The following is a 57671-nucleotide window of genomic DNA, read 5'->3' as shown; positions in this document are numbered from 1 at the left end:
GATTTTCTGCTAATATCAATAATGGTCTAGATGAATTGCCGATTACGGCAGTGGGGGTTGATGGAGAGAGAAAAAAAGAGGTGTTTAAATTAGAAGAGCATTTGATTGCAGGAGAGTTATTTACTGCTGATCAATCAGGGGCTGTGTTAGGAAGTAGCTTGGCTGAATTGATGGGTTTTGAGTTAGGGGATTACTTATTGCTTGTATTTACAACTGCAGAAGGAGTTTTCAACACCCTAGAAGTAGAGATTGTTGGTGTAGTTAATACTCCTAACCCCAAGGTCAATGATAAGCAAGTTTATATTCCTTATCAGAAGGCCAGTGGAGCACTGAATACAGAAGATAAAGCAACAGAGATTGTGATGAGATTAGAAAGTGATACCAGTATAATGGAAGCAAAAGAGTTTATAAAGAATAATATAGTTGCTGAGATTGATAAGTATGCTGTTTATAGCTGGAGGGATTCAGCACAGGATGTAGTTGCTATGACTGAGGTGCAGGATATTGAAAATCGGATCATTACTTCTTTATTTTTATTGATTGCAGCGATAGGTATTATAAATGTAATTATTTTAGCTGCTTTAGAACGGATTAAGGAGATTGGAATGATGAAGGCTATGGGAATGAAAGAGTGGCAAATTATAAAGATCTTTATGATAGAAGGTTTAGGAATTGGGGTTATCGGTAGTATAATAGGGAGTTTGATGGGAGGAGTGGGTGTTTACTGGCTAGTAAATTACGGGTTAGATTTAATAGAACCCGATTTTGGTCTGCCAGTTGTTGAAAGAACTTATGGGGTTTGGAATCTTTCAGCATTTATCTTTGTAATTGCTTTTACCCTTATAGTCTCTTTGGTGGCCAGTATCTTTCCAGCTTATTGGGCAGTTTGTAAGGAGCCAGTTGATGCTCTAGGAGGTGTAAATTAGGTGGGCTATTTGCCGGTTATAGCTGTTAGAAATTTAAGTCGGCACAAATTGCGAACTTTAATTTCGATTATTGCTATTGCTCTTGTGGTTGCTATAGTTGTTGTAGCACGAGGGCATATCGTAGGTTATTTGGAATCTACCTATGATTCATATATCAATTATGATACTGGTCATGTCAAGATTATTAATCAAGAATTTGAAGGGCGAGAGAGATTAATGTCATTAAATTATCCTGTTGCTGGTTTTGCTCAAGATGGTATTTCTAAGATGAAAGAAGAGTTAGCTGAGGTTGACGAAGTAAAGTATATTTTACCACGAATCAAGTTTGGTGGAGCTGTCAGTCAGGAAGATGAGCTAACAAATGTGATGGGCTGGGGTTTAAATATAGAGCAGGAGATTGCAGCTATAGATTTTGATCAACAACTAAAGGCTGGTCGGATGCCACTGGCAGATAGTGAAGAGATAATTATGGGCCAACAGTTGTTAGAGCGACTTGAGCTAGCAGTAGGAGAAGAGATTACTATTTTATATAATACAGCTATTGGCTCCTTTCAAGGTTCTAGTTTTGAAATAGTTGGGGCGTTGGAGACTGGATTGGGGTTGATTGATGGCAATGTCTTTATTTTGGATTTAAGTCAAGCTCAACAGATGTTGAATATGTCTGATGAAGCGACAGAGTTATTATTGATTGGAGCTGATCGCAACCGAACAGATAGTTTAGTAATGGAGATGGACGAACTCTTTGGAAGCTTTGAAGCTGCTACAGAATACAGTATTATCCCTTGGAATGCACCAGGTAAGATAATTGATTACTTTAAGATTGGAGAAAGAATCTATAATATTATCTATATTTTCTTCATCTTGATGGGGTCTATTATCTTGATTAATACAATGTTGATGATAGTCAGAGATAGGACGAGAGAGATTGGCGTAATGTTGGCCCTAGGGCTTAAAAGTAGGGAGATTTGGAGGCTCTTTTTGCTGGAAGGGATATTTATGGGGATTATCGGTAGTTTTATCGGGATCATACTTGGAGGTGTAGTAACTAAAGTTTTTTCAATCCATGGAATTGATTATGGAGAAGCAATGGAGGTTTTAAGTGATGATCTGTTGTTAGAGACGGTTGCTTATACCGATTTTAGTCTTGAAAATTTAATCTTTAGCTTTTTACTAGGAGTAGTGATTGTTACCATAGCCTGTATTATTCCAGCTCGACGAGCAGCCGAGCTAGAGCCCAGTGAAGCACTGCGGGACTAAAAAATCAATGTACAGTTAAAAATCAGGTGACACATAATTGAGTTTGCACTATACACTGATCTTAAGCGGGGGGGGTTGATCATGAGAAGACTTAAATTAGTAGGATTTATATTAGTAGCAAGCATCTTGTTGTTACCGCCAGGAGCTTTTGCTTTGACTGCTGAAGAGATAATAGAACGGGGAGATGAAAATAAGTACTTAGAGCAAGTTAGAATGGAAACTGAACTGATAATAAAAGATGGTAAAAGAGAGCTTACTAAAGAGATGATTATTTATATTGCAGGGGATTCAGTTGTAGTTGAATTCACCAACCCTGATGATAAAGGAACCAAATACTTGAAAATTGGAGATGATTTATGGGTTTTATTTCCTAATGCAGGAGAGCCTGTTAAAATTTCTAATCAGATGTTAGAAAGAACAATGGTGAGCGGTGATTTTTCTTATCAAGATTTAATGGAACAGGAACAGTTATTGGAACTGTATGAATTTGAAATAGTCGGAGAAGAAAGTTATCAAGGACGGGATAGTTATCTAATTGAGGGAAGTGCTAAAGAGGGGGTAGAAACTTCTTATTCTCATAGAAGGATCTGGGTTGATCAGGAAAGGTTTATCTATTTAAAAGAAGAGCTTTATTCTCAGCAAGGAAGATTATTAAGAACCGTTGAAGCTGAAGAAGTAGAGCAGTTTGGTGAGCGATGGTACGTGACTGAATCGGTGATCAATTATAAATTGCGAGCAAGTTCTCAGACCGTATTCAGAATTAAAGCTATAGATTTTGAACCTGAAATTTCTGAAGATACTTTTAAGTTATAGCTAGGAATGAATTATCAACTTCAGATCTAGATAAATTGATTGAAATAAATAAAAGCGAGGCTAATTTGATCTTAGCCTCGCTTTAACTTATTTTGCTTTACTCATTAGCTCAGTAATCTTAGCAGCAAATTCGACTGGATCCTCAGGTGTAAATCCTTCAACTAAAGAAGAAAGGTTATAAAGCAGTTCACTATAGTCTTTTAAAATGTCTGCTTCTGGATCTTCATTATAGATCTTTTCTAAAGTTGTAAAGAGTTGATGGTTAGGATTCAACTCAAGGATTCGTTGAGCTTGGCCCAAATTCTGTTCCATTTGGTTAAATAACTTTTCCATTGACATGCTCAAACCTTGCTGACCACTGACTAGACAGACAGCACTTGACTTTAATCTTTTACTCAGTCGAACATCATCTACTTTATCGGTTAAGTGTTGATTAATCTTTGCTAATAATCCTTCTATTTCTTCTTTGTCTTCAGTTTCAGTCTCTGTTTCATCTTCTAGATCTAGATCTTCTCGCAGAACAGATTTGAATTCAATATCTTGATAATTACCTAAAATATTGATTACAAATTCAGCAACTTCATCAAGTAGATAAAGCACTTCTAAATTCTTATCTTGTACTAATTCCATCTGTGGTAAGTTTTCAATACTTTTTCTATCGTTACCAACTACATAATAGATTGCCTCTTGTTCTTTAGGCATTCTCTCAATATATTCTGCTAGAGTTGTCTTTTCTTCTTCTAAATGTGAAGAGGAGAAGAGTAAGAGATCGACTAACTTATCCTGCTTAGTAGGATCAGCATAAATCCCTCCTTGGATTGCCTTGCCAAACTCCTCCCAAAACTCTTCATATTTTTCGCGTTGGTTATTCAGCATCTTCTTTAAGTTTCTCAAAATAACCTTTTCTACATTTTTAGCAATTACTTTAAGTTGTTTATTATTTTGGAGCATCTCCCGTGAGATATTTAAAGAAAAATCAGGTGAGTCGATCAATCCTTTAATAAATTGCAGATATTTCGGTAACAGCTCTTGGCATTGCTCCATAATCAGATTATCTTTTGAATAGAGTTTGATGCCGGTTTCAAAGTTAGGCGAAAAAAGATCATTAGGTGCTGTTTGAGGAATAAATAAGAGTCCGGTAAATTTGACTAGACCCTCTACTGACCAGTGAATAGTTTCTAATGGTTCCTGCCAGTCTTTAAAGTTTCTTTTATAGAATTCGCTATATTCTTCTTCACTAATCTCATCTTCTTTCTTCTTCCAAAGGGGGGTCATATTATTTAGAGTTTGAACTTCTGTTCCTTCTTCTGTAGGAACTTCCATTGTAATAGGATATCTGACATAATTGGAATATTGCTTAACTAGGTTTTTGATGGTCTGTGGAGCAGTAAAGTCTTCTTCATCCCCTTGAGCAGTGAATTCTTCTCTTAGTTTGAGCTTGATTGTAGTACCTCGTTTTTCTTTAGCGATATTTTCAATTGAGTAAGTACCATCACCTGTGGATTCCCATCTGACACCTTCTTCTTCGCCAGGTGCTTTAGTGAGTAGAGTTACTTTTTTAGCGACCATAAATGAAGAATAGAACCCAACTCCAAATTGACCAATTAGATCAATATTTTCTTGATTCTGTTTTAATTTTTTTAAGAATTTTTTAGTGCCTGACTGGGCAATAGTACCGATATTTTCGATAACTTCTTGATAAGTCATACCGATTCCATTATCAGAGATAGTAATTATGTTATTTTCTTGATCTAGATCGAGATTGATTTCAAATTCTGAATCATCTTTTATTATTTTTGGTTCAGTAAGTGCTTTGAATTTAACCTTATCGATGGCATCAGAAGCATTAGAAATCAATTCTCTCAAGAAAATTTCTTGATTGGTATAAATAGAGTTAATCATTAAATCTAACAATTGTTTAGTTTGAGCTTGAAACTGTTTAGTTTCTGTTTGTTCAGCAGTCATTATAATACCTCCTTTAAGATATAGTTTTTTTAAATTTAGAATTAAATTTTAAAAAGTTTTGATTGCTACCAATGACTAGTCACTAGTCACCAAGTACTATAGATATTTTAGCATTTAATATTTTCATTGTCAAAAAGAGAGCTATTAGTAATTATTTTGATTATCTAAGTTCTTTAATTTATAATATTTTGCTAAATAAGTTAACATATATTAAAATAAATGTAGTTATATTTATTAAATTGAGGAGGCAATAGAATGGGTAATAGAGTTGAACCAATTAGAAGTAAAACAAAGATTAAGGAGATAAAGAAGATGCTGTTAAGCAAAAAAAAGTGGAGGGATTATGTTTTATTTGTCTGTGGAATTAATTTTGGTTTGCGAATAGGTGATTTGTTGAAATTGAGGATCAAAGATGTAATTGATTCAAGTAAAAATGTTAGGGATAATTTTGAAATTGTAGAGCAAAAAACTGGAAAGAGAAATACGATAAAAATTAATCAAGAAGCAGTTAAAGCTATCGAATTATTAACAGATAAAACTTTAGTAACAGCAAATATGAATAATTATCTTGTTTATAATACTAGAGATTGTAGTAAATCGATCAGTAGGGTTCAAGCTTATAAGTTAGTGCGAAAATGGTGTCGTCAAGTGGGGATTATAGAGGAAGCAATTGGTACTCATACTTTAAGAAAAACATGGGGCTATCATGCACACAAGCAGGGGATAAGCATCGCAGTAATTCAGGCTAAATATAAGCATAGTTCAGTAAAAACGACACGTCATTATTTAGGAATAGAACAAAAGGATGTTGATGAGGCATATGATAAAGTTAAACTATGAGTATGCCTTTGTTTACAAAAGTATCGTTTTGTTAACTAAAAACATTAATGTTTTTAATGAATGGACTGTAATATCTGTTAATACTTATAAATCAAATTAAAATAATTGCTTTTTTTATTTTATTTATCCTATTAATATAAAAAATACCATAACTTATATTGCTAATAATTCTATAATAAGATTAAATTCCCTTTATTCAATCAAAAAAATTTAAAAAACTAAAAATTTCTCTATCTAATTTAACAAAACGATACAAATGATAATTTATAAATAAAAGGAGGATAGTTAAATGAGTAAAAAAGAAAAAATAAAATTAGATAATTAGTTGGGGTGATAGTATGGAATGTAAAAGTATTGAGCTTAATCATGGACGTTGCTTAAAATGTAATAAAAATAGAGAACATTGCGTAATGGCTAATTTTAAGACTATAAGCAATGCTTTAAATAATATGATGCAGAAAAGAGATCCTTATACTGTGGAACATCAGAAGAGGGTAGCTACTTTAGCGGTGGAAATGGCTAAAGTATTAGATTTCCCTAAAGAAAGGATTGATATCATTAATATGGCTGCTGTGATTCATGATATAGGGAAGGTTAATGTACCAATGTCAATTCTAACAAAGCCAACTAAGTTAAATGAGCATGAATTTAATATGATAAAGACTCATTCTGAAGTTGGTTACGAAATTATTGCAGACACAGAATTTCCTGGTAAGATTGCTGAAATAATTAGACAACATCATGAAAGGTTAGATGGTTCAGGATATCCTTTAGGTTTAAAAGAAGATGAGATTTTGATAGAAGCTAAAATTATAGCAGTAGCAGATGTGGTGGAAGCTATGAACTCACATCGACCTTATAGACCAGCTTTAGGAGTAGAAAAGGCTTTAAATGAAATCAAAAGAAACAGAGGTAAGTCTTATGATTGTGAAGTAGTGGATGTTTGCTTAGAACTATTTTTAAAAGATGATTTTAAAATTAAAGATACTTTAGGAAAGTAAACTATGGAGTTTAAAATTAAAGGAGGAGATTCAATGTTAAAATTTAATTTAAAACAGAAAATACTAATTTTTATGATATTGTTAGTAACTATTCCTTTATCGATTTATGGAGCTATTACATATAATCGGGAAGCTAATAATATTGAAACTCAAATAGAAGATAGAAATGAAGCTTTAGTTAATGAATTAGCTTTAAGAATTGAAGATGCTATGATAGCTAACAGAGAAAGATTAGAGATGACAGCAAATTTAGAAGATATTACTTCAATGGATCCTGAAAGACAAAGAAATGCTTTAGTAGAATTAGAAGCAGCAAACCCAAGCTATGAAATGGTATTTGTATTAGATCAAGATGGAACATTTATTAATGATGGACTTACAGATACTGGATTAATAGGTGATGATTTAAGCGATAGAGAGTACTTTCAAAGAGCAATTCAAGGTGAAAGTGTTTTCTCTGATTCTTTAATTTCACTTCAAACTGATGAACCTAGTTCTACAATAGCTGTTCCAATTGAAGATGGAATGGAAACAGTTGGAGTTTTATCAGTAACTATTAACTTTGATGCTTTACAAGATATATCTGATAATTTTAATGAAGATGGTGCTTATGCTTATATCACAGATAGTGAAGGAACTATGGTAGCTCATCCAAATGTTGAAGGACGAGTCTTAAATCAAAGTAATGTCTCAGATATTTCAATTGTAGGTGAAGCATTAGAAGGTCGTTCTGGTGTTGATAGATACTATAATGATGAAGGGATTGAAATGTTAGGTGCTTATTCAGCAATTAATGAATTAGATTGGGTAGTAGTTATTCAAAATGATACAGAAACGGCTTTTAGTCAGGTAGATGATATTTTATATCAAACAATTATTATCTTAATTATCTCGATTATCTTAGCAGTTATAGCAGCTAATTGGATGGCTAATAATATTTCAAATCCAATTGAAAAGTTAGTAACTAATATGCAAAAAGTAGCTAAAGGAAATTTAAATGCTAGAGCTGATATTGAGCGTGATGATGAATTAGGAGAGTTAGCTGAAAACTTTAATCAAATGGTAACTGAAGAAGCAGAGATTGTTGCTGATATAATTGATGTTACAGAAACACTTGCTTCTTCTGGAGAGGAGTTATCTGCTCTTGCTGAAGAGGCTAGTGGGAATGTCGAGACTACAGCAGGGAGTATGCAACAGATGTCAGCAGGAATAGAGGAGGTATCTGCTACGACAGAGAAGATGAATGATTTTGCTGAAGAGACTGCTGTCAATGCTGAAGAAGGACAAGTTAAGATTGAAGAAGCTGTTTCAGAGATGAGAATTATTAAAGAGACTGTAAGTAGAGCGGTTAAAAGTATTAATGATTTAGGTGATAGCTCTGATCAGATCGGTGAGATTATCGAATTGATTACTAATATAGCAGAACAGACTAATCTCTTGGCTTTAAATGCAGCAATTGAGGCAGCAAGAGCAGGGGAGCATGGTCAAGGTTTTGCGGTAGTGGCTGAAGAGATTCGTCAGTTGGCAGAAGAGACTACGGCTGCTACTGATAAAATTTCTGGGTTAGTTGAACAGACTCAGTCAGAAGCTAATAATGCTATTTCTGCAGTTAAGGCAGGGGCTGATGAAGTAGAACAAGGAGAAGAGATTATCAATCAAGCGGGAGTAGCATTTAATCAAATAGTAGAGGCGATTAATGATACGACTGCTCAGCTTCAAGATACAACCGCTGTAATTCAACAGTTGGCTGTAGGTAGTGATGAGGTAGTTAAGGCAACTGATGAGATAACTACAGTAACTGATGAAGTTACTAATTCTTCAGTAGATTTGACTGAACTAGCGGAGGAGTTAAATCAATTGGTTAATAAGTTTGAGGTTTAAATCGCTAAAAATAAACAGAGTCACTAGAGAACACCAGTTAAAACTGGTGTTTTTTACTTGATTTAGAGTTGGCCCTTCTTGAATTTGAGAAAATTTTGCAGATGGACATTAATTGTCTATGGTGAAGTGATATAATTAAATTAAGCTGAAGGAGTTTATTATTGAAAAGAGGGGGACTTGATTTGAGAAGTGGCTTTATATTATTAGTAATGCTCTTTATTCTGGTGGTAATAATCTTGATAATTAGAAAGTTTTTGGATTTGAATCGTAGATTGTTGAAGGCAGAAGCAAGGGCAGAGCAGATGTATCAGCGAGCCATTCGTGATGGAATGACGGGAGTTTATGATCATCAGTATATGATTGATTATTTAGCAACGGTTGATTCTTCTTACTCTTTATTGATGCTTGATATTGATGATTTTAAAGAGATTAATGATGATTATGGACATCAAGTTGGTGATGAAGCGATTAAGTATGTAGCTAGAAAAGTAGCTTCTAATATTCGTAAAAGCGATCTAATTGGAAGATATGGTGGGGATGAATTTATTATTATTTTATTTGATTGTAATCAAGAAGAAACGAAATTAGTTAAGCAGAAGATCAAAGAAGCAATTGCAGAACCATATGAAACTTCTTGTGGGGAAAAGCTAAATATAACAGTCTCGATAGGGACTTATATTAATAAAACTGAAGTAGCTAAAGAAGCTTTATCTAAAGCAGATCAGGATCTTTATAGGATCAAAAGGAGCAAAAACGGTAACAATAAGGTCTCAATCAGATGATATCAAAATTTTTTTAGTTATAAAGGGGAATTTAGTAACTATCTGGTGTAAAGATAAAGTAGGTGATACTTTAAGGAGGCGGTAAGATGACTACTAGATATCATTCTCTAGCAAAGGGTTTACGGTTATTGAATATTTTTGAACGTTTAAATCAAGGGGCAGTAATTAGCAAAGAAGAAGAAGAGGAGCGATTTGGTGTTACTAAGAAGACAATCCAGCGTGACATTAATGATTTACGGGCTTATTTTTCTGAACTGCATCCTTGTGATGGTAGAACAGACTTAATTTATGATAGGGCCAAAGGTGGTTATATCTTAGAAAGAGATAAGAGTAATTGGTTAACTAACGAGGAAATTTTGGTCTTAAGCAAGGTCTTATTAGAAAGTCGAGCTTTCTCTAAAGAAGAGATGAATAAGTTATTAGATAAGTTAATTTTACAATCTGTGCCTAAAGAATATAAACATATAAAAGAAGTTATTAGTAATGAACGGTTTCATTATAATCCTGTTCAACATGGAAAGAGCTTATTTAAAATAATCTGGGATTTAGGTAAGGCAATTAGAGAGTCTAAGTTGATAGAGATTGCCTATCAAAAATATAACGCTACCAATTATAGTCAACGCTTGCTTAAGCCAGTAGGGGTTATCTTTTCAGAATTTTATTTTTATTTAATAGCTTACATATGTGAGTACAATTTTGATTTTCCAACTATTTATCGTTTAGATCGGATTAAGGATTATCAGATTCAACAAGAGAGTTTTCATATTCCCTATTCTGAACGTTTTAAAGAGGGAGAGTTTCGTAATCGAGTACAATTTATGCAAGCAGGAAAGTTAATGACGCTTAAGTTTCTTTTTTCAGGTTCTTCGCTAGAAGCAGTCTTGGATAGATTACCGACAGCTGAAGTCGTAAAGAAAAAGGAAGATGATGATTCTTATATTATAGAAGCAGAAGTATATGGTAAAGGAATTAAGATGTGGTTGTTGAGCCAAGCCCAATACATAGAAGTATTGGAGCCAGATTATTTTCGTGAGGAGATGGAGGAGACGATTACTCAGATGTTGGACAATTATAGAGGAGGGTGATATTTTGAAATAAAGCTAAAAAATAGAGAATATACTTGACAAGAAAATATTAATATATTACTATATATAATGAAAATGATTTTCATTATGGTGAAAAAGTTTCTTGTCAGAGGCAAATACATAACAAATTAAAATCTAAGTAATATTATTGGTAATAGGAGGGCAAAGAGATGGCAAAAATCAGAGTTGGAATTGTAGGATATGGTAATTTGGGTAAGGGAGTTCAAGCAGCAGTCAAACAAAATCCTGATCTAGATTTGGTAGGTGTATTTACGAGAAGACCGGTAGATACTGTAGATGTTAATGAAGAAGGAGTCGAGATTGTAAATGTAGTTGATGCAGAAGATTATGTTGACCAGATAGACGTGATGTTATTGTGTGGTGGTTCGGCTACTGACCTTCCTGTTCAAGGGCCAAAGTTCGCTGCAATGTTCAATACTGTGGATAGTTTTGATACTCATGCTAGGATTCCAGAATATTATGAACAAATGAATGGAATAGCAGAAGAGAATGGGAATACTAGTGCAATCAGTATCGGCTGGGACCCAGGACTCTTCTCAATGAATAGAATGTTAGCCGGAGCTGTTCTTCCAGAAGGTAAAGGATATACTTTCTGGGGACGAGGAGTCAGCCAGGGACATTCCGATGCGATCAGAAGAATAGATGGAGTCAAGGATGCAGTTCAATATACTATCCCGATCGAAGAGGCGATTGAGAAGGTAAGAGAGGGTCAAAATCCTGAATTGACTACTAAGGAAAAACACCTGCGTGATTGTTATGTAGTAGTTGAAAAAGGAGCAGACAAGGATAAAATCTCTGAAGAGATTAAGACGATGCCTAATTATTTTGCAGATTATAAGACTAGAGTCAATTTTGTGACTGCAGAAAAATTAGCAGAAGATCATTCTGCAATGCCTCATGGTGGATTTGTGATTCGCAGTGGGCAAACAGGGAATGACAAAGAGAATAATCAGATTATAGAATTCTCTTTGAAGCTTGATAGTAATCCTGAATTTACAGCCAGTGTCTTAGTAGCATATGCACGAGCGATACATCGTTTAAATCAAGAAGGACAAACCGGAGCCAAGACAGTTTTTGATGTTCCGTTGTCCTACTTAACTGATAAATCATCAGCAGAGTTAAGAAAAGAATTGCTTTAGCAAAAATAAGACAGTATCCGTCACGGATACTGTCTTATCTAATCTAGGAAATTATGTTTTTGAAAGATTGTGGGTCATTTTGTAATGTTATTTATTGTTTTTATGTGTTACTTAATCTTAGCCTTAACCTTAGACTAAAATGGGTGGTCGCTCATTTTGTTCTTTAAGTATGGTTAGGATTTTTAGAGATTGTTTGAATTGCTTGGATCACTTTTAAATCGAAGTCAATCTGTGATTGCTCCTCAAACTCATCTAATCTAGTCATGACATTTCCTCTGGTAGTAGTAATATATTTTGCTGGTAAACTATTAAGAGCATAAGAAGCCATATCAATCAAACATTGTTCACAGATACAAATATCTTCAAATTCTTTTTCTGTTAATAGTTTCTGTAGCTTATCTAAAACTACGTCTTCTGTATGGTTATGTAGTTTTTCTTGCTGGATTTTTTTAAATATCTTATTATGCATGCTATATCTCCTCCAGTAAGTTTACTTTATTATATCAGTTAATTATTCCAAAATAAACCTCCTATCGACAAAAAAGAAGAGATATTGAGGTATATGATATGATTTTACAATTACATCAACTTAAACTAAGTTTTGGTCATAGATAGCTTGCAAGAAAAATGTTGTTACAAATAGTGTCAGTGTCCGTAATCCGTGTCAGTAAAAAACCTAACTTCAAAATATTGAAACAAGTTAATTAGAAAAATATGTATTAAGTTGACGCAGATGACTTAATTATATAGAATCAACCTTTAGGTTGATTAATAAGTTATAAAGTCTTTCAAATAACAAGCCTACTATAAACCAGAGTGGAGCGTAGTCTAATCGAATAAAACCACCGATTGAAAGAGGTGTATGACTATAATCCCAAGGGCGAACGCCTACTGCATTTAATAATAACCAGCCAGTAAGATACTCAGCGATAAAGATAAGTAAAGTATAACTCCCTCCTCGTAAAATAATTGACCAGTCTTTTATTCTGCTATAAATAGGTTCTAAGAAGATAGCTAATCCATAGATGAGAAACATCCAGAGAGAAGTCCAACTTCTTAAAACGAGATCACCTTCTATCAGAGAATTTAAGCCAGTCCAGAAGATTTCTAGACACCAACCCAGCAGACCGTAAATAACAAATCTAATAATCATATTTTTAGTATTGATAAAAGAAGAAAAGAATATTCAAATCCTTTATGTAGTTGGATGATTTTTAGTAAATCTGAATCGGGGAAGGTAGAATTATAAATAATTTTATGTTAGAATACTTATAAATACTAAATAAAATAAAAGGAGCAGATTTAGATGGTTGAATTGATAGAAGAATCAAATTCATGGAAGATGAGAAAGAGTATAGTAAACTTAGCTTGGCCCGCTGTATTACGTATGTTATTAGAAAGTATAGTAGGAACGATAGATATTATTATGGTTGGTAGCTTAGGAGCGGCTTCTCTGGCAGCAGTTGATGTCAGTAACCGAATAGTTTTCTTAGTTGTTGGTGCCTTAACAGCTTTGACGATAGGATCGACTGCATTGGTAGCTCGTTATGTAGGGGCCAACGATCAGCAAAAAGTTAATGATGTTATTTCTCAATCAGTACTGATTGGGTTTTTATTACCTTTAATTTTAGTAGTGGTTGGCTTTTTATTTGCGGATGATATGATGAGATTAATGATGATCTTAATGGAAGAAGTAGATCCCATTATTTTAGAAGAGGGAAGTATCTATATCAAGATTGTTTTTAGTTCGATGGTTTTTGGATTGCCTGTGATGGTAGTTACTGCAGTTCTACAAGGGCTTGGTGATATGAAGACGCCACTTTATATTATGGTAGCTACTAATTTGGCTAATGTAGTAGGAAATTATATCTTGATCTTTGGAATTGGATTCTTTCCTCAATTGGGAGTGGTGGGAGCTGCACTGGGAACAGCATTTGGTAGATTGGTAGGAGCTATAGTAAGTTTCGCAGTCTTGATTAAGGGTGATACTATAATTGAAGTAAATTGGGTCAATATTAAATGGAAGTTTGATTGGAAGGTGATTAAGAATATATTCAGTATCGGTATTCCTTCTGCAGTTGAGCAATCTATTAGGCAGAGTAGCCAAATTATATATACTGCTATGATTGCTGGATTAGGTACGTTGACAATTGCAGCTAATGCTATAATTATCAATATGTTGATGATTCCTGTGATGTTTGGGTTTGGATTTGCTGTAGCTGCTACAACTTTAGTAGGTCAGAGTTTAGGGAGCAAAAAGTATGATTTAGCTAAAGCATATGGTAAGCAGTCGACCTATATAACGATGGTATTGATGAGTATACTATCTGTTCCTATGTTTATTTGGGCCAGACCGATTATTAAGTTATATACTGATAATCCTGAGGTAGTTATGATTGCTGAGCCAGTCTTAAGGGTTGTGATCTTCATGCAGCCATTATTTGCTGTGGTAATGGTACTGAAAGGTGCCTTGCGAGGAGCAGGAGATACAAAGTGGACGATGTATATTACTGCCATTGGTAATTGGGGAGCTAGGTTGCTTTTGAGTCTATTATTTGGGTATTATCTGAATTATGGTTTTATAGGTTTTTGGATTGGGATGGCAGGCGAGATTATAGTAAGGATGTTTTTGTTGATTTGGAGGTATGAATCGGATAAATGGCAGCAGATATATGAGTTGAAAGAGGAGAGAGAATTAGTAGCTGATTGTTAATTGTTGTGGTACAATATAATGTACAATTTACAATGTACAATTTACAATTAAAGATCAAGTTCTTAAAAGCTTAAGTTCTTAAAAGCTTAAGTTCTTAAAAGCTTAAGTTCTTAAAAGCTTAAGTTCTTTGAAAAACCTTGTGGCAATAAGCTTTGGTTGATTTTGATTATAAGATTTAAGGGTTTTAACTGTCAATTATCCCTACGGGTCTTGATCAAGACCTTTCGTGAAAACCATAGAAATCATATCAACTATCAATTGTCAATTAGACGAAGATGCAGAGAAACTTAGTTATCTGCGAAGCACTGTAGTGATAGACTTAAATTTAGCAAATGGTTTTTATTACGGAAAGGCTAAGCCAACCATTAAAGATGGTTTAGATTTTACTTAAACTTAAACTTAGCCTTAATATCAATTAATTGCGCCATTTAAAAATTAATTTATAAGCTAAAATAATAGCTATGGCTAGCATAAGTAACCAAGGAAGTATTCTTCCACTGAAAATGACTATTAAGTGAATACTGGTAATAAAGCCTTGGACTGCTTGTTGTAGTGTTTCTGGTAGTCGGTAACTACTAAATAAAGGTTCTGGCTCGACCAATCTCAGCCGAATCGTACTTAGGTTAATCTGATCATCATAACGCTCTAATTGATTTTTGATTCGTTCAATTTCAGTCCGCACCCGATTCAATTCCTTTTCAATCTCTAAGATCTCCCTAACTGCTTCAGCTTCATTTAATAGCTCACGATATCTCTCTTCTTGTGCTAAGAGATTTTTTTGGCGTGTTTCGAGATCGATATATCTATCTGTCACATCTTGACTGCTGATCTGTTTATCTTTCAACTCTCCTAACTTTTGCAAGTCAGAGATGAGTGCTGAGAAGTTAGCGGCTGGAACTCGGATGGTATAAGAGTGTGATTGGCGTTGAGTTCCTATCTGCTGCTGTCGTGAATTAGATAGGTATCCAGAATACTCTTCGATTAATTCTTCCACTTTTGCTTCACTGTCTGCTAAATTTTCAGCTTCTAATTGTAGATTACCAGTAGTGATCAGTTTTCGCTCCGAGTTAGTAGCTGCTTGATCATCTCGGTCGTAATTCGTAGTATTAATTGCTGGTTTTATGCTTTCTCCCCGGGCCAATTCCATCGACTCCCTTGGAGTCTCTAGAGCAGGAGTAGAATTATTTCTACCGAAGGACGGAAGGCAGCCTGTAGTAAGTAAGAGAGTAGTTAATAGGAATATTCCTATTAGTAAGCGGAGATGATTAGTCTTCTTTATCATTTTGTTACCTCCTTAAAAAATTGTGGCACTTTTAGTGCCACAGCTATCAGTAGTCAGTAGTCAGTAAAAAATTAAAAGCTTTTAAGATTTTAGGCTGATAGCTGAGAACTGATGGTTGACAACTATATTTTATCTTATTTTATCCTGTTAAGCCAATTGAAATTTTTAGTAATTACCAGTAAAAGCATTGAATATTTAATAATTAATATTGAATAGTGGAAAAGCAATGAATAGATAATAGTTAAGATTCAAAAGCTTAATTACAATTATGTGTCACTTTTGTGCCACATAATTGAGTTGACAGTGTACAGTGAACAGTGTACAGTTAAGATCAAAACCTTAAAAATTTAAAACCATTTAGAACCCTTATAATTAAAGGGGTAGAGAGGTTTTGAATTTAAGATTTAATGATTTTCCTTCGGGTTTTTTAAACCCTTCGTGATGAAAAAATCCGCTCTTAGATTTTTTCTATCCACTGTCAACTGTACCTACGGGTCTTTATCAAGACCCTTCGTGAAACTCATAAAAACCATATCCACCGTAAACTGTACACTGATATAAAGTGGCAAAGTGCCACTTTATATCAATAAAGGGGGGATATTGATGCTTTATACCAACAGAGAATATTTTAAATTGGCATTAATCAATGCTAGTTATCGGCAGGTTAATGAGTATTCTCAACCTAGATTGAAGTTACATATATTGAGTTCAGTTTTTAAGAGATCTTTAGTAGAGAGGACTAATCTATTTACTGCTGCAGATGTAGAAGTTAGAGATTTGATTGCAGTATCTTTTCCTCAGGACAGCTATTATCAAGGGCGGGTTGAGAAGGCGGTTGATATCTTCTGTAATCAGCAATTTTGGCTGGGATTGAAGAGCAGGTGATTGGGGTTGAGTCAGTGGAGAGGTTGATTGAGCAGTTAGGTCAGGTCAGTGGGAATCAGATGAGGTTGGATTTCTGTTAGAAAAATATCTATTTTGCAGGGATTAGGATTATATAAGTAGAAGTATGTAATAGTCATTAGGAAATAAATGACATTGATTTCTTAAAATTAAAATAAAGTAGGAGGTACAATATGTTGAAGAGTAGGTTGAAATTAAAAAAAATAAGTGATTTAAGTATTGGTTTCAAATTAAATAATGCATTTATTATATTAATTATAGTTAGTTTAAGTGGACTTGCTTTATTAAGTTATAATATAGTTTCAAACACCTTAATTGCAGAAAATAAGCAACAGTTAGAAGCAGTAAGAGAGGTAAAGAAAAGTTATATTGAGGATTACTTTCAAGAAAGATTTAGAGATATAGAAGTTTTGGCCCAGGATTCCTCAGTTAGAGGAGCCTTGCCTGACTTTACTGAAGTTTTTGAAGAAGGTTTAGATAGTCAAGAGTATGCTGAGGCAGAAGCTCTTTATGATGAGGAGTTAAGTAACTTTAATAATACTTATGGTTATTATGATCTCTTTTTGATTGATTTAGATGGTAATGTTATCTATACAGTCGCTGAAGAAGATGATTTAGGTACTAACTTAGTTACGGGCTCTTACAGTGATTCTGGTTTGGCTGAAGCTTATCAAGAGGGCTTAAGTGGGATCAGTTTGATTGATTTTTCTATGTATGAGCCTAGTGATGAACCTGCTTCTTTTATTGGGGCACCTGTGATCGATGATGAAGGTGTTCAGTTAGGAGTGGTAGTTTTACAGACATCTATTGATCAGATTAATAGTATTATGCAAGAGAGAGCAGGTCTGGGTGAAAGTGGAGAGACTTATTTAGTGGGTACTGATAATTTAATGAGATCAGACTCACGCTTTAGTGACGAGAGTACTATTCTGGATTTAGAGATCGATATGGAGACTGCCAATAGAGCTTTGCAGGGTCAAAGTGGAGTAGAAATAGTACCTGATTATCGGGGGATTGATGTGATTAGTGCTTATACTCCTGTTGAAATTGCAGGAGTAAACTGGGCTTTATTATCTGACATCGATGAAGCAGAAGTTATGGAATCAGTTTATGAGTTGTTAAGGATTATTGTAGTAATCTTAGTTGTTATCGTAATATTAGCCATTCTAGTTGGATGGTTATCTATTAAGAAGCTAGTTACTGATCCGATTAATAGATTTAAAGAAGAGATTTCTAATAACGATCTCACTTCTGACATAGAAGTTAAATCTCAGGATGAGATTGGGCAGGCTAGTGTAGCCTTAAATAAGATGAAGAGTAATTTACGAGAGATGGTTATTCAGTTGAGAGATAAGATTGAAAGTTTATTGGCTTATAGTGAAGAATTATCAGCTTCAGCAGAAGAAGGTAATGCCACTATAGAGACAACTAATGATTTAATAGAGAATATGGCAGCAGGTATTGAGGAGATTTCAGCCAGTGCTCAAGAAGTAGCCAGTTTTTCTGAGGAAGCTAATTCGCAGGCTGATAAGGGGAGTCAGAATATTGAAAGTACTGTAAATAAAATTGAAGAGATCAATCGATCGGTCAATAAGACAGTAGAAGTAATTAATGAATTAGATAGTACTTCTGAAGAGATAGGAAGAATAATTGAATTAATTACCGGGATAGCTGAACAGACTAATTTGTTAGCTTTAAATGCTTCTATAGAAGCAGCAAATGCAGGAGAGCATGGGCGAGGATTTACAGTAGTGGCAGAGGAGATTAGGGAACTTGCGGAACAGACAGCTGATGCGACAGGTGAGATTGCAGAGTTGGTTACCAAAACGCAGAAGCAATCTAAAAAGGGATTGGAGAAGGTAGAAGAAGTAGAGAGTAGGGCACAGGAAGGCAAGGAGATTGCTCAAGAGACAGGAAGTGCTTTTAAAGAGATTCAAAGGTCGGTAGAGGAATCTTCAGCTCAAATAGAAGAGACGGCTAGTTCGACTACTGATCTGGCTCAGCACAGTGATGAAGTGAATAATGCTACGGAAGACATAAGCCATATGTCTGAAGATGTGACTAGATCATCCCAGGAGTTAGCGGAGATGGCCCATGAGTTGCAAGAAATAATTGAGCAGTTTAAAATTTAAGATAGATGGATGAGCAGTTTAAAATTTAAGATAGATGGAGTGAAAAATTTAAGGAAAGCAGAACTTCTTGTATAAGAGAGGTTCTGCTTTTTTGCATTTGGTTATTTGAGTTGCAGAGGCTTATAATAAGCCCCTGCAGGTTTTACCCTCCCATTATCATTGGAGGTGAGAAGGAGATTGTATCTTCAGGATTTAATTTCAGGTTCAATTCATTCTTCTTCTTCAGACGTTGCTGATTAACAATAATCCAACATAAAGGATTTAGCTCTTTTTCAGCAGTAAATAAACGTTTCTCAAAACCTGTTCCATACTTATCAGTTAAGAGTTGGATTAACTCAATTACTGTTGTATTTTCCTCTAAAGTCAACTCTTCTTGTTGGGTAAAGTTGGTTTCGAGACAGAAAGTAGCAAAGTATTTGACTGTGACAGTCATTTTATTCAACCTCCAACTCCAATTTTTCTAATTTTTCTTTGCTTGGAATCCCTTGGGCTGTCCAGCCTCTAAGCTTGTAGTATTGATCGAGCATACTTTCAAATTTATCTTGGTCCAGAGTTTCACCTTTAGATGGTCCAGTGCTGATTGGTTCATTTAATATTCTCTTTGGTGGAAGATCATCTTGACGAGTAAATCCTTCGCGAGCGTTGAATAATCGCTCCAAATTCCAAATTCGCTTTCCTATTGTTCGCAGTTCTTCTTCTGTAATCTCCCAACCAGTAGCAGTGGACAATAGATCAGTAAAGTGGCATGGTCGGAGAGGCTTGAGAGCAATCCCTTCTAACTTACATAAGCCTAAAGAATCGACAATACAATGCCAGTCTTCATGCCAAGCAATTAGTTCTGGCTTAGTCTCGTATTTTTTCCAGTATTCTTCTCCAATTTCAATACCGAGCTCTTTTTTGATGTCTTTTTGATAGACTTCAGGAGCTACTTCATAGAGAGGTAGAGCCTTTAAATGATCTGCTCCTCGTGGTGAGACAGCAAAGCCTAAGGCCATTCCTTTGGTTCCTCGAACATCAACAGAAGGGTACTCCATTCCTTTGATATGTATTACATAATCTTCAGCAGAGTTACCTATTTTTTTGGAAGCTTGAAGGGCTCCATAAGCTAGAATATCGCCTAGTCCTTCTCGATAAGCAATCTTTTCGATTAGCTTGATGATTGCTTGATGATTACCCCACTCAAGATTTAAACCGTCTGTATCAACAGTAGTCAATATATCGCGCTGGAAAAGTTCCATTGCCCAACCGATTACAGTTCCAGTAGAGATTGTATCTAGACCTAGCTTATTGGCTAAATCATTACTCTTTAAGACAGAAGGGAGATTATCATTGCCACACTTACTACCAAAAGCTCCTAAGTTTTCGTACTCTGGTCCTTCTCCGGTAGTGCCTTCATATTCACCTTCAGTTACTTCATAGTAGCGATTACAGCTGACTGGGCAGTTAAAGCATCCTTTTTGTCTTGTGACGTAGTTTTCTAGTAATCTTTCTCCACTCAACTTATCAGCTCCAGCAAAGGTCGATTCTTGGAAGTTTTTAGTAGGTAAAAAGCCAAGGTTTTGGGCCATTCTCATGATTGCAGGGGTACCGAAGGTTGATGAGAATTCATACAACGGATCAGCTAAGATGCTTTCTTCACTTTCTGAGACTGTAGCTGAGAATTCTTGAGGTTGGGCTACAGTTAATCGGTTAGTCCCTCGGACAGCTATTGCTTTTAAATTTTTAGAGCCCATGACAGCTCCCATCCCTGTTCTTCCAGCAGCACGGGAATAGTTACAGATGATTGCTGCGAAGTTGACCAGATTTTCACCAGCTGGGCCAATAGAAGCGACTTGAACCTTCTCATCTGCCAACTCTTCTTTGAGCTGATCTTCAGTTTCGTTGGTAGTCTTACCCCACAGCTTACTAGCATCTCTTAACTCTATTTTGTCGTCATTAATCCATATAAATACAGGTTGCTTAGACTTACCTGTAATAACAATATGATCGTAGCCAGCATACTTTAACTCTGGCCCCCAATGACCACCACAGTTAGAGTCTCCAAAGGCATTGGTTAAAGGTGATTTAGCGGTTACAGTGAAGCGACCAGAACAAGGGGCCAATGTTCCTGTTAGCGGGCCAACCCCAAAGATTAAATGATTTTCTGGACTTAAAGGATCAATTCCTGGTTCTAGATGATCATATAATAATTTGGCATTGATACCTGCTTGTCCTAGAAATTTTTCTCGCAATTCTTTGTCCAGTGGAGTAGTTGATATCTCTTCAGTTGTCAAATTAACCCAGAGAATTTTTCCTTGCCAAGCATGAGATTTTTTATTCATTATTAATTCCCTCCTCAATAAGTTCTAGTGCTCCGAAGGTGCAAGCTGTTACACATTTAGGAGCCTCTTTAGTACAAGGTCTTGCTGTACACTGTTGCTCAAAGATAGGTAATTCAGTAGCACCTTGGTTTTTTACCTCAATCTTTACCTTGGCCCGTTCTAGCTTGACACTTCCTTCTTGACGCCAAGAACAGGCGATTTCACATCGGCGACAGCCTCGGCAGAGGTCATAATTAATACTAATTTTCTTTTGCATTTTACTCCTCCTCATCTGATATTTTTAGTTTAAAAATAAAAAAGTTCCCAGCCGTTAACGGCTGAGAACTTTACCATCATCCTCAAACTTTTTAATTAAAAAGCTATTAATAAACCAAGCAGGTCTCCTGACTTCTAGCTGTAAAGACTTCACCTTCCCTGGGGGTTAGCAAATAGTGACTAGTAATTAGTTGTTAATTTACTAATTACCAATTACTAATCACTAGTTACTAGTTGACCCAAGTGGTATTATTAAGCCTTTTAGCAATGAATATGTTTTTTGATCTTGAACTTTAATTATCCAATATTCAGTATTAAATATTCAATGCTTTTATAGCTAATTACAGTGACGGGTTCGTTCAGGATTTGCACCTGATTCCCTATTCTCCCTTAACCGTAGTTAAAGGCACTTAGTTTACTGGGTATTAAATTTTGAACTTTCAAATTAATCATTCGCTATTAAGAAGATAATTCCTGCATTATTTAAGAGATTGATTAAGATTGATAAAAAAATGGGCAAAGGTGACTAGATTATCTTAAGAGTTAGCAGAGTTGGCCCGTGAGTTGCAGGAGATAGTTGAGCAGTTTAAGATTTAAGATAGAATGAGAGTAGAACTTTTCAAAAGCCTTAATATACTCATTTGTAATTTAATGAACATATTTATATTAAAATGATGATGTTTATGTTATAATAAATATAGTCATAAGAAATTAAATGAACATATTAATAGGGAAGGTGAGTATATTTATGAAGTCATTTAGAAATGAGAAATTAAAGAATGAAAAGATACCAATGAATATAGTAAAATTAGTGGGGAAAATAAATGAATATAAAGGAAAACAAGATTTGTATATGAATCAATCTCCACAAATATTAGAAAAATTAAAAGAAGTAGCAGTTGTTCAAAGTACGAAAGCTTCTAATAGTATAGAAGGCATAGTTGTTACTGATAAAAGATTAAAAGAGATAATGAAAGATGATACAAATCTTAAAGACCGTTCAGAAGGAGAGATTGCAGGATATAAAGATGTTTTAAATACAATACACACTTCGTATAATGCTATTCCTATAAATCCTAATATAATTTTGCAATTGCATAGAGATTTATATAAGTTTATTCCTGCAAATGGAGGCAAATGGAAAAATCAAGATAATATTATAGGTGAGGTATTACCTAATGGAGAGAAAAGAGTAAGATTTAATCCATTATCTGCATATGAAACTCCAAAAGCTATGGAGGAATTATGTAATTATTTAAATAGAGAGATGAGAGAAGAAAAAATTGATCCTTTAATATTAATAGGAACTTTTATATTAGATTTTTTATGTATTCATCCTTTTAATGATGGAAATGGGAGAATGTCAAGATTATTAACATTACTATTATTATATAAATATGATTATAAAGTTGGAAGATATATTAGTTTAGAAAAAATTATTGAAGAAAGTAAATCTAGTTATTATAAAACTTTGAATCAATCTTCACTAGGTTGGCATGATGCTAATCATAATATATTTATTTGGTTAGATTATTTTTTAGGGACGTTACTTGTTGCATATAAAGAATTTGAGGATAGAGTAGGGTTAGTAAAGAATAAAAAAGGAAATAAAAGTTATAGAGTAGAACAAGCTGTTAAAAATGTATTAGGAACTTTTACTAAAGAAGATATAAGAAATGCCTGTCCTGATGTTTCAGATTCAACAATTAATAGGGTATTTAGGAAACTAAAGAAAGAAGGGGTTATAGAAGTATTAGGAAAAGGAAGAAGTGCAAAATGGAAAAGATTGAAGTAAATAATGCTAGCCAAGATATAAGTCAGATGTTTGTAGAGTGACTAGATCATCTCAAGAGTTAGCAGAGTTGGCCCGTGAGTTGCAGGAGATAGTTGAGCAGTTTAAAATAGATGGAATGAGAAATTTAAGTAGAGCAGAGCTTCTTGTATAAGGGAGGTTCTGCTTTTTGTATATTATTGTCTATATGGCAGGAGTTTCTTTTGTAAAAGAGAAAATATAAAGAAAAGGGTAGGTAGAATGACTTCGGGAGTGAAGAGGTTCTTAAAGCATTAGGTGGATTGCGAGTGCAAGATATTATTACTGAAGAAGAGTTTCAAAAAGAAGGAGAAGTTGTTAGCTTAAATTTAATTGGAGGTGTCGTTATGCAGCGATATATTTTAATAGATAATCTGTTTGAAGTTAAGGAGAATATAAGACGATTTAATAAAGGATTAAAAGAAGATGAATGGCTGGTTAGTATGCTCAGTAGATTTAGGCAGTAATAGTCTATTTTCAAAATTTAATCAATTAAGCTATAGCATAATAAAGATATTATGTTAATCAAAAAGGAGATGCTGAATTGTTAAAACTTCCAAAGCAATTAGATTTGAATATTCAAGCATTTGAGAATATGCTTCAATTAAAGAGGATGACGAATAGTTATAAGTTATATTGGTTTACTGCTCTTTTTGAAGAGATAAAAGAGGGAAAGGAAGAAGTTCATTTTAAACAACTTGTTTTAAGAATGATAGTAAAGAGTTGGTATTCTATCGTTGAATATAGATTGAATTTTGGTTCACAAGATAAATTAGGTAAACTAGTGCTGGATATTTATAATTATTATGATTTGAACAAAAATATTAAAGAGACTGATTTATTATATTTTTTGAAATCTCAGGTCGATGATGAAATAATTAAGCAAGGAATTAAACATATATCAAAATTTGTACCTTATCGTTTATTATCTCCTTTTTATCCAGAATTAAAAGGGGTTAAAGATTATAAGAAGAATAAGTTGATAGCTAAGCTTTCTTTGAAAGATGATAGAGGAATTTATAGAATAGAAGAAGATAAGATAATTGTTAATAAAAACTGGTTTGATTATATTTATAATAACCAGGTGATTATTGAAGGATGGTTAAAATATAAGTTGATTTATTTATTACAGAAGAGAAATCCTAATGTTCCCGCTATTCCATTTAAATTAGCTGCAGCACAGAAAAGAAATTTAAGAAAAGCTAAGAAATATTGGAATGATATATTGGAAAAAGTTTCGTTTAATGATATTTATACTGGTCAAGAAATAAATTCTGAAATAAGTTTAAGTATAGATCATTTCATTCCTTGGAGTTTTGTACTTCATGATGAACTTTGGAATCTGGTGCCTACTTTTAAGCGAGTTAATAGTAAGAAGAGTGATAGGTTACCTAAGCTTGATCAATTTTTAGAAGAATTTTGCGAAGTACAGTATAAAGGTTTTAAGATGGCTATGGAGTATGGCTTTTCAAAAAAGCAGATGGAGGATTATTTGAGTTTGAATCAAAATATGGTTTTGTCTAAAGATGTGACTAAAGATTTTTTTGTTTCTTCTTTAGAGGAGACAATTTTACCACTTTATCAAATTGCTAAGAATCAAGGGTTTATGGTGTTGGAGGAGTTAGTGGTTTAAATATTGAACAGATGAGTTAATATTTAAAAATTAAGTTAGACAAAATAGCTTAAATACTATTGAAATAGAAATAATTAAATTGGTTCTTCCTCGATTTTTGTGAAAAATAAATTGACTGACATACCTAATATCAACCTATATGAAAATTATGGATAATAATTAATAATAAAACATTGATTGTTTTACTAGTTACAGACCAACCAAGAACAATTAACAACTGGACAAACTAAAGAAGTTAAATTAGTTGTTGGGTGGTTTTAGAGTTTGCTTGATTGCTGAGCTTAAGGGGGCTGATGCTTCTTTAAGCTATTTTTTCATGTTAGATTTTAAAAAGCTTCCAAGTATGATATCATAAGAGGAGGAATTGAATATAATAAGGTCAAAAATCTAAGCCACAGGGTTTAGCCTGTGGCAGAAGGACGGTGCAGGGAGGTTGCTCGTATTTTTATTTTCTGTGCTACTTTTCAGCATCTTCTTTAGTTTCATCAACTGTACCACGTGGATGCTCAGGTGGAGCATAAATAGAGTACAATTTAAGTGGTCTACGACCTGTATTGATCAGATTGTGCCATTTGCCAGCAGGGATAAATATTGCATAGTCAGTATAGACTTTTTCTTGAAAATCTAACTGATCTTTTCTATCTCCCATCTTAATAATTCCTTGCCCTCTTTCAATGCGGATGAATTGGTCATGGTCAGGATGAACTTCTAAACCTATGTCATCACCAGCCTTGATGCTCATTAAGGTAAGTTGCAAATATTCTCCTGTCCATAAAGCAATGCGGTAATAATCATTTTGTCTAGTAGCTGCTTTAATATTAATCACAAAGGGAGCTGGCCCATAATCCTTTAACTCAATAAGTTCTTTCGGGGAACGGGGGTTGATTATATAATCATCACTCATATTGCTCATTCCTTTCTTAAGCTTTTTTATACTATATGTTATAGGTTTAGGATAAGTTCTTGGTCTCATAAAAAGCATATTTACTTATGAGCGAAAATTATTGCCTATAGGAACTGAAGAATATTGCAAGCAGGTTGATTTTAAAAAGCTTCTAATTATGGTATCATAAGAGGAGAGGAGGAATTAAGAATGATTTATTTAGATAATGCAGCCACAACATTTAAAAAGCCAGATATCGTCTATGATGCTGTAATGGATACCTTAAAGAATAATGCTGGTAATCCCAGTCGGGGAAGTAATCGAATTGCTTTAGCAGCAAGCCGAAAGATCTTTGAGAGTCGACAGAGAGTAGCAGAATTTTTTAATGTCAAAAATAGTGACGAGATTATTTTTACCAAGAATGCTACTGAAGCCAGTAATTTAATCCTTAAAGGCTTACTTGAAGCAGGAGATCACATCATTATAAGCAGTTTAGAGCATAATGCTATCTATCGACCTCTAAATAGATTGCAGCAGGAACTAGGAATTGAGTTAACCATAGTAGATACCGAAGTAGCTAAGGTGGATTTTTTGAGCCAAGTAGAAAGGGCGATTAGAGAGGAGACAAAGTTGCTAGCTGTTACTCATGCTTCCAATCTGACAGGGAATATCTTACCTGTCAAGGATTTGGGAGAGTTGGCCCAACAAAAGGGGATAGCTTTCTTAGTAGATGCTGCTCAGAGTGCTGGAACTTTGGAGGTAAATGTTGAGGAATTAAAGGCTGATTTTGTGATCTTTACAGGCCATAAGGGATTCTTTGGCCCGCCAGGTGTAGGTGGAGCCTATATTAATGCGGAGTTTGAACTGCTTCCTTTGCTAGAAGGAGGTAGTGGAGGAAATTCTAAACAGAAATTGAATCCTGATTTAGTGCCTGATAAATATGAGAGTGGAACCTTGAATACTCCAGCAATTGCTGGTTTAGGAGCGGGGATTGAGTTTATTAATGATATTTCTTTAGAAAATATAAGGGAGCATAAACAAGAGTTACTGAAGCGAACAACTTCTGGTTTAGAAGAGATTGCTGGTCTTCGGATTTTGGACTCTAAGATCAGTCAACGAAGAGTAGGGATAGTTGCTTTTAAAATTGAGGGGCTTGAGTCAGCAGCAATCGGTGATTTGCTGGATAAGGAGTATGAGATTGCAGTTAGAACCGGTCTGCATTGTGCACCGTTGGCCCATCAGAGTCTTGATAGTTATGATCAGGGTGCAGTAAGGATTAGTTTTAGTTATTTTAATACAGTTCAGGAAGTAGAGCTTTTCTTAGAGGCAGTAAATGAAATAACAACCAAAAGAAGGTATTGAGATGGAGAAGCTTTTAATTATATTTCCTAATATGCATAATGTATTTTTAGCAGAAGAGCTATTTTTAACAAAAGGATATGATTGAAGTTAAGCTTTATATTAATAAGGAGGAGACTGAAGTTGAAGCAAGATTTAAAGCAAGCGGTTGAATTTTCTCATTCAATTTTAACAGAGCAGTTACAAGCAGGGGCCAACGTAATAGATGCTACTGTTGGTAATGGCAATGATACTGAATTTTTAGCAGAATTAGTAGGAGCTGAAGGGCAGGTCTGGGGTTTTGATATCCAAAGCCAGGCGATTGAAACTACTAAAGATAAACTAGCAGAGTCTGAATTGTTAGAGCGAGTAACCTTAATTCAGGTTGGTCATCAGAAGTTAGGTCAATATATTAGTGCGGAGATTGATGGAATTTTATTTAATCTGGGTTACTTACCAGGAGCAGATAAGGAGGTTACTACAACAGTAGAGACTACTTTACAAGCAGTCAAAGCTGGGTTAGAGAGATTAGTTGAAGGTGGAGTAATGGTAATTGTGATCTATACCGGTCATCAAGCTGGAAAAGAAGAAGCAGAGGCTCTGTTAGAGTATGCTCAAGGCTTAAATTACAAAGAATATAATGTACTACATTATCACTTTATTAATCAAGCTAGCAAGCCACCAGAAGCACTAGTTATAAAAAAAAGAGGCTAAAGAGCATTGAATAATGAATATTGAATATTTAATAATTAAAAAGCATTAAATGATTTGATCATAAAAAGCATCAAGATATTTTCCTGTACTACATATAGTATACTCTAGAATGGTTATCTACTATATACAGTATGTTTTTGATGGTTTTATAATTGATTAGACCTTTTGGGGGTTGAACCATTAAATATCAAATGAATTTTAGTTGTTTTTTTGGTTTCAATTATTCAATATTAAGTATTGAATATTAAATGTGTTTTACCGCGGGGGTTGAAAAAATGAAAAAATATTATCGTTATTCTGATTATTTGAAGCATAAATATGGAACAAGAACCTATAAGATTCCAATTAATTTAGCACTTACCTGTCCTAATCGTGATGGGAATATAGCCGAGGGTGGTTGTATATACTGTGGTGAAGGAGGGGCTAGTTTTTCCGAGGATCAAGAAGTAAGTATGGATGAAGTCTTACATAAAAAAGAACGGATTGCTGAGAAATATCGGGCTGAGAAGTTTATTGCTTACTTTCAGAATTTCACCAATACATATCTGCCTTTAGACCAACTATTGAACAATATTGAACAGGTGTTAGGGATAGATGAGATTGTGGAGATTGCTTTAGCTACTAGACCGGATTGTATCAGCCAAGACTATATAGCCCAGATTATGAAGTTGATCGAAGAATCAACTTCTGAACCTACGCTTACCTTTGAGTTAGGTTTACAATCAACCAATTATCATACATTAGAAGCGATCAATCGGGGTCATACACTTGCTGAATTTATCGATGCAGTACTGACTGCCCATCAATATAATGCCGAAATAGGAGTCCATATCATACTGAACTTACCTGGTGATGATAAGTTTGATGCTAGAGAGGCAGCTAAGATAGTATCAGCATTGAAGGTAGAGAATGTAAAGTTACATGCACTCTATATTAGAGAGGATACTCAGTTGGCTCAACAGTATCAGCAAGGGCAGCTAGAGATGATATCATTGGCTGAATATATCGATCGGGTGATTGAATTTCTGGAATATTTAGATCCCAAGATAGCGGTGCAAAGATTGATCGGGAAGGCTCCTAGGGAAGGTACGTTGTTTATAAATTGGGATTATAACTATGATCAGATCAATAACTTTATTTTAGAGGAGATGGAGAGAAGGGATAGTTGGCAAGGGAAGAAATTTGATTATTTAGATGGTAAAGCTTTGGCTAAGCTATAAAGGGGAGGAAACTGAATGGGAATTTTGATTGTTGATGATTCGCAGAGCCTTCGGCTATTGTTGGCCCAGATATTTAAAGAGGAAGGCTATCAGAAATTATATTTTGCCAGTTCGGCTCAAGAGACATTTGCAACCTTGAAATTGCAAGAAAAAAAAGGTAATAGAATAGATCTGATATTACTTGATATTGTGATGCCAGAAATGAATGGTATCGAAGTCTGCCAGAAATTAAAACAGGAGCCGAATTTGAAGAGTATTCCTGTAATTATGGTTACCTCTAAGACCGATGTTAGCTCTCTAGAACGGGCCTTTTCTGCTGGTGCTATTGATTATTTGACGCTCCACGGGGCAAGCCCAACGTGGATTCCTCATTCCTAGAAACGAGCCTATGTCAACCTAATATCAATTATTAGATTTGGTAGGTCTTACAGTTTCTCCAGAGGCTTAGAATCCCGTACGCCCTACGGTACTGACGATTAAGGAATTCTGATACCTTGAATATTTTATGTAGCAAAGGAGCTTGGTTATCGCTTAATTCTTGCTACAACCCTATATATTCAGTTGTTAGATTTACCTTAACTTATTATTAGTATATCATATTTCAAAAATAATATCGAATTATTTTTGAAATAGCACTTACATCCTGAGGGCAAGCCCGTCAGGTTTTACGTGCAAAAGATTTATAACTAAGCCGATTCAAAAGGTGGAACTGTTGGTGAGAGTTAATTCAATACTTAGGCTTAGTAAAGAGATCAAGAAGCGTAAAGAGCGGGAAAGAGAACTTGAAGAAAAGACTCAGTTATTAGCAGAACTTAATAAAAAATTAGAAAAGGTCAACAAGAAATTAAAAGTGCTGGCTTCTAAGGATGAGCTAACCGGTTTTGCTAATAGAAGATTGCTTAATCAAACATTGAAGAGGGAATGGAAGAGAGCGAGACGTAAGGCGGCTTCATTGGCTTTGATTATGATAGATCTTGACTACTTTAAAGAATATAATGACAATTACGGACATCAAGCAGGTGATAAATGTTTGCAGAAGATAGCAAAGAAATTTGAAGAATTTGTACTCCGTCCTGCTGATTTAGTAGCCCGCTATGGAGGGGAAGAGTTTGTTGTGCTCTTACCAGAGACAGGGTTGAGTGGAGCAATTAAGGTTGCTGAAAGGATTAGAACAGGGGTAGAGAGTTTGAAACTGCCCCATCAAGATTCTCAGGTTTCTGATTATGTAACGATCAGTGCAGGAGTAGCCATAGCTAAACCGGAGAGTAATAATGGATTAGAGCAACTTATTAAAGTGGCTGATGAGGCTCTCTATCTAGCCAAAAAAGAGGGGCGGAATCAAGTTAAAGCTGAATGTGAATTAATTAGGGGTGTTAGTAGATAGAAAAAATCTAAGAGCGGATTTTTTCATCACGAAGGGTTCGCAGAACCCGGAGGGGTAGTAAGAAACAAATGTACAATGTACAATTTACAGTTAAAACCCAAGTTATAGAGAGTAATAAAAAAATCTAAGAGTGGATTTTTTCATCACGAAGGGTTCGCAGAACCCGAAGGGGTAGTAAGAAACAAATGTACAATGTACAATTTACAGTTAAAACCCAAGTTATAAAGAGTAATAAAAAAATCTAAGAGTGGATTTTTTCATCACGAAGGGTTCGCAGAACCCGGAGAGAAAGAGCATTGAATAGTGAATAATGAATAATGAATAGTTAAAACAAATTTACAATTTACAATGTACAATGTACAGTTAAAATTCAAGTAATAAATAGCAACAAAAAATCTAAGAGCGGATTTTTTCATCACGAAGGGTTCGCAGAACCCGAAGGGGTAGTGAGCAGGAATAAGGGACCACCAATTAACACAAATTAAAAATAATAACTTGGTAAAAAGCTAGATGTTACTGTGAGATATCCTTCATGCCTTCATGATTGAATTTTAGATTGTAAGGTTTTGATTTTATTGGAAGAATTATGCGACTACGATAAGGGCAGAGAATTTTACAGATTGATTTTAAAATTTTGATTGTAATTTTTTAATTTGAAAAGTTATACTAGACATTAATTGTTAATATGAAAAATATACGGGAGGGGAAATGAGTGAAAAAATTTGTTAGCTTCCTTTATAAGTTAGCTAGAGTTGCCAATGATGTTGAGACGTTATCGAGTGGTGATCCGAAAAGGGTAGCTAAGCGAGCTAAAAATAAGGTGATTGGACGTAAATTAATTAGAAAATTAATGAAATAGGAGGGATTAATAATGAAAATTATTGAAGAGAGAAAAATAGGTGAGAAGTTAACTGTTGGTGTTCATAAAGAACATGGAGAAATTGGGATCTTTATAGCTTCTGAAGATGTATCAGCTAGTTGTGCTTTTAGACCAGAGGAATGGGAAAATTTTGTTGAAGTGATCAATGAAGCAGATCAGTTGCTTAAAAAGAATGAATCAGAATAAAATTGCCAAGTGGCAATTTTAGTTTAAGGTTAAGTCCGAGTTTAAGCTAAAACTAAAAATCAAATAATAAAAAAACCCTATTCTAAGATGTTAAATTAGATTAGGGTTTTTTATCTTTCTTTTTATTGGTTTTACTTATCCTTAACCTTAAACTTGGACTCAGCCTTAGTTAAAGGTTCTTAATAATTCCTTTGAAAGCCCAAACGGGTACACTGGCTACAAAAGCTAAGTCTTCTGTAGGAAGATAAGAGATTACTGAAGCATCGAAGAGAACATTGCCTGATGGTGGTAACTCATCATCTCCTTCCCAAACTACATAAGTAACTGGAATCTTAGGAAAGACAGGAATGGTAGTACTGACAGCACCGAGATCAGTTGGTTCTCCACCTAAGTATTTGCCAGCGGGAATTAATTTATCGGCATCGTTACCAAATAATCGAACTAAAGGATCGATTGCTCTCTTTTTAAAGCTGTTATAATAAAACTCGCCTCCTTTAGGTACTTCACGATAAGAGATCAATCTATCTTCAAGCGAAGCACCACTAGCTTGATTAAGATAATGTAAGATCAATACTTTAATTGGTAATTGTACTTCTCTTTCTTTAGCTGCAAAGCTTACTTTCCCTTCTGGATAACTGATTAGATAATCTTCACCAGCCATTACTAACTTAAATTTCTCTTCAGCTTGGTTATAGTCTGCTCCACTGCGCTCAACTATTCCTTCAGGTTCGAGGGTAGCTAGCTTTTCTTTTGCTTGTTTTAGGGCAACAATGTAGTTGTTCTGCTTAATTTCAGTCTTAAATCTTTTCTTTTGAGTCATTATTTAACACACTCCTTTATTTGATAAATAATTTATGATTTTAGAAAAATTTCATTTGAGCAAACTCTTTTAAATGTTTGACAGTATAACATTCGATCATTGTACTTAGCTCTTTAAAGACCTGTACTGATTTTAGATCTTCCCATTCCGACTTAGGAAGGGTATTGAGCCAGATTAAATCTTTAGCTTTACTTTTAATCTCTTTTAAAGTAGAAGCAGCATCATAGAGTTTAATCGTCTTTGTATCACTCATAATGATTAAATTCGTCTGAGGCGTTATTAAATCCATATAATCTCTTTTAAAAGTCTCTAAGGCTGTATTGAGATCGGTTGATGCTCCCCATTGCTGGCTATTACTGATGATTTCTTTTATCGTAACTTCAAAAGATCCTGCTTCAGTGAAGTAATTGGTAATTCGTTCCAAATCTTCTGAAAAACTAAAGCTTTCAATATCTTTAACTACACTGGAAATACCATAAATAAATTGCAAAATAAAAGTAGCATAACGCGCCATAGAGTCTGAAGTATCACAGATTAATAAGAATTTTGGTTTTTGAATCTTCTTCTCTTTATATTTAAGGTCTAATAATATTCCACCATATTTAATATTACTTCTGATTGTCTTTCTTAGATCTATTTTGCCTATTTTCTTATTTTGACGGAATCTACGAGAAATTTTAGTAGCTAGTCTATAGGATAAATCTTTAATCAACATTGTTACTTGTGGCAAGTCTTCTTTAGGAATTGACTTGAGATCCTTAGTGATTAAGTTATTATCGTCATTTTTAAGGTTAGAGATGACATCCTCAATTACTCGATCCATCTCTAGATCACCAGTTACTTCATGTTGAATAGAAGGCTCAGTTTTATGCTCATCATCTTCTTTTAATCTTCTTTGCCAATAACTTAAGCTACCACCGATTAATCTTTCTAAAGCAGGTTTGGTATGAGAAGAATGGCGTAGGTGACCAGGGAAGCTACTATCGATATAATTCTTGATCTTTTCTTTGATTTCTGGTTCTAATTGGCTATAGATCTCTTTTTGTTTATCAGTCAGTTCTAATTCTATTTCTTCTGTTTCTTTATCTTCTCGAACACTGTCTTTTTTAAATCTTAATTCTTCTGCGATTTCTTGTTTTGTGGCTTTTTGTTGTTCAATCTTTTTTTGATGTTGGGTCTGCTTCTGTTGTTTGCTCTCTTGCGGAATAAAAAATGATTCAAAAGCGTGATCGAAGATCTCTTTTTCATGATGGTTTTTGACTAATAGAGAGCGTAAAGTAACCTTAAATTCGTCTTTATTGATAATATCTATTAATTGTAATGATTCTAAAGCCTCAATTGATTCAGCTAGACTGACTCTAATTCCTAAATTTCTTAAAATTTGAATGAATTTAATTAGATTATGTTCTATATGGTTAACGCTTAGTTGACTAGTCATCTCTTGAACCTTTTGTTCTACATTTTGTTGGGCGCTCAATATTTTACCTCCTTTCGACTATTAACTTTCTTTAACGTGCAGCTTTATTGAACTTAAATTATGCTCTCAGCTTTTGAGTTAACTCCTTAGCCCCTACCTTCTTAAAGAGATCCAGATCATGTTTAGTCTTGAATAATAATGCTTGTGTCCTTTGAATCAGCTCTGGGCTTAGTCGATCAGCATCTAAACTCATTAGGGCTTGAGCCCAGTCTAAAGTTTCAGAGATAGACAGTTGTTTCTTGAAATCAAGGTTGGCCCGTAAATAGCTAACAGCTGTAGCTATATCCTGAGATAAATCTTCTCCAATGCCTGGAACCTTAGTTTGAATGATTTCGATCTCTTTTTCTATAGAGGGGAGGTCAATATATAAGAAGATACAGCGTCTTTTTAAGCCATCGGATAATTCACGATCAGCATTACTGGTCAAGACTACTATTGGTCGTTGTTTAGCTTTAATTGTCCCTAATTCAGGAATAGAGACCTGAAAGTCTGATAATAACTCAAATAAGAAAGCTTCGAACTCTTGATCGGTTTTATCAATTTCATCAATTAATAAGACAGGTCGCTTTTCACTCTTAATAGCTTTCAGTAATGGTCTTTCCAGTAGATATTCTGTTGAGAAAATATCCCCTTGTGAGTTATTATCTTGTTGTTCAGTCTTATTAACTTGGATATCGAGTAGTTGTTTTTGATAATTCCATTCATATAAAGCTTTATTTTCATCTAACCCTTCATAGCACTGCAGTCTGATTAATTCTGTATCAAAGGCATTACTTAAAACTTTAGCAATCTCTGTTTTTCCTACTCCAGGTTCACCAGTAATTAAGATTGGTTTTTCTATTTGTAGAGCTAAATAGACAGGAATAGTGATCTCATCGCCACAGATATAATTTTCTTCTGCAAAATTTCTTTTTAAATCATCTTTAGTAAGTTTCAAATTTATTCCTCCTCCAATTACATAACAGCTAATACCGTTATGTAATATTTTTAAGTAATAGGTATTATAATTATTTTTTTATTAAGGAAATTATGTTTTTTAAAGTTTTTGAATGAGTTACTTAATCTTGACTTAGCTTTAGCTGATGGTTGAAGGTTATTTTGTTCTTAATTACTAAATTTGAGCAATAAATGGGTTGTGTATTCGCCTAAAAAGGCTAGATCTTCTGTATGTAATTTGGTAATTACTGAAGAGTCAAATAGGACGTTGGCTCTTCCTGGCAGTTCTTGATCAGCTTCCCATAGTATATAGGTCAGTGGGATGTTAGGGAAAAATTGAACTTTAAAACTCAAGTCTCCTTTAGTTAGAAATGTTGCATTTAATTTTTTAGCAGCAGATGTTAACTTTTCAGGGTGGGAACAGAAATTATCACTGATCGGATCGATTGCCTCACGCTGAAAAGCAGCACTATAAGCATTTCCCCAAGGCAATTCTCGATAAGCTATTAACTTATTCTTTAATGGCCAATTGTTGGCCCGTAATAGGAAATGTAGAATTACAATTTGAAGACCTGGTTTTATTTCATCTGCTGTAGGACTGGTTATTTTGCCAGTCGGGTATTCGATATAATAGTTTTGATTTAGTACTGGAAGAAGGAATTGATTATCATCTTCTATGAATTTAATTCCAGTTCTAGAAGTAATTTCTTGAATTGGAGTACGGGCCAATCGTTGCTTAGCTTTTTTAATAGCAGGTGTATAACCTGACATTTGCTTACTTTCAGAAATTAGTGATTTATCAGATGAAGGTTTCATTTGATTCAACTCCTTTAGGATTGGATCTGCTTGTATGTAATTATATCAACTCTGAATAATATAATCAATTGATCTAGATGTAAAATTTATAATTATTGTTGTGAAAACCACAAAAACCGTATCCACTATTAATAATATGTAGAGAATTAGATTAACGTAGTAAAATAATATAGTAGGGCGATAATTTAAAAGTAATTTTTGCAAAAAGCCAAGCAGGCCAATCTTTAAGATTGCCCTGCTTAGCTTAAATTAAATTAATCTGTTTTCTAGTTGCTCTCTGACTTGTTCCGGGGACATGCCTTGAGCATTGATGATTTGAGCATTGGTTTCAGTATCCGTGATATTCATTGTGTTATTATCTGCTCCAGTTAAGATGATTGCATCGGCATTTTGCAGATTTTCTTGATTCAAGTTTACTATTTCATGGTCAGTTGCCTGTAATTCTTCTTTGATATTTGTTAGGTCACCTTCAATTGCAATTCTGGACATATATATACTCCTCCTATTAATTGTTCTTACTTAATATTGTGGTTGTTAATTGATTAAAAAATACACGTTATTACAAAATAGCTTAAGCTTAAGGTTGAGGTTAAGTCTAAGTCAATCGTTAAAAAAATAAGTTGATTATATTTTCAAAAAATATAATGTCTTGCAAAGATTGATCTTTTAGCTTTTTGATTATGTGATTTTGACTCTTGGTTTTAACTGTTAAATATTCAATATTCAATATTCAATATTAAATATTAAATGCTTTTAACGAGGGGAGTGGTAACCTAGCACAGTTTAAAAGAGTTAGGAGTTGAATTTGGAGAGCGTTAAGCGATTAAAGCCAACAGTTGTTAAATTATGTATTACGGTGATTAATAAGGTAGGCTGTACAGCAGATTATTTATCAGACTGTCGAGTGGATTAAGAAGTTAGGAGTTGAGATTTTGGGTGAGGGAGTTGAACGAGGGGAACAAGTTGCAGCTTTGCAAGAGTGAGGTTTTGATTTGGCCCAGGGTTATAACTTGTTTAAAATTATTCTTTTTTATGTTCTAGTCTTTGTAAAATTAATGCTAAAATTAATCCCCACAGAAAAGCGGAAGTTACATTTATCAAACTAGTTGTTGTTGAGATATTATTAAGGGGGGCGATATCATAAAGAATGACAACTGAACGAAAAATAAAAGTAAGTAAAAAGGCATATAGACCGCCCTTTACAATATTTCCTTGTGAGCTTAAATGAGGGATTAAGAGGCAGAAAAAAATACCCAAAGAACCAGTCCAAAAGATTTGAATGATTAAGATATAAACTATTTCAAAAGTATTATCAGGGATACGACCGAGCATGACAAGACCTGTCCAATCAATGAAGCGAATTTCTGTTAAATTAAAGACATAAAAAAAAGTTAAATTAATTGAGTTCATAATGATGGCACTGATTGTTCCAGCAAATAAGCCCTTATATGTTCTATCCATAAAAAAGCTACCCTCCTTATAATCTATTAGTACTCTTTCTACAGGTCTTATCAGACCTTTCGTAATAAAAACCATTTGCTAAAAAAGCCTGTTATTATAATGCTTCGCAGATAGCTAAATTGTTCTGCTCCCGTCTAATTGACAATTGACTCCATCTTTGTAAAGCGTCCTACGACTAAATATTTTATCTTCTAATATTTTTAGCAGGTGGAAGGATAATTATGCAACAAAGTTGAAGAGAAAAGAAAAAAGAAGATTAGCTTGGCTAATCTTCTTTTTAATAATCAACTTTTAATCCCAATGAAACTCCGCTTGCACTACCATTAAGTGTTCCTATGGCACGATAGCTGATTTGACCTCTGAAATTACTTCTTAAATTAAATTCCATCCCAATTTGACTATCGAAAAGGAAGCCACCACGTTCTAGATCAGGATCATAAGCTATGTTGAGATCAGAGAATAGATTATGATCATCCCAGCGAGAACGGCTCAATATTCCAACTACGAAATAGGTTTGATTTATGCTGTTTTCTAAATTAGTAGGTCTATCTCCATCCTCATCTAAAATATCTCCTCGGTAATTTTTAAAGCCTGCTTGGACAGCATTCAGACTAGATTCAGTGACAAACAAGCTATGGCGTGGGATGTATTGTACCATCACATCAAATATTGGCCCTTCTGTTGGATAGAAAGAGTAACCTTCTTTAAAATTCTGTCCTGGATAAATAAAATCTATTGGCTGTTCCTCATCATTAAAAGCAGTTAATTTAAAGTTAAGAGCAGTCTGGTCATTGATTCCTACTCCTACTAAGAATGATTGTAATCTTAATTGTGGATCAACTCGAAAACTGTCTATTTTATAGGTTCGGTTCCCTTCTCCCGTTGTAAAAGTAGCAGATGCAGTTGTCGAAAAGATAAATATTAATAATATAACTAATAATAGAGTTGACTTCTGGTGTTTAATCATTATTTTAGCTCCCTTCTTTCTGAATCGTAGTTTGATGAATAGTTAGATATGTAAAGATGAATAATAGAAAAGCTTGGCACTGATTAAGGCTTAAAATACTAAGACTAGCTAATTTATTTTATAATCTCTCCTTGATATCTATAAGTAGTATTCTAGATAATTGAGTAAGTTCCTTGTTTATAATTAATTTAATGTCAGTTTTAGTTAGTTAAGGGGTTCTAAGATAAATGATGCAGGAAAAAGAAGCTTAAGCAAGAATATATACTTAGAGGAATAATTTTAAAATGTGGAGGAGAAAATTAATGAAATCAGCAAAAGTATCTATTTTAGTTTCTTTAATTTTACTATTAAGTAGCAGTAATATTTTGGCTTCAACCTTAAATTTAGGAGAGGATGTTTATAGAGTGCAGGTATTACGATTTGAAGCAGATCAAGGTGATTTTATTACGGTCGATTTGGGTTATGGGGTCAATGACTATTCAGGATATGGTCTCAGTTTTACAGCGCCTTATGGAGGAGAAGGTTCTGGGGTAGCCAGCATAGAATATCAATTTATACCAGAGGGATTACAAGAAGCAGAAAGAGATTTTAATTGGGCTCTTAAAGTGGGAGCAAGTAGTGGAAGTATTTTAGATCCAACTGATGAAGAAGATACTGGAGGTTTAATCTTAGGCTTAATTATGGAGCGTCAATTTGAGGAAGGAGCAGAAGTCTATTTTGACTTAGATATAAACTCTAATTTAGTTGGGATTTCAGATTTTATAGTAGATGCTGAATTAGGAATCGGCAAAGAGTTGGCTGAAGGAATCAAAGGGGTAGCTGCTGTTAGAATGTTAGGTGGAGAAGAAACAACTTCGACGTATGGGCCAACTTATGGGGTCAAAATTGATTTTTAGATAAAAATAAAAGCCTCGGAAAAATTCCGAGGCTTGGTAAACATCGTAATCTATATTAATTTATAGTTTGACGACATTTTCAGCTTGAGGTCCACGATCTCCATCAACGACTTCAAATTCTACTGATTGACCTTCTTCTAAAGTCTTGAATCCTTCTTCTTCAATTGCAGAGAAATGTACAAATACATCGTCTCCTTCTGCTCGCTCAATAAATCCATAACCTTTTTCTCCATTAAACCACTTAACATTACCTTGTTCCTTCATTTAAATAATTCCTCCTAATAATTAAAAAAATCAACTGGCAGTATATTTTTTACCAGCCTTCTTAAGAATACCACATAATTTCAGATTTGTCAATTGGTTAGCCAAATAAAAATAGTGTGGGTGTCTGTAATCTGTGTCGGTAAAAGCAATTTTGTGAGGGTAGGTCTCCGTCGATATGTTTTTTACGTTTTTCACGGACAGTCTTGGTTTGTAAGACTCGTAAGATCCGTGTCAGTAAAATTAATTTCTCTACTGACACATTGTATCCATTTCATTGATATAATTGACAAATAAGGTTTATTTTTTTATAATATTATTAGCACTCGATAAAGATGAGTGCTAATAATTACTTAATAAGTGAATAAAGCTTTAAAGATAGAGGAAAAAATATATCTGGAGGTGCTTATTAATGAAGATGGATAATTTCACTATTAAAGCTCAAGAAAGTTTGATGGAAGCTCAGCATCTAGCAGACGATTATCAAAATCAGGAAGTCTATCCTGCCCATTTATTGTTAGCTTTAGTGGAACAGGATGATGGAATAGTAAGACCTATCTTACAGAAGTTGGAGCTGAAGTTAGGTAGTCTAGAGGAAGAATTAAGAGAAAGGATTAATAAGTTTCCTCAAGTTTATTCTGAGCAGGGGGAACTTTATACTTCACAACAATTAGCTCGGGTTTTGCGCCGGGCCAAAAAAGAAGCCAAAGAGTTACAGGATGAATATGTCTCTACGGAACACTTTTTGGTGGCTATCTTAGCTGATGGCAAAAGTAAGGCGGCTAAATTGTTAAAAGAGAAAGGAATTGCTAAGAATCAAGTCAGGAAAGCAGTTGAGGAGGTTCGAGGAGGAGCAAAAGTGACCAGCCAAAATGCTGAGGGCCAATATCAAGCTTTAGAAAATTACACGATCGATTTGACTGAGTTAGCTAGGAATGGTAAGCTTGATCCTGTTATTGGGCGTGATGAAAAGATTAGAAGAATAATGCAGGTTTTATCCCGAAGACGTAAGAATAACCCAGTCTTGATTGGGGAACCGGGTGTAGGTAAGACGGCGATTGTAGAGGGGTTGGCCCAAAGGATCATCAATGGTGATGTACCTGAAGCTTTAAAAGAAAAGAAGGTAATCTCTTTAGATATGGGTTCTTTGGTTGCAGGAAGTAAGTATCGGGGTGAATTTGAGGAGCGTTTAAAATCTGTCTTAAAGGAGATAAAGAAGGCAGAAGGACAGATTATTCTCTTTATTGATGAAATGCATACCTTGGTTGGGGCAGGAGCGACTGAAGGAGCAATGGATGCTGCTAATTTGTTAAAACCTGCTTTAGCAAGAGGAGAATTACATTGTGTAGGAGCGACTACTTTAGCAGAATATAAAAAGCATATCGAAAAGGATGCTGCTTTAGAGCGGAGATTTCAACCGGTCATAATTGAAGAGCCATCTTTAGAAGATACAATCTCTATTTTGCGTGGTTTGAAGGAGAAGTATGAAATTCATCATGGAGTTAGAATTCAAGATAGTGCTTTAGTAGCTGCTGCTCAGTTATCCGATCGCTACTTAACAGAGCGTTTTTTACCTGATAAAGCAATCGATTTAATTGATGAAGCAGCTTCTAAATTAAGAATTGAGATAGATTCAATGCCGATTGAAATTGATGAATTGGATCGTAAATTAAGAAGGTTAGAGATTGAACGGGAAGCGTTAAAAAAAGAAGAAGATCAAGCTTCTCAAGAGCGTCTAGAAGCTATTGAACAAGAGATAGCTGATCTAAAAGAGAAGATAAACCCCTTAAAAGCTAAATGGGAGAATGAAAAAGAGGGTATACAAAAGATTCAAGATTTAAAAGAAGAGATTGAAGAGACCAAGATTGCTGCTGAAAATGCTGAGAGAGAAGCAGATTATGAAGAGGCAGCTCGATTGAAGTATGGAAGATTACATGAATTACAAAAGAAGTTAGAGGAGTTTGAACAACGGACAGAAGAGTTAAAAGAAGAGCGTGACTTAGTTAAAGAAGAAGTACAAGAGGATGATATAGCTAAGATAGTAGCTTCGTGGACTGATATTCCGGTTACTAAAGTAATGGAAGAAGAACGAGAAAAGTTGGTTTATTTAGAGCAGGAGTTGTCTAAGCGAGTTGTAGGGCAAGATGATGCTATTAGAGCAGTTAGTAATGCTATTCGCCGTTCTCGAACTGGACTTCAGGATGAAGATCGTCCATTAGGTTCTTTTATCTTTATGGGGCCAACAGGGGTAGGTAAGACAGAACTGGCCAAAACGTTAGCTGAATATTTATTTGATGATCAGCGAGCTATCGTTAGGTTGGATATGTCAGAGTATATGGAACGCCATGCTGTTGCTAAATTGATTGGTTCACCTCCTGGCTACGTTGGTTTTGAGGAAGGAGGACAATTGACAGAAAAGATCAGACGTAAACCTTATGCCGTTCTCTTATTAGATGAAATAGAAAAAGCTCATCCTGACGTATTTAACATTTTATTACAAATTTTAGATGATGGAATTTTAACAGATAGTCAAGGAAAAGAGGTTGACTTTAGGAACACAGTGATTATTATGACCTCTAATATTGGTTCTCAATATATTCAAGATTTAGATCAGGAGGTTGAAATAAAAGAGAAGGTAGCTGAGGCATTAAAAGAGCATTTTAGACCGGAATTTTTAAATCGAGTTGATGAACAGATTATCTTCCACCCCTTAGCTAAAGATCATTTAAATCGAATTATTGAGCTTAAGTTAGCTGATTTAGAAGAGAAGTTAGCTAAGCAGGGTCTAGAGATAGAATTAACAGTAGATGCTAAAACTCAAATTAGGGAATTGGGTTATGATCCAGTTTATGGAGCGAGACCACTACAGAGGGTGATTCAAAAGTATATTAAGGATCGGTTAGCATTGATGTTACTTGATGAACAGGTCAAGGAAGGTGACCAGGTTTTAGTTGATTATGAATATGAAGGGGAAGAGTTTAAATTTAAGATAACTGATTAATATAGACTATAGACTATATTTTCAAGCAGGGAAACCCTGCTTGTTTTATTGTAAATTTATTGATGTAAAAGAAGGATTTGTTTTTGGTTTCTAGAATCATAGTAATAATAAAATTAATTAAGGAGCTGATTAGTCATGATAAATGATAAGAGAATAGTATTAGTCTTAATTATTTCTTTAGTTTTATCGGGGTGTGCTTTATTTGGGGATAGTACTTCTGAGCAAGAAGTAGATTCTGAACAAGAAGTAGATTCTGAGCAGATAGAAGAGCTTGAAAAAGAGCCAAAAGATTTGGTTGAAAAAGATTGGAGTCAGATAAATTGGTCAGATTCTTTAGTAGACGATGAGATTGATGATTTATTAGCTAGTGGTGTGGATCTTAATGATAAAGATGAAAAAGGGAGAACACCTTTAATGAAAGCTGCCAAAGCAGGTAATCTAGAAGCTGTTAAGCTCTTGATTCAAAGAGGGGCAGAGATTGATTTACAGGACTTAGAGGGGAGAACTGCTTTAATTAATGCTACTTATAATGGTAATGAATTGGTAATAGAGTATTTACTCCAGGAGGGGGCAGATCCTGATTTAGAAGATAGTTCAGGAAATATTGCTTTGGATTATTTGAAGCATTATTTTGCCGAAAATAAGATGGCTACTGAAGAATTTAAGATTTATAATACTCTCCAAGAGGTAACAGATCGTCAGTAATATTTGGTGGTCATATAAATATTATAATAAGATCAAGGATGGGAGATCTCCCATCCTTGATCTTTTGATATCTGTTTTATTTCCTTATTATCTTCAGAATATAAATATATATGTTCATATTCAATTTTATCTTCCATCTTTTTCAATTTTTCAAAATTTTCCTTATCTAACTTTCCAGCTATTCCACAGGAAGAACTTATCTGTCGAGGAACAGGGGTTAATTTAGTTTTTAAGTTATTAGCCTTCATAATAGATTCAAATTTTAAAGCTAAGTGAGTAGAAGGAAAAGTTATGATATAAGTGTATTTTTTCATATTTAATTACCCCTTTGTAATCAATAGTTTATATTCTTCCTCATTCTTTTTGACTTCTACTTCACAGCCGGAACTTTCAACAAATCTAGTCACATTCTCTTTTGCTACTTCTTCATTGATTAATACAGTAATTTGACCGTCAGTTATTTTTGTAAGTGCTTGTTTTGTCATTACAACTGGCTCAGGACAACTACGTCCTCTAGTATCGATAGTTTTATGCGCCATGACTTATCTCTCCTTTCTGAGAATATTTTATTGAGTTGAAATAGATGTTTAAAGAACCAATTAAAGTAACCATAATAATTCCTATAATAACTGCTACTTTAGCATTTGTTCCTACCCCTGATGGTGCACCTGCTAAACCAAAGTTGTGTGAGATAGCACCTCCTACTAATAGCCCTAAAAAGGTTACAGCAGAATCAGTATTTCCTTCACCAGCTAAAATAGTCTGACGTAATGGACATCCTCCTAGTAATACAGAACCAAATCCTGCTAGTAGCATCCCTAAGAAGTTCCAGATGAAATCATTATGAGCTGCTATTTGTCCTTCAAAACCTAAGTTAAAGTTACCAAAAGCAAAATTAAAGATTAATCCAAATACAAAGATTGCAATAAATCCGTTAAATAGATGAGGATCTTTAATCAAGTAGATATCTCTAATTCCTCCTACCATACAAATTCGGCTCTTTTGGGATAAAACACCTACTATTAGTCCAGCAATCAATGCAATAATAATTGGAGCAAATGCTGAACCTGGTCCAGATTCACTTAAGAAGATAAATTCTGGATTTAAGATCCGAAGACTTAAAAGAATAATAGCAATAACAGGTAAGATATAACCATTAATTGGATTTTGATCATGAGCCTTACCAAGACTAAAGCCTTTTTTAATAAACTGAGTTCCAATAATTATTCCACTGGCAAAGCCTAGGAATCCAGCAATTGCTGTTAAGTCTCCCCCACTAAGGCGAAGTACCATTCTAAGTGGGCAACCTAAAAATACTAAAGCTCCAATCATTACAAACATACCAATAATAAAACGAACAAATGGAGATGATCCACCTCTTGATTTAAATTCCTTATTAAGTAAGGAGATGATTAATGCTCCAAAAATGAAGCCTATGATTTCAGGTCGAATATTTTGAACTACTTCTGCTCTGTGTAATCCCATTCCCCCAGCAATATCTCTAATAAAACAAGCTACGCATATTCCCATATTACCTGGGTTTCCTAGATGAATCAGGTAAGCAGCTAAAATACCAATTATAGCTCCAGTGAAAATAATAGTTCTTTTGTCAGTCATGTTATCAATCCTTCCTATTTAAAATATAATCTGTATGAATTATAACACAAATCAAAAATATCATCAATTTTTTTTATGTTAAATATAAATAATATAAATAAAAATCACAGCTTGACTTCTAAAGAAAGCGTAGGATATAATAAATTATGTATTTTGTTAGAATTGAATGATTTTGCACAGGAAGGTTGTGATTAATTATGAAAGAAGTTTATTTAGATAATGCTGCTACTACTCGCTATAAACCTGGTTCAGTAGTAAAAGCCATGAAAGATTATTTTCGAGATATAGGATGTAGTCCGGGTAGAGGAGGTTATGAGTTTTCACTAGATGCAGGGAGAATTTTATTAGAAGCGCGTCTTAATTTAGCTCAATTTTTTAATGTTCCAACACCAGAACAGATAGTTTTTACCCATAATATAACCTGCTCTTTAAATTATGCAATTAAAGGTTTGTTACAAGAAGGAGACCATGTTATAACAACCACTTTAGAACATAATTCAGTTATTAGACCATTGAAGTCATTGGAAAGTGAAGGAATTATTGATGTTAGCTACATTAATGCTGATAAAAGAGGGTTAATACAAATAGAGGATATTAATGATGAAATAAAAGATAATACAAAGATGATAATTATCACTCATGCTTCTAATGTAATTGGAGCTTTGCTACCGATAAAAGAAATAGCTAAAATTGCTGATCTATATAATCTATTTTTTGTATTAGATACTGCTCAGACAGCAGGAGTTTATGAGTTGAATTTTTCTGAACTCAGTTTGGATATACTTGCTTTTACAGGGCATAAAGGATTGATGGGCCCTCCTGGAACGGGTGGATTTGCAATTAGTCAAAGAGCAGCTAAACAGATGAAGCCTTTAATTGAAGGAGGTACTGGTAGTATTTCTGATAAAGAGTATCAGCCAGATTTTTTGCCCGATAAATTTGAAAGTGGTACCCCAAATACTCCTGGAATTGCTGGGTTAAATGCTGGAGTTGAGTTTATAAAGCAAGAGGGTTTGGGAAAAATAAGAAGTCACAAATTAAAATTAACTAACAAGCTTTTAAGAGGTTTAAAAGAAATAAAAAAAGTTAATATTCATGGGTCAAAGGATATTAAGTTGCAGACTGCTACTGTTTCAATAACTGTTACTGATTGTGATTTAGGAGAACTAAGTTTTACATTAGATGATAAATATAATATTATGACTCGTTCAGGATTACATTGTGCTCCTTTAACCCATAAGACGATAGGTACTTTTCCAGAGGGAACTTTAAGATTTAGTATTGGTTATTTTAATACTGAAGAAGAGATTGATTATACTCTTCAATGCTTAGAGGATGTTTTAAAATAATTTTATGCATTGAGGGACTATAATTCAAAGCCTGATCTATAAAATTGCTAATTATCTTGAGATAGTAAGAAATACTCTTTATTGGAAAATGAAGAAGTATAAGATTAAATTTTTAATACTGTTCAATTTTATAACGGCGTTATAAAATTGAACAGTATTCTTAAATGATTGGATTATTCAGATAGCTGTGATATGGACTGTTCTAAAATCTAACATTATCTAGTTTTTTTTAAAATTTAAAGAGTATTCTTCAAATTTTGTTATGTTAAAATTGCTGGAATATAGCAGTGGAATTGCTTGAAAATCATGATTAATAGACTGATTTTATTTAAAATTAAGTAAAATCAGTCTATTTTGATTGATTGGTATATGAATTGCATTTGTTAATAGGTGAAAAGTAAGATACTTTCAGCTGAAATAAAATATTGAAGACAAAATATTTAGCTGAGAGTACTGTACTAAGTAATGAGGGGGTTGTAAATATGAAAATTTATCGAGTGAATATGACGGAAGGTAAGGTTACTACTGAAGATGTAAAGCAAGATTATGTAGCTTTAGGGGGTCGAGGTCTTACTTCACAAATTATTGCAGATGAGGTAGATCCAACGTGTAATCCAATAGGAGCTAAGAATAAGTTAGTAATTGCTCCAGGGTTATTATCGGGAACTAATGCACCAAGTTCTGGTCGATTATCTGTTGGGACTAAAAGTCCTCTTACTGGCACTATTAAGGAGTCTAATGCCGGTGGTACAGCAGCTCAAAAATTGGCTAAATTAAATGTAAAAGCAATTGTTGTCGAAGGGAAACCTGAAGATAACAAGTTCTACACTATGACGGTAAATAAGGATGGTATTAAGTTAGAAGACGTATCTGATAATTTATTAGGTAAGGGCAATTATGAAGTAATGGAAAAGGTACAAGAGGAGTTAGGAGAAGATGTTTGTGTAATGTCTATTGGTCAGGCTGGAGAGTATAAGTTACAGTCTGCTTCTATTGCTGTATCTGACCCTGAAGGTCGTCCTACACGTCATTGTGGACGTGGTGGTACTGGCGCTGTAATGGGATCTAAAGGATTAAAAACAATAGTGATTGATGATACTGATGCTCCAGGAGTTTCTATAGTTGATAAAGACAAGTTTAAGAAGTCTGCTCGTGGATTAGCTAAGGCTTTATTGGATCATCCAGTATGTGGTGAAGGGTTACCTGAGTATGGAACATCTATCTTGATTAATATTTTAAATGAATCGGGTGGATTACCAACTAAAAACTTCCGTACAGGACGCTTTGAGGGAGCAGATAAGATTAGTGGTGAAACAATAGCTGATGTTATCAAGGAGCGTGGAGGTCAAACGGCTCATGTTTGTCACCCAGGTTGTGTTATGAGATGTTCTCAGATTTATAATGATAAAGATGGTAATTATTTAACTGGCGGCTTTGAGTATGAAACAGTTTGGGGCTTCGGTGCTAATTCTGAGATTGATGACATAGATGCTATCGCTATGATGGATCGTATTTGTGATGATATTGGAGTAGATACTATTGAAATGTCTACTACTATAGCTGTTGCTATGGAAGCAGGGATTATTGAATTTGGTGATGCTGAAGGAGCAATTGATCTTTTAAAGCAAATAGGTGAAGGTACACCTCTTGGTAGAATTATTGGTAACGGAACTGGATTTACTGGTAAAGCTTTTGGTCTTACACGTGTACCAGTAGTTAAGAATCAAAGTATTCCAGCTTATGATCCACGTGCTGTTAAAGGTGTAGCTGTAACTTATGCGACAAGTACTATGGGTGCAGATCATACAGCAGGCTATGCTGTAACAGCTAATATTCTTGGTATTGGTGGTGATGTAGATCCGTTAAGTAAAGAAGGTCAAGTTGCTCTTTCTAGAGATCTACAAATAGCTACTGCAGCAGTAGATAGTACTGGTCTTTGTGTCTTTGCTGCTTTTGCAATTTTAGATAATGAAGTAGCTTTACCGGCTGTAGTAGATATGCTTAATGCACAGTATGGTATAGAGTTAGTTGCTGATGATGTTACTAAATTAGGTGAATCTATCCTTAAAGCCGAAAGAGATTTCAATGTTAGGGCTGGTTTTGATAATTCAGATGATCGCTTACCTGATTTCTTCTTAGAAGAGGAGTGTTCACCTCATAATGTTAAATTTGATATAACTGACGAGGAGCTTGATGAAGTTTATAACTTTTAGTAATAAGTTATAAGATAATAATAGTAGGAGAGATGAAGATGAAAGTAACGGTAAGATTATTTGCTACCTTAAAGGATTTTTTTCCAAAAAATCAGAAAAAAGTTTTGGTAGAGTTAGAAGCAGGTAGTACAGTTAATGAGGTGGTTGAATATTTTGGGATTCCCCAGACAACCCCTTTAATTATTAAGGTTAATGGCAGATCTGGATCGAAGAGTACAGTATTAAAGGATGGGGATAGAGTTGGGATTTTTCCTCCGGTTGGGGGAGGATGATGATGGATTTTTTAGAGCGACAAACCGAAATGTTTAAAATTAATGAATTAGAGAAACTTATTAATTCAACAATTTTAATAGCTGGTGCTGGAGGATTAGGTACTCATCAAGCATTAGAATTGCAACGAATTGGAATTAAGAAGATTTATTTGATGGATTATGATCGAATAGAACTATCTAATTTAAACCGACAAGTATTATATGGTAGGGCTGATATTGGAGAATTTAAAGCAGTTAAAGCTAAGGAAGTTTTAGATGCTTTTGATTTAGGAACGGAGATTGTAGCAATTACTGATAAAATTGATCAAGAAACTGAATTGCCTTTAGATGTTGATTTGATCATGGATGCTTTGGATAATTTTGAAGCTAGATTCAACTTATCTCAGTTAGCTTGTGAGTATGAATTGCCTCTGATTCATGGTGGAATTTCTTCCTGGTATGGACAGTTAACAACAATTATTCCAGGAGAAACACCTACTTTACAAGAAATTTTTGAGGAACAAATTGCCCAAACTAGGGAAAAAGTTCAAGCTTTCTCTCCTGTTGTAGCAATGGTTGCTTGTTTGCAGGTTTTAGAGGCGGTTAAGGTTTTATTAGGTAAAGATGAGACTCTTGCTAATAAATTATTATTTGTTGATGGAAAAGATAATTCTATTGAGAAGGTTGATTTGAAAAATTGAAATTCAGCCCTAATTTTGTAATTACAAAATTAGGGCTGAATTTCTTTTAAGAAGATGAAATGATATTTTGAAAGAAGGTATTTTAATTATTATACTGAATATATGTAAGGGGAAAATCAATGTTTGAAATTAAATAATCTTATGCTCGAAAAAAGTTAATCCTTGATATTTCAAAAGAGAAAGATTAGGAGAAATTAGATTAGGGAATCAAACTGCAGATAGTATGGCTCATTATAAGTGATTTTAGAAACATTTGATTTTAAGCAGGATTTTTAGAAAATTTGTTCAATTTAATGTATAATTAAATAATTAAAAATTTTAGGGAGTTGATATTATGAATAAGCTTGGTTTATTGCCTAAGTTATTATTAGGAATCTTATTTGGTATTATTGTTGGATTATTTTTTCCTAACTGGTTTGCTAGGTCATTTTATACTCTTACTAGCATTTTTGGTGAATTTTTAATTTATATTGTACCACTTATTATTTTAGGATTTATTGTCCCAGGGATCGCAGAACTAGGAGATAAGGCCGGAAAGCTATTAGGAATTACAGTGGGAACGGCTTATTTATCTACAGTTATTGCTGGAGTTATAGCATATTTTATTGGGAGCGGTATATTACCTACTATTATAGTTGATGGTGCTGTACAAACTGCAGAAAATGGTGGAATTGAACCTTTCTTAACGATTGAGATGCCGCCATTAATGGGAGTAATGACAGCATTGATAACATCGTTTGTACTTGGTTTAGGAATTAGCTTTATCAAAGGAGAAAATAATGTACTTTTAGATTTTATGTATGAGTTTAGGGAGATTATTGTATTAGTAATAGAAAAGGTAATTATTCCATTATTACCATTTTATATTGCGGGAGTCTTTGCTGATATGGCAGTTACAGGGGAGGTTTTTGAGACTTTAGGAGTCTTTGGGCAAGTATTTGCTTTAGTAATAATTTTACACATAGGTTATTTAATTCTTTTATATTTATTGGCTGGTCAAAGGAGCGGTAGTAATCCGTTCAAAAGTTTGAAGAATATGATACCGGCTTATACTACAGCATTAGGTACTATGTCCAGTGCTGCTACGCTACCTGTTACTTTAAAGAGTGCTAAAAAGAATGATTTATCTGAAGAGGTAGCTGATTTTGTAATTCCATTATCAGCAACGATTCATTTGGCAGGTAGTACGATTACTTTAGTCTTATGTTCAATTACCGTTTTATTACTTTACGGTGCACAACCGACTTTGGCTGAATTTTTACCATTTATTATGAGTTTAGGTGTAGTAATGGTTGCTGCTCCAGGAGTACCAGGAGGAGCTGTAATGGCTGCTTTAGGATTAATGACTACTATTCTTGGTTTTGGTGATGCTCAGCAAGCATTGATGATTGGATTGTATATGGCTCAAGATGGTTTTGGAACTGCTTGTAATGTTACTGGAGATGGAGCAATTGCTCTGATAGTTGATTCTATCTCCGAAAAATTATCTAAAACTGGTTAAGTCTATTAAAAAGTGAATCTTAATTTTTAAGGCGCTTTAATCAGGTAAGATTAGAGCGTCTTTTTTAATGTTACTGTTTTTAAATGGGCTGCATAGACTCAGACTAAGATTAGTCTGAGTCTATGACTGGAGGTCATTTAATTAGTGATAGAAAAAATTGAAATCATATTTGAAACTTGGAAGTTATTACTATATAATATAAAAGCATGATAATGATCATTCATTCTAAAATATATAATGTTACAATTATAAAATAAATCATCTAGGAAGGGGTGTAAACAATGGAGCTGAAATCATTAAAAGAGCAGATTGAGAAGAAGAGAAGAGAGCTGGACTTGATAATGAAGAGAGATTGTCAGCAGGAAGCTTTAGAACTAAGTCGAGAATTAGATCGATTGATTTTTAAATATATGTCTCAAAAAAATGGTGATGCTTTATTGATGTCTTAAATATATAAAACAGGAGAATCAGTACTTATGGTATGGTTGGTGATTTATAATATAGTTCTTTTTCTAGTGTTTAGTGTAACTATTGTACCGTTAGGATAGGTAGCAATATCATCAATAAAATTATTGACTAAACCTTGGTCAAAGTGATTATTGCTATGCTCACGCAAAAATCTATCACTTTATAAACAGACCATTTTGACGATAACATCTATTGCTAGTTAGAGCATCAAAGATATCAGCGATAGCCACAATTCTACCAAATTCATGAATCTTCTTTTCTTTCAGCTCTTCAGGATAGCCTGTACCATTTATTTTCTCATGGTGATTTAGTACTGCAACTGTAGATTATTATTGACCCTTGCTTTAAATGATTTTAAATTAATAGCTGGTGTTGATAAAATATCTTGTTAAAGATGGGAGAAATTAATATAGACTAGCTTTAATAATTGAGTTAAGATAAGAAGTAGATACTATAAAATAAATAAAGGAGAGTAAGTATGAAGAAGATTAAAATAATGGCAATTATCAGTTTATTTCTTATCTTAGGCGCTGGTTGTAGACAACAGGAAAGGTATGAGTTATCTGGTCAGATAATAGATGGGGGAGAACTAGGAGTTGAAGATGTATCATTACATATTGGTAAGGATGGCTTAGTGAGGACAGATGAGGAAGGTAGATGGTCTAAAATAGTTGAAGAAGATCAAGTAGCTAAAGGAGAGGTCTCAATCAGACCTGCTAAAGAAGGATATTACTTCATTCCTCAAGAAAAAAAGATAACTTCTTTAAGACAGGATATAGAATTTGAAGCAGTTAAAAGAAATTATTTTGAAGGGGATAATAAGATTTATGCGATAGAGATTCAACCTCAAAAGAGGATTTTGATTGAAGAAATTGTAGCTGAGCAAGAGTATAAGATCTTATTTGATTTAGCAGCAACGGTTGATAATGAAGAGTTTGTAAGATATTTGGAGCTTCTAGAGTTGGAATATATTGATTTAGCAGTAATTAATAGTCCTTACCCTGGTGAGGTAGAAAAATTGATTAGGAAATTTGAAGAGGTTAATCCAAACGATATAGTAGATCCGGCAATAGAAGGTACAGTAACTATTATAGAGAATTATTTAGTTAAGTTAGCAGATGATAATATTGAATTGATTGAAGGGAGATTTGATGATTTACAAGGATTGATTTCTAATGAAGAAATTTTAGATGAAGTTATAGAATAATCAGATTAAGATAAAGCATGTCTCATTTTTTGAGATCTGCTTTATTTTTTTATTACAATTATGTGTCACTTTTGTGCCACATAATTGAGTTGACAGTGTACAGTGAACAGTGTACAGTTAAGATCAAAACCTTAAAAATTTAAAACCATTTAGAACCCTTATAATTAAAGGGGTAGAGAGGTTTTGAATTTAAGATTTAATGATTTTTTAACTGTCAACTGTAAACCGTAAACTGTACACTGATATAAAGTGGCAAAGTGCCACTTTATATCAATTTAATGTAATTTTTGCAGGTGTCTAGTTGATTATCAAGAAGAAATTAATCATAATCAATATTGTTCTTGTTGAAAAAAGGGGGAAGTTAGATGTTAACCATTAAATGTGCTAAATGTAAGGATAAGCTTCTGAAATATAACAAGATCGGTCAAGGTAGAGTCTTAAAGTGTTGGGAGGAAAAAATCAGTAGAATTTATGGTAAGGTTGACGATGGTAAACTTTTATGTAATAATTGTGGTAATTTAATTGGTGAGGTTAAGACTAGAGGAGGAAGGAATTATATAGATATGAATCGGGAAGAGTTTACTTACAGTGGGCGAAAAATTCCCAAGTAAGGTTAAATAAAGAGTGTTCTTAGTTAAAAGAAAACATTGTGAAATTAGAAATCTAATTAGTTTATAGCTCTTGATTATTGATTTTTTAGTCTTTTGATTTTGATGTTTTGAATTTAATTATCAATTCGCAGAGAGATTGATCTTGAAACTGGATTTGAATTATTAGAAGTTTAAAATTTTAAACTATAGTTTGTTTTTGACTACAGGAAGGAGTAATAAATGGAAGGTAGTGCAAAGATAAAATTGCTGAGGACTTCTCAAGCTGTTAATAGTGGTAGGAATTATGAAATTTATCTTGATGGTGAACAGGAAGGTAAGATTGCTGATGGAGAAGAAGAGATAATTGAAATTACACCTGGGAAGCATGAGATTTATGTCAAGATCGATTGGTGTAAGAGTAAGAAGATAACATTAAATTTAGAGAAGGATGAAGAGGTTAAATTGCTCTGTGGTAGTAAGCTAGTAGGATGGAAGCAGTGGTTAACTCTCTTTTATCTCTGTTCTACAGATAAATTCGTTTATCTGGATTATTATAGTCAAACTTTGACCCTTGATTATGATGAAGAGACTTGGGAAGAGATTAAAGAAAAAGGTTTTTTATATTTTATAGTCAGGAAGGGAATTATAGGATGGGGATTACCTGTCGGATGTTTTGTTCTACTGATTAATATTTTAACTAGCTTGGGAGAGATTACATTCCATGAAATTGTATTGGAGCTTTTAAATACTTTGGCTATTTTTTCAGTTGGGGGAATTGTCTTTGGTATGCTTATGTGGTTTTTTTCTAAAGGAGAAGAGGAGAAGGAAGAGATATCAGATTAATCTGGAAAGGAAGTGAAGTAAGAATATTTTAATTTTAAACCAAAGCCACAGGTTAATTAACCTGTGGCTATTTGCCTAGCAGTTGCACAGTCCGATGTTAACATCAAATTCTCCAAAGTTAGTCTCAAGAGGCATAATAGAGATCTCCTCACTGGCCAGTGAAATTTTATTATCAATCCCAATGATCACTTGGGGAGGGGTAATATCACAGCAATAGTCATTTTGACTAAGAGTTGTCAGGGCATTACCACAGATAATATTGCCCAGTTCACCGACAGCAGAGGTGACGAATTTATCGATCTCTTTTATTTCCATGCCAGACATTTCTCGGACTATCTTGAGTGCCATCTCTTCGGGGAAGCTGAAGATAATAGCCCCTTCTAGATCACCAGTTATACCAATAGAGATATTGACCTTCTTAGTTGCAATCAACTCTTCAGTGACAGCAGTTGGCCCTTGTTTGATCTCTTTTAATTGAAGAATATTATTTAAGACCTTATTAGTAGCAGTAAAGATCGGTTCTATATAATCAGTAGTCATCTAAGTTCCTCCTTTAAAGATTTTGTTTTAATTACTTTTGGATATAATCAGCAATTTTTTGATCTTCATCAGCAACATGATTAATTAACCAGGTTAGTAGTCTACCACTGAACTCCATAACGAGATCTTCGTTATATTTATCCGCTTCAAATTCTTGCTTAAAGTTTATGATTTCTTCTTTGAATCTGTCATGAACTTCTTTATGCTCTTCATAATGGGGATAGTTATATTCTTGCTGTACTTTTTCTTCGGAATCAAAATGAACAACAACGTATTGGCCCATGAAATCAAGTGTCTTTTCGATCTCTTCTAATTTACTTTTCATCTCTTCGTCATTACGGACAACATTTAAAAAGTTATTTAGTCGGTTAAATATTTCTTTATGTTGTTGATCGACTTTCTCGATACCTATCTTATACTTTTCTTTCCATAACATACTGCTCACTCCTTTTTAATAATAATAATAATGATTACTGCTATTATATTCATATTCAATAAACTTTAAGAAAATCCTTTAAATAATGGAATTTAATTTGTTATTGTACGATTGAACTATATATTAAGTGTCAGTGTCAGTGAACTCGTTAAAAAGATAAAAGCAAATATCATAGCCATATGTTTTAACTTATTGCGTTCGTTTAAGTAAATTTAATTAATTCATTAAGAGCAAGAGCCACAGGTTTCAACCTGTGGCGGGATTTCATGATGATGGTTGGACTACAGTACCCTGAAGGAGACTTTTTTGCCGACTAACTTATTGGAGAGTGAATTGTTCGGTTATCTTAGCCTATGACCGAACAACTTTGTTGCTAATAAACCCAGAAATTAATGCAAATAAAGTATATATATACTTTATTTGGTTAAAATAATAATGCTCATGAGAAAGGAGTTGAGAGAGATGTTAAATCAAGTAAATTTGGTTGGAAGGTTAGCAAGAGATCCCAAGCTGGTTGAAATGGAAAGTGATAGCAAGAGGGCAAATTTGGTAGTAGCTGTGGAACGTGATTATAAGAATAAAGAAGGGAAACGTAAGACAGATTTTATTTATGTAACAGTTTGGAATCGACTGGCGGAACAGTGCGATGAATTTTTATCAAAAGGAAGATTGATTGCAGTTCAGGGACGTATTGAGGTCAGTAGTTGGAATGATCAGGAGACAGGTGAAAAGAGATATAGAACGGGTATTATTGCTAGAGAAGTTAAGTTCTTAGATAGCCCACGCGAAGAAGTAAGTGCATAAAAATGATCAAATCAACCCTGTAATCTTGATTTATGGGGTTGATTTTTTGTTTATTAAAGTTGATGTTTAATTGATATTAAGTTTAAGGTTAAGTCTAAGTTTAAGTAAGATCTAAGCCCTTGAGTTAGAATAGCTATTAAAGATAATCGATTTAATGATCTTGTTCAATGAATTTTAAGAATTGATAACCTAATTCATTTTGAATTAGCAGGAAATAAATGAATTATCAAGAATATAAATATTAAATAGGAGCTTATTTGATTATAAATTTATCTGAATTGGATTACCTTTTAGGAATAAATAATGCTATAACTTTGAATTCTAAAAGTAAGATTAATTCTAGAGTAATAAAAAAGGGGGATTACAAATGAAGACAGCAGTTGAAATTATGACTGAGGATGTAATTACTGTTACGCCAGAAACTGGTGTCAAGGAGGTTTCTCGAATTTTAAGTAAGAATAAGATCAGTGGGGTGCCTGTAGTAGATGGTGGTCAATTAGTAGGAATTGTAAGTGATAGTGACTTGATACAGCAAGGTAAGAAGCTTGAACTGCCTAATTATATTTATTTATTGGATAGTATCCTATATTTAGATAGCTTTAAGAAATTTGAAGAAGAATTTAAGAAAATGGTAGGGGCCAAAGTAGAGGATGTAATGGGAACAGATGTTCAGACAGTTACTGCTAATGCAACAGTTGAGGATATAGCCACCATTTTGATTGATCTAGGAATTAAGCGGGTGCCTGTTGTTGATGAAGCTGGGAGCTTGATTGGAATTGTTAGTCGGGGAGATATTATTGATTATTTAAGTGAGTAAACTATAAAATTTTTGAATTAATATTTTGTTGAGGAGTTGAGACGATGGCTATTGAATACCCATTTTGCAGATGAAGAGGAGTTGCAAAGGAAGTATGATTATCCTCACTATGAAGAACATAAGCAATCTCATCAGCAGTTAATTGAACAGATCAACCAATTAAAGATAGAATTTTTCACTGCTGATCAGATAAGTGCAGAATTAGTAGATTAAATCACCAAGCAAATTAAAGAATGGTTAACTGCTCATATCTGTAAAACAGATAAGAAACTAGCTGAGTATATAAAAAGTCATAGTCAGTGAGTACCTAGCTAGGTGTTTGAGAATTTAGTTAGATAATAGCTATTATCTAACTAAATTTATTATTTTCAAAGGAAATATTGTGAATGATTTTCTGTTTTTAAGGTCTTTAATGGGTTACTTAATCTTAAACTTAACCTTAGACTATGACTGAAGGTCATTTAGTTCTTATTCTAGTTGGCTCAGTTTTAATACGAGCAGTTCCATTTCTAGTTCTGGATTGCTTTTGCTGACCAGATTTATATCTGTGTTGTGTAATTCTTCAAGACCCTGCTCTAAACCTTGCATTGAGAAGTTTTTACTCTGTTTTAAGCATTTTTCAATTGGATAGGGATGTTGGCTTAATTTGCGAGCAATCTGTTTAATTGTTAAATTTTTGCGGTATAAAGATTTAGTTTGAATCATTAATCTAATCTGTCGAGCAATCATTCCTAAGATCTGTTTAGGAGAACCACCATCTGTCATGATTTGATTTAATAGATTTAAGGCGTGAGAGTTTTTCTTCTTTCCAATTGCATCTACAAAATCAAAAATGGCATTCTTTTTTAATAATTGATCTTTACTGATGATTTGTGCTACATCTTGCTTGGTAATTTCTCTGTTCTTGCCAGGGCCAACAAAGGTAATGATCTTTTCTAATTCTGCATCTAATCTTTGCAGATTATTGTTAAAGGTCGATTCTAGTAATTTAATTGCTTGAAAACCTATAGTTAAATCTTCTGCTCGTACTTTAGTTTTGATCCAATCATCCAATTTTTTATACTTTAATTCCTTGAATTCTAATGTTTTTCCTATACTAGCTACTTTTTTAGATAATTTAAGCCGTTTATCAGGTTTTTTGAAACTGACAAATAATAAGACGGTTGTCTTAGGAAAATCATCAAGCAATTTGATCAATGAATCGGTTTGCTCCATTTTTTTGCGGAATAAATTTGTAGTATGAACTACTACAATTCTTTTATCAGACATAAAGGGCATTACTTGGGAGGAATTTATAATTTTATAAATAAAGTCTTCATTATTTTCTGTGATTAAGTCACAACCAAAATCTTTCATTTCTTGATTGACGAATGTAGCAATGAATTGTTGACTGAACTCTTTGATTAAGTAATTGTCCCCATAAGCCAAATAGACTGGGGCCAATTGATTGAGATCTTTTTGTAAGATTGTCTCAGGATTCATAAGTATCCTCCTCGGTTAGTATTACGTATTGCTCAACTATATATTATATGTAATCTTATGATTAAAGTCAATTAATTGATATAAAGTGGCACTTTGCCACTTTATATCAGTGTACAGTTTACAGTTGATATGGTTTCTATGGTTTTCA

60 protein-coding genes and 1 riboswitch (1 of these 61 running past the window's edge) are annotated in these 57671 nt (G+C 34.0%); of the genes, 37 read left to right on the top strand and 23 right to left on the bottom strand.

Annotated features, from left to right (window positions below; genetic code table 11):
• From MWH25_RS03545 to MWH25_RS03535, 3 genes are all read left to right on the top strand, one after another.
• Positions 1–926, top strand: partial view of an ABC transporter permease gene (locus MWH25_RS03545; RefSeq protein WP_248625864.1) — the 3' portion only. 304 nt of this gene lie to the left of the window's left edge; only the last 926 of its 1230 coding nucleotides appear in the window; its start codon lies beyond the left edge, outside the window; its stop codon occupies positions 924–926.
• Positions 927–2183: an ABC transporter permease gene (locus MWH25_RS03540; RefSeq protein WP_248625862.1), complete on the top strand. Its 1257-nt coding sequence runs from the start codon at positions 927–929 to the stop codon at positions 2181–2183. It begins immediately after the preceding gene.
• 81 nt (positions 2184–2264) lie between these two features.
• Positions 2265–2996 (top strand): outer membrane lipoprotein-sorting protein, encoded by a 732-nt coding sequence (locus MWH25_RS03535; RefSeq protein WP_248625860.1) that lies wholly within the window; start codon positions 2265–2267, stop codon positions 2994–2996.
• A gap of 87 nt (positions 2997–3083) precedes the next feature.
• Here MWH25_RS03535 and htpG read toward each other — a convergent pair whose 3' ends face one another.
• The gene (htpG, locus tag MWH25_RS03530; RefSeq protein WP_248625858.1) at positions 3084–4961 is read right to left on the bottom strand and encodes a molecular chaperone HtpG; all 1878 of its coding nucleotides are present in this window, start codon (positions 4959–4961) and stop codon (positions 3084–3086) included.
• A 255-nt stretch (positions 4962–5216) separates the two neighbouring features.
• Between htpG and MWH25_RS03525 the strand changes: the two genes are divergently transcribed.
• The 6 genes from MWH25_RS03525 (at position 5217) to MWH25_RS03500 (ending at position 11710) form a co-directional block, all read left to right on the top strand.
• Entirely contained in the window at positions 5217–5801 is a 585-nt protein-coding gene (locus tag MWH25_RS03525; RefSeq protein ID WP_248625856.1) for a tyrosine-type recombinase/integrase, read from the top strand.
• Positions 5802–6139: 338 nt separating this feature from the next.
• Positions 6140–6802 carry an HD-GYP domain-containing protein gene (locus MWH25_RS03520; RefSeq protein WP_248625854.1) on the top strand — a complete coding sequence of 221 codons (663 nt, stop codon included), beginning with the start codon at positions 6140–6142 and terminating at the stop codon, positions 6800–6802.
• Positions 6803–6835: 33 nt separating this feature from the next.
• Positions 6836–8683, top strand: a complete 1848-nt coding sequence (locus MWH25_RS03515) for a methyl-accepting chemotaxis protein (protein ID WP_248625852.1) — start codon at positions 6836–6838, stop codon at positions 8681–8683.
• A 161-nt stretch (positions 8684–8844) separates the two neighbouring features.
• Positions 8845–9465 carry a GGDEF domain-containing protein gene (locus tag MWH25_RS03510; protein ID WP_248625850.1) on the top strand — a complete coding sequence of 207 codons (621 nt, stop codon included), beginning with the start codon at positions 8845–8847 and terminating at the stop codon, positions 9463–9465.
• A gap of 86 nt (positions 9466–9551) precedes the next feature.
• Entirely contained in the window at positions 9552–10550 is a 999-nt protein-coding gene (locus MWH25_RS03505; protein WP_248625848.1) for a helix-turn-helix transcriptional regulator, read from the top strand.
• Positions 10551–10720: 170 nt separating this feature from the next.
• Positions 10721–11710, top strand: a complete 990-nt coding sequence (locus MWH25_RS03500; RefSeq protein WP_248625846.1) for a diaminopimelate dehydrogenase — start codon at positions 10721–10723, stop codon at positions 11708–11710.
• Between the two features lie 163 nt (positions 11711–11873).
• Here the strand turns inward: MWH25_RS03500 and MWH25_RS03495 are convergent, their stop codons facing one another.
• Together MWH25_RS03495 and MWH25_RS03490 are read right to left on the bottom strand one after the other, a co-directional pair.
• Positions 11874–12179 carry a late competence development ComFB family protein gene (locus tag MWH25_RS03495; RefSeq protein WP_248625844.1) on the bottom strand — a complete coding sequence of 102 codons (306 nt, stop codon included), beginning with the start codon at positions 12177–12179 and terminating at the stop codon, positions 11874–11876.
• A gap of 273 nt (positions 12180–12452) precedes the next feature.
• Complete coding sequence (locus tag MWH25_RS03490; protein WP_248625842.1) at positions 12453–12863, bottom strand: putative ABC transporter permease; 411 nt, start codon at positions 12861–12863, stop codon at positions 12453–12455.
• Between the two features lie 153 nt (positions 12864–13016).
• Between MWH25_RS03490 and MWH25_RS03485 the strand changes: the two genes are divergently transcribed.
• A complete protein-coding gene (locus MWH25_RS03485; RefSeq protein ID WP_248625840.1) occupies positions 13017–14423 on the top strand; it encodes an MATE family efflux transporter in 1407 nt (468 codons plus the stop codon).
• 415 nt (positions 14424–14838) lie between these two features.
• Here MWH25_RS03485 and MWH25_RS03480 read toward each other — a convergent pair whose 3' ends face one another.
• On the bottom strand, positions 14839–15705 hold the full coding sequence (locus MWH25_RS03480) for a DUF4349 domain-containing protein (protein WP_248625838.1): 867 nt from the start codon (positions 15703–15705) through the stop codon (positions 14839–14841).
• A 603-nt stretch (positions 15706–16308) separates the two neighbouring features.
• On the opposite strand from MWH25_RS03480, the gene MWH25_RS03475 reads away from it, so the two are divergent.
• Both MWH25_RS03475 and MWH25_RS03470 read left to right on the top strand, forming a co-directional pair.
• On the top strand, positions 16309–16590 hold the full coding sequence (locus tag MWH25_RS03475) for a hypothetical protein (RefSeq protein WP_248625836.1): 282 nt from the start codon (positions 16309–16311) through the stop codon (positions 16588–16590).
• Between the two features lie 191 nt (positions 16591–16781).
• On the top strand, positions 16782–18740 hold the full coding sequence (locus MWH25_RS03470; protein WP_248625834.1) for a methyl-accepting chemotaxis protein: 1959 nt from the start codon (positions 16782–16784) through the stop codon (positions 18738–18740).
• Positions 18741–18882: 142 nt separating this feature from the next.
• On the opposite strand, the gene MWH25_RS03465 is transcribed toward MWH25_RS03470, so the two are convergent.
• From MWH25_RS03465 to MWH25_RS03455, 3 genes are read right to left on the bottom strand one after another with little or no spacing between them, the layout of a single operon-like run.
• The gene (locus tag MWH25_RS03465) at positions 18883–19173 is read right to left on the bottom strand and encodes a MoaD/ThiS family protein (RefSeq protein ID WP_248625832.1); all 291 of its coding nucleotides are present in this window, start codon (positions 19171–19173) and stop codon (positions 18883–18885) included.
• A gap of 1 nt (position 19174) precedes the next feature.
• Entirely contained in the window at positions 19175–21061 is a 1887-nt protein-coding gene (locus tag MWH25_RS03460; protein ID WP_248625830.1) for an aldehyde ferredoxin oxidoreductase family protein, read from the bottom strand.
• Complete coding sequence (locus tag MWH25_RS03455; RefSeq protein ID WP_248625828.1) at positions 21054–21317, bottom strand: 4Fe-4S dicluster domain-containing protein; 264 nt, start codon at positions 21315–21317, stop codon at positions 21054–21056. Before MWH25_RS03455 ends, MWH25_RS03460 begins: the two co-directional genes overlap by 8 nt.
• A 100-nt stretch (positions 21318–21417) precedes the next feature.
• A riboswitch (cobalamin riboswitch) is annotated at positions 21418–21745 on the bottom strand.
• Positions 21746–22064: 319 nt separating this feature from the next.
• Here MWH25_RS03455 and MWH25_RS03450 point away from each other — a divergent pair.
• The 3 genes from MWH25_RS03450 to MWH25_RS03440 all read left to right on the top strand — a co-directional run bounded on the left by MWH25_RS03450 (position 22065) and on the right by MWH25_RS03440 (position 24759).
• Positions 22065–23111, top strand: a complete 1047-nt coding sequence (locus MWH25_RS03450) for a Fic family protein (RefSeq protein ID WP_248625826.1) — start codon at positions 22065–22067, stop codon at positions 23109–23111.
• 284 nt (positions 23112–23395) lie between these two features.
• Positions 23396–23593: a hypothetical protein gene (locus MWH25_RS03445; RefSeq protein ID WP_248625824.1), complete on the top strand. Its 198-nt coding sequence runs from the start codon at positions 23396–23398 to the stop codon at positions 23591–23593.
• Positions 23594–23670: 77 nt separating this feature from the next.
• On the top strand, positions 23671–24759 hold the full coding sequence (locus tag MWH25_RS03440; RefSeq protein WP_248625822.1) for an HNH endonuclease domain-containing protein: 1089 nt from the start codon (positions 23671–23673) through the stop codon (positions 24757–24759).
• A gap of 457 nt (positions 24760–25216) precedes the next feature.
• On the opposite strand, the gene MWH25_RS03435 is transcribed toward MWH25_RS03440, so the two are convergent.
• The gene (locus MWH25_RS03435) at positions 25217–25672 is read right to left on the bottom strand and encodes a cupin domain-containing protein (RefSeq protein WP_428832791.1); all 456 of its coding nucleotides are present in this window, start codon (positions 25670–25672) and stop codon (positions 25217–25219) included.
• Positions 25673–25852: 180 nt separating this feature from the next.
• Here MWH25_RS03435 and MWH25_RS03430 point away from each other — a divergent pair, with 180 nt between their 5' ends.
• From MWH25_RS03430 to MWH25_RS03400, 7 genes are all read left to right on the top strand, one after another.
• Positions 25853–27004 (top strand): aminotransferase class V-fold PLP-dependent enzyme, encoded by a 1152-nt coding sequence (locus MWH25_RS03430; RefSeq protein WP_248625818.1) that lies wholly within the window; start codon positions 25853–25855, stop codon positions 27002–27004.
• Positions 27005–27124: 120 nt separating this feature from the next.
• The gene (gene mnmM / locus MWH25_RS03425) at positions 27125–27694 is read left to right on the top strand and encodes a tRNA 5-(aminomethyl)-2-thiouridylate-methyltransferase MnmM (protein WP_248625816.1); all 570 of its coding nucleotides are present in this window, start codon (positions 27125–27127) and stop codon (positions 27692–27694) included.
• A gap of 275 nt (positions 27695–27969) precedes the next feature.
• Positions 27970–28914 carry a tRNA modification radical SAM protein MnmL/YtqA gene (gene mnmL, locus MWH25_RS03420; protein ID WP_248625814.1) on the top strand — a complete coding sequence of 315 codons (945 nt, stop codon included), beginning with the start codon at positions 27970–27972 and terminating at the stop codon, positions 28912–28914.
• A 15-nt stretch (positions 28915–28929) separates the two neighbouring features.
• Entirely contained in the window at positions 28930–29292 is a 363-nt protein-coding gene (locus tag MWH25_RS03415; protein ID WP_248625812.1) for a response regulator, read from the top strand.
• A 337-nt stretch (positions 29293–29629) separates the two neighbouring features.
• The gene (locus MWH25_RS03410; protein ID WP_248625810.1) at positions 29630–30298 is read left to right on the top strand and encodes a diguanylate cyclase; all 669 of its coding nucleotides are present in this window, start codon (positions 29630–29632) and stop codon (positions 30296–30298) included.
• A gap of 712 nt (positions 30299–31010) precedes the next feature.
• Positions 31011–31157 (top strand): hypothetical protein, encoded by a 147-nt coding sequence (locus tag MWH25_RS03405; RefSeq protein WP_248625808.1) that lies wholly within the window; start codon positions 31011–31013, stop codon positions 31155–31157.
• Positions 31158–31169: 12 nt separating this feature from the next.
• Positions 31170–31364 (top strand): hypothetical protein, encoded by a 195-nt coding sequence (locus MWH25_RS03400; RefSeq protein ID WP_248625806.1) that lies wholly within the window; start codon positions 31170–31172, stop codon positions 31362–31364.
• 169 nt (positions 31365–31533) lie between these two features.
• Here MWH25_RS03400 and MWH25_RS03395 read toward each other — a convergent pair whose 3' ends face one another.
• The 7 genes from MWH25_RS03395 to MWH25_RS03365 all read right to left on the bottom strand — a co-directional run bounded on the left by MWH25_RS03395 (position 31534) and on the right by MWH25_RS03365 (position 37841).
• Positions 31534–32184, bottom strand: a complete 651-nt coding sequence (locus MWH25_RS03395) for a DUF3786 domain-containing protein (RefSeq protein ID WP_248625804.1) — start codon at positions 32182–32184, stop codon at positions 31534–31536.
• Between the two features lie 40 nt (positions 32185–32224).
• Complete coding sequence (locus MWH25_RS03390; protein WP_248625802.1) at positions 32225–33661, bottom strand: VWA domain-containing protein; 1437 nt, start codon at positions 33659–33661, stop codon at positions 32225–32227.
• A 58-nt stretch (positions 33662–33719) separates the two neighbouring features.
• Complete coding sequence (locus tag MWH25_RS03385; RefSeq protein ID WP_248625800.1) at positions 33720–34598, bottom strand: AAA family ATPase; 879 nt, start codon at positions 34596–34598, stop codon at positions 33720–33722.
• Between the two features lie 167 nt (positions 34599–34765).
• On the bottom strand, positions 34766–35413 hold the full coding sequence (locus MWH25_RS03380) for a DUF3786 domain-containing protein (RefSeq protein ID WP_248625797.1): 648 nt from the start codon (positions 35411–35413) through the stop codon (positions 34766–34768).
• 249 nt (positions 35414–35662) lie between these two features.
• A complete protein-coding gene (locus MWH25_RS03375; protein ID WP_248625795.1) occupies positions 35663–35902 on the bottom strand; it encodes a YkuS family protein in 240 nt (79 codons plus the stop codon).
• A gap of 531 nt (positions 35903–36433) precedes the next feature.
• Positions 36434–36874 carry a hypothetical protein gene (locus tag MWH25_RS03370; RefSeq protein WP_248625794.1) on the bottom strand — a complete coding sequence of 147 codons (441 nt, stop codon included), beginning with the start codon at positions 36872–36874 and terminating at the stop codon, positions 36434–36436.
• A gap of 277 nt (positions 36875–37151) precedes the next feature.
• On the bottom strand, positions 37152–37841 hold the full coding sequence (locus MWH25_RS03365) for a hypothetical protein (RefSeq protein WP_248625792.1): 690 nt from the start codon (positions 37839–37841) through the stop codon (positions 37152–37154).
• Positions 37842–38143: 302 nt separating this feature from the next.
• Here MWH25_RS03365 and MWH25_RS03360 point away from each other — a divergent pair, with 302 nt between their 5' ends.
• A complete protein-coding gene (locus MWH25_RS03360; protein ID WP_248625790.1) occupies positions 38144–38737 on the top strand; it encodes a hypothetical protein in 594 nt (197 codons plus the stop codon).
• 60 nt (positions 38738–38797) lie between these two features.
• Here MWH25_RS03360 and MWH25_RS03355 read toward each other — a convergent pair whose 3' ends face one another.
• Positions 38798–39001, bottom strand: a complete 204-nt coding sequence (locus MWH25_RS03355; protein WP_248625788.1) for a cold-shock protein — start codon at positions 38999–39001, stop codon at positions 38798–38800.
• Positions 39002–39410: 409 nt separating this feature from the next.
• Between MWH25_RS03355 and clpB the strand changes: the two genes are divergently transcribed.
• Both clpB and MWH25_RS03345 read left to right on the top strand, forming a co-directional pair.
• Complete coding sequence (gene clpB / locus MWH25_RS03350; protein WP_248625786.1) at positions 39411–41999, top strand: ATP-dependent chaperone ClpB; 2589 nt, start codon at positions 39411–39413, stop codon at positions 41997–41999.
• A 135-nt stretch (positions 42000–42134) separates the two neighbouring features.
• A complete protein-coding gene (locus tag MWH25_RS03345) occupies positions 42135–42704 on the top strand; it encodes an ankyrin repeat domain-containing protein (RefSeq protein ID WP_248625784.1) in 570 nt (189 codons plus the stop codon).
• Positions 42705–42736: 32 nt separating this feature from the next.
• Here the strand turns inward: MWH25_RS03345 and MWH25_RS03340 are convergent, their stop codons facing one another.
• The 3 genes from MWH25_RS03340 to yedE are packed head-to-tail and all read right to left on the bottom strand — an operon-like array spanning position 42737 to position 44321.
• Positions 42737–43018, bottom strand: a complete 282-nt coding sequence (locus MWH25_RS03340) for a putative Se/S carrier protein (protein WP_248625782.1) — start codon at positions 43016–43018, stop codon at positions 42737–42739.
• A gap of 6 nt (positions 43019–43024) precedes the next feature.
• Complete coding sequence (locus MWH25_RS03335) at positions 43025–43243, bottom strand: sulfurtransferase TusA family protein (RefSeq protein ID WP_248625780.1); 219 nt, start codon at positions 43241–43243, stop codon at positions 43025–43027.
• Positions 43233–44321, bottom strand: coding sequence for a YedE family putative selenium transporter (gene yedE / locus MWH25_RS03330; RefSeq protein ID WP_248625778.1), 1089 nt, complete (start codon positions 44319–44321; stop codon positions 43233–43235). The genes MWH25_RS03335 and yedE overlap by 11 nt, the downstream gene beginning before the upstream one ends.
• 197 nt (positions 44322–44518) lie before the next feature.
• On the opposite strand from yedE, the gene MWH25_RS03325 reads away from it, so the two are divergent.
• The 6 genes from MWH25_RS03325 to MWH25_RS03300 all read left to right on the top strand — a co-directional run bounded on the left by MWH25_RS03325 (position 44519) and on the right by MWH25_RS03300 (position 50785).
• A complete protein-coding gene (locus MWH25_RS03325; protein WP_248625776.1) occupies positions 44519–45670 on the top strand; it encodes an aminotransferase class V-fold PLP-dependent enzyme in 1152 nt (383 codons plus the stop codon).
• A 482-nt stretch (positions 45671–46152) separates the two neighbouring features.
• The gene (locus MWH25_RS03320; RefSeq protein WP_248625774.1) at positions 46153–47883 is read left to right on the top strand and encodes an aldehyde ferredoxin oxidoreductase family protein; all 1731 of its coding nucleotides are present in this window, start codon (positions 46153–46155) and stop codon (positions 47881–47883) included.
• A gap of 38 nt (positions 47884–47921) precedes the next feature.
• Entirely contained in the window at positions 47922–48155 is a 234-nt protein-coding gene (locus MWH25_RS03315; protein ID WP_248625772.1) for a MoaD/ThiS family protein, read from the top strand.
• A gap of 2 nt (positions 48156–48157) precedes the next feature.
• The gene (locus MWH25_RS03310) at positions 48158–48835 is read left to right on the top strand and encodes a HesA/MoeB/ThiF family protein (RefSeq protein WP_248625770.1); all 678 of its coding nucleotides are present in this window, start codon (positions 48158–48160) and stop codon (positions 48833–48835) included.
• A gap of 334 nt (positions 48836–49169) precedes the next feature.
• A complete protein-coding gene (locus tag MWH25_RS03305) occupies positions 49170–50336 on the top strand; it encodes a dicarboxylate/amino acid:cation symporter (protein ID WP_248625768.1) in 1167 nt (388 codons plus the stop codon).
• A gap of 281 nt (positions 50337–50617) precedes the next feature.
• The gene (locus MWH25_RS03300) at positions 50618–50785 is read left to right on the top strand and encodes an aspartyl-phosphate phosphatase Spo0E family protein (protein WP_248625766.1); all 168 of its coding nucleotides are present in this window, start codon (positions 50618–50620) and stop codon (positions 50783–50785) included.
• A gap of 174 nt (positions 50786–50959) precedes the next feature.
• Here the strand turns inward: MWH25_RS03300 and MWH25_RS03295 are convergent, their stop codons facing one another.
• A complete protein-coding gene (locus tag MWH25_RS03295; protein ID WP_428832790.1) occupies positions 50960–51070 on the bottom strand; it encodes a hypothetical protein in 111 nt (36 codons plus the stop codon).
• 212 nt (positions 51071–51282) lie between these two features.
• On the opposite strand from MWH25_RS03295, the gene MWH25_RS03290 reads away from it, so the two are divergent.
• From MWH25_RS03290 to MWH25_RS03280, 3 genes are all read left to right on the top strand, one after another.
• Positions 51283–52011 (top strand): hypothetical protein, encoded by a 729-nt coding sequence (locus MWH25_RS03290; RefSeq protein WP_248625764.1) that lies wholly within the window; start codon positions 51283–51285, stop codon positions 52009–52011.
• A 365-nt stretch (positions 52012–52376) separates the two neighbouring features.
• A complete protein-coding gene (locus tag MWH25_RS03285; RefSeq protein ID WP_248625762.1) occupies positions 52377–52622 on the top strand; it encodes a hypothetical protein in 246 nt (81 codons plus the stop codon).
• Positions 52623–52841: 219 nt separating this feature from the next.
• A complete protein-coding gene (locus tag MWH25_RS03280) occupies positions 52842–53444 on the top strand; it encodes a hypothetical protein (protein WP_248625760.1) in 603 nt (200 codons plus the stop codon).
• Between the two features lie 75 nt (positions 53445–53519).
• Here MWH25_RS03280 and MWH25_RS03275 read toward each other — a convergent pair whose 3' ends face one another.
• Both MWH25_RS03275 and MWH25_RS03270 read right to left on the bottom strand, forming a co-directional pair.
• Positions 53520–53984, bottom strand: a complete 465-nt coding sequence (locus tag MWH25_RS03275; RefSeq protein WP_248625758.1) for a chemotaxis protein CheX — start codon at positions 53982–53984, stop codon at positions 53520–53522.
• Positions 53985–54015: 31 nt separating this feature from the next.
• Entirely contained in the window at positions 54016–54420 is a 405-nt protein-coding gene (locus tag MWH25_RS03270) for a bacteriohemerythrin (protein ID WP_248625882.1), read from the bottom strand.
• Between the two features lie 462 nt (positions 54421–54882).
• On the opposite strand from MWH25_RS03270, the gene MWH25_RS03265 reads away from it, so the two are divergent.
• From MWH25_RS03265 to MWH25_RS03255, 3 genes are all read left to right on the top strand, one after another.
• Positions 54883–55224: a single-stranded DNA-binding protein gene (locus MWH25_RS03265; RefSeq protein ID WP_248625756.1), complete on the top strand. Its 342-nt coding sequence runs from the start codon at positions 54883–54885 to the stop codon at positions 55222–55224.
• Positions 55225–55591: 367 nt separating this feature from the next.
• On the top strand, positions 55592–56041 hold the full coding sequence (locus MWH25_RS03260; RefSeq protein WP_248625754.1) for a CBS domain-containing protein: 450 nt from the start codon (positions 55592–55594) through the stop codon (positions 56039–56041).
• Positions 56042–56092: 51 nt separating this feature from the next.
• Positions 56093–56254: a hypothetical protein gene (locus tag MWH25_RS03255; protein ID WP_248625752.1), complete on the top strand. Its 162-nt coding sequence runs from the start codon at positions 56093–56095 to the stop codon at positions 56252–56254.
• 255 nt (positions 56255–56509) lie between these two features.
• Here the strand turns inward: MWH25_RS03255 and holA are convergent, their stop codons facing one another.
• Positions 56510–57523 carry a DNA polymerase III subunit delta gene (gene holA, locus MWH25_RS03250; protein WP_248625750.1) on the bottom strand — a complete coding sequence of 338 codons (1014 nt, stop codon included), beginning with the start codon at positions 57521–57523 and terminating at the stop codon, positions 56510–56512.
• Positions 57524–57671 lie beyond the last annotated feature (148 nt).

Source organism: Natroniella acetigena (assembly GCF_023227745.1).
Classification (GTDB): Bacteria; Bacillota; Halanaerobiia; order Halobacteroidales; family Halobacteroidaceae; genus Natroniella; species Natroniella acetigena.
The sequence above is the reverse complement of the archived record's forward strand: the minus strand, read 5'-3'. Positions and strand labels throughout refer to the sequence as shown.

What these genes read in the sequence shown, in the direction of transcription:
- MWH25_RS03325 (WP_248625776.1), top strand. Translation starts at nt 44,519, where the DNA reads ATGAAAGAAGTTTATTTAGATAATGCTGCTACTACTCGCTATAAACCT.
- MWH25_RS03495 (WP_248625844.1), bottom strand. Translation starts at nt 12,179, where the DNA reads ATGCATAATAAGATATTTAAAAAAATCCAGCAAGAAAAACTACATAAC.
- MWH25_RS03490 (WP_248625842.1), bottom strand. Translation starts at nt 12,863, where the DNA reads ATGATTATTAGATTTGTTATTTACGGTCTGCTGGGTTGGTGTCTAGAA.
- MWH25_RS03305 (WP_248625768.1), top strand. Translation starts at nt 49,170, where the DNA reads ATGAATAAGCTTGGTTTATTGCCTAAGTTATTATTAGGAATCTTATTT.
- holA (WP_248625750.1), bottom strand. Translation starts at nt 57,523, where the DNA reads ATGAATCCTGAGACAATCTTACAAAAAGATCTCAATCAATTGGCCCCA.
- MWH25_RS03380 (WP_248625797.1), bottom strand. Translation starts at nt 35,413, where the DNA reads ATGAAACCTTCATCTGATAAATCACTAATTTCTGAAAGTAAGCAAATG.
- MWH25_RS03435 (WP_428832791.1), bottom strand. Translation starts at nt 25,672, where the DNA reads ATGAGCAATATGAGTGATGATTATATAATCAACCCCCGTTCCCCGAAA.
- MWH25_RS03280 (WP_248625760.1), top strand. Translation starts at nt 52,842, where the DNA reads ATGGAAGGTAGTGCAAAGATAAAATTGCTGAGGACTTCTCAAGCTGTT.
- MWH25_RS03515 (WP_248625852.1), top strand. Translation starts at nt 6,836, where the DNA reads ATGTTAAAATTTAATTTAAAACAGAAAATACTAATTTTTATGATATTG.
- MWH25_RS03415 (WP_248625812.1), top strand. Translation starts at nt 28,930, where the DNA reads ATGGGAATTTTGATTGTTGATGATTCGCAGAGCCTTCGGCTATTGTTG.
- MWH25_RS03460 (WP_248625830.1), bottom strand. Translation starts at nt 21,061, where the DNA reads ATGAATAAAAAATCTCATGCTTGGCAAGGAAAAATTCTCTGGGTTAAT.
- MWH25_RS03450 (WP_248625826.1), top strand. Translation starts at nt 22,065, where the DNA reads ATGAAGTCATTTAGAAATGAGAAATTAAAGAATGAAAAGATACCAATG.
- MWH25_RS03285 (WP_248625762.1), top strand. Translation starts at nt 52,377, where the DNA reads ATGTTAACCATTAAATGTGCTAAATGTAAGGATAAGCTTCTGAAATAT.
- MWH25_RS03345 (WP_248625784.1), top strand. Translation starts at nt 42,135, where the DNA reads ATGATAAATGATAAGAGAATAGTATTAGTCTTAATTATTTCTTTAGTT.
- MWH25_RS03505 (WP_248625848.1), top strand. Translation starts at nt 9,552, where the DNA reads ATGACTACTAGATATCATTCTCTAGCAAAGGGTTTACGGTTATTGAAT.
- MWH25_RS03395 (WP_248625804.1), bottom strand. Translation starts at nt 32,184, where the DNA reads ATGACTCAAAAGAAAAGATTTAAGACTGAAATTAAGCAGAACAACTAC.
- MWH25_RS03465 (WP_248625832.1), bottom strand. Translation starts at nt 19,173, where the DNA reads ATGACTGTCACAGTCAAATACTTTGCTACTTTCTGTCTCGAAACCAAC.
- MWH25_RS03315 (WP_248625772.1), top strand. Translation starts at nt 47,922, where the DNA reads ATGAAAGTAACGGTAAGATTATTTGCTACCTTAAAGGATTTTTTTCCA.
- MWH25_RS03520 (WP_248625854.1), top strand. Translation starts at nt 6,140, where the DNA reads ATGGAATGTAAAAGTATTGAGCTTAATCATGGACGTTGCTTAAAATGT.
- MWH25_RS03275 (WP_248625758.1), bottom strand. Translation starts at nt 53,984, where the DNA reads ATGACTACTGATTATATAGAACCGATCTTTACTGCTACTAATAAGGTC.
- MWH25_RS03455 (WP_248625828.1), bottom strand. Translation starts at nt 21,317, where the DNA reads ATGCAAAAGAAAATTAGTATTAATTATGACCTCTGCCGAGGCTGTCGC.
- MWH25_RS03365 (WP_248625792.1), bottom strand. Translation starts at nt 37,841, where the DNA reads ATGATTAAACACCAGAAGTCAACTCTATTATTAGTTATATTATTAATA.
- MWH25_RS03500 (WP_248625846.1), top strand. Translation starts at nt 10,721, where the DNA reads ATGGCAAAAATCAGAGTTGGAATTGTAGGATATGGTAATTTGGGTAAG.
- MWH25_RS03360 (WP_248625790.1), top strand. Translation starts at nt 38,144, where the DNA reads ATGAAATCAGCAAAAGTATCTATTTTAGTTTCTTTAATTTTACTATTA.
- MWH25_RS03375 (WP_248625795.1), bottom strand. Translation starts at nt 35,902, where the DNA reads ATGTCCAGAATTGCAATTGAAGGTGACCTAACAAATATCAAAGAAGAA.
- mnmL (WP_248625814.1), top strand. Translation starts at nt 27,970, where the DNA reads ATGAAAAAATATTATCGTTATTCTGATTATTTGAAGCATAAATATGGA.
- clpB (WP_248625786.1), top strand. Translation starts at nt 39,411, where the DNA reads ATGAAGATGGATAATTTCACTATTAAAGCTCAAGAAAGTTTGATGGAA.
- MWH25_RS03300 (WP_248625766.1), top strand. Translation starts at nt 50,618, where the DNA reads ATGGAGCTGAAATCATTAAAAGAGCAGATTGAGAAGAAGAGAAGAGAG.
- MWH25_RS03370 (WP_248625794.1), bottom strand. Translation starts at nt 36,874, where the DNA reads ATGGATAGAACATATAAGGGCTTATTTGCTGGAACAATCAGTGCCATC.
- MWH25_RS03355 (WP_248625788.1), bottom strand. Translation starts at nt 39,001, where the DNA reads ATGAAGGAACAAGGTAATGTTAAGTGGTTTAATGGAGAAAAAGGTTAT.
- MWH25_RS03430 (WP_248625818.1), top strand. Translation starts at nt 25,853, where the DNA reads ATGATTTATTTAGATAATGCAGCCACAACATTTAAAAAGCCAGATATC.
- MWH25_RS03485 (WP_248625840.1), top strand. Translation starts at nt 13,017, where the DNA reads ATGGTTGAATTGATAGAAGAATCAAATTCATGGAAGATGAGAAAGAGT.
- yedE (WP_248625778.1), bottom strand. Translation starts at nt 44,321, where the DNA reads ATGACTGACAAAAGAACTATTATTTTCACTGGAGCTATAATTGGTATT.
- MWH25_RS03475 (WP_248625836.1), top strand. Translation starts at nt 16,309, where the DNA reads ATGCTTTATACCAACAGAGAATATTTTAAATTGGCATTAATCAATGCT.
- MWH25_RS03270 (WP_248625882.1), bottom strand. Translation starts at nt 54,420, where the DNA reads ATGTTATGGAAAGAAAAGTATAAGATAGGTATCGAGAAAGTCGATCAA.
- MWH25_RS03290 (WP_248625764.1), top strand. Translation starts at nt 51,283, where the DNA reads ATGAAGAAGATTAAAATAATGGCAATTATCAGTTTATTTCTTATCTTA.
- MWH25_RS03310 (WP_248625770.1), top strand. Translation starts at nt 48,158, where the DNA reads ATGGATTTTTTAGAGCGACAAACCGAAATGTTTAAAATTAATGAATTA.
- MWH25_RS03340 (WP_248625782.1), bottom strand. Translation starts at nt 43,018, where the DNA reads ATGAAAAAATACACTTATATCATAACTTTTCCTTCTACTCACTTAGCT.
- htpG (WP_248625858.1), bottom strand. Translation starts at nt 4,961, where the DNA reads ATGACTGCTGAACAAACAGAAACTAAACAGTTTCAAGCTCAAACTAAA.
- MWH25_RS03480 (WP_248625838.1), bottom strand. Translation starts at nt 15,705, where the DNA reads ATGATAAAGAAGACTAATCATCTCCGCTTACTAATAGGAATATTCCTA.
- MWH25_RS03320 (WP_248625774.1), top strand. Translation starts at nt 46,153, where the DNA reads ATGAAAATTTATCGAGTGAATATGACGGAAGGTAAGGTTACTACTGAA.
- MWH25_RS03470 (WP_248625834.1), top strand. Translation starts at nt 16,782, where the DNA reads ATGTTGAAGAGTAGGTTGAAATTAAAAAAAATAAGTGATTTAAGTATT.
- MWH25_RS03265 (WP_248625756.1), top strand. Translation starts at nt 54,883, where the DNA reads ATGTTAAATCAAGTAAATTTGGTTGGAAGGTTAGCAAGAGATCCCAAG.
- MWH25_RS03260 (WP_248625754.1), top strand. Translation starts at nt 55,592, where the DNA reads ATGAAGACAGCAGTTGAAATTATGACTGAGGATGTAATTACTGTTACG.
- MWH25_RS03335 (WP_248625780.1), bottom strand. Translation starts at nt 43,243, where the DNA reads ATGGCGCATAAAACTATCGATACTAGAGGACGTAGTTGTCCTGAGCCA.
- MWH25_RS03400 (WP_248625806.1), top strand. Translation starts at nt 31,170, where the DNA reads ATGAAAATTATTGAAGAGAGAAAAATAGGTGAGAAGTTAACTGTTGGT.
- MWH25_RS03525 (WP_248625856.1), top strand. Translation starts at nt 5,217, where the DNA reads ATGGGTAATAGAGTTGAACCAATTAGAAGTAAAACAAAGATTAAGGAG.
- MWH25_RS03535 (WP_248625860.1), top strand. Translation starts at nt 2,265, where the DNA reads ATGAGAAGACTTAAATTAGTAGGATTTATATTAGTAGCAAGCATCTTG.